The following is a 57,671-nucleotide window of genomic DNA, read 5'->3' as shown; positions in this document are numbered from 1 at the left end:
GCGTCCAGCGCGCGTGGGCGGAGATCGAGAAGGCGGATCGCGTACTGCTTCTGGTCGACGCGCGCGAAACGGACTCGCTCGATCCTGTCGAGATCTGGCCGGAATTCGTCGAGCGGCTACCCGATCCCGGGCGTTTGACACTGGTGCGCAACAAGATCGATCAGAGCGGCGAAGGCAGCGACTTCGATCTATCCACAACCCCTCCGGTGATTCGAATCTCGGCGGAAACCGGAGTGGGTGTGGATAACCTGAAAGCCCACCTCAAGGCCGTGATGGGCTTCGACGCCACCACCGAGGGCCGCTTCTCAGCTCGCCGTCGCCACCTCGACGCGCTGGAACGCGCCGCGCTGGCGTTGGCCAACGGCACCGCGCAGCTCGAAGGCGCCGCTGCCGGCGAACTGCTTGCCGAGGATCTGCGTGACGCCCAGCACTCTCTCAACGAGATCACCGGCGAGTTCACCGCCGACGACCTGCTCGGCGAAATCTTCGGTAGCTTCTGCATCGGCAAGTGAACCGACTCAGTGGCGCCGCTGAAGCCGCGCATGAAGCTGGGTGATGATTCGGCTGGCGGTGGATTCGAACAGGAACGGCAGCACGGCGTGAATCGACGCCGCCAGACCCGCCAGCAGCAGTTGCCCGGCAAAAGCGCCGGCGAAGCGCAGGTGTTCGAAGTAGCTTTCCTCAACCGAGGCGGGATGATCGGTGAACAGACGGGGCAGGCGAAGGGACATGTCTCGGCTCCGGCAGGATCGATGGTCGGTTCTCACCAGCCTATCCAAGCGCGGCGCCGATTTTATCCCGAACTTCCTTCCTGAAACCGAAATTTTGGGATATATATCCCAACATGACACCTGAACTGGATAATTTCGACCACCGCCTTCTCGATGCCCTGCAGCAGGACGGCACGCTCTCGGTCGAGGCGTTGTCGGAACGCGTGAATCTCTCCCGCAATGCCTGCTGGCGTCGCGTCAAGGCGCTCGAGGCACGCGGCGTGATACGCGGGCGGGTCGCGCTGCTCGATCCCGAGCGGGTCGGCTGTGGCCTCACGGTACTGATCCAGATTCGCACCGATCGCCATGATCCGGCGTGGCTGGAAGCCTTCCGGAATGCGGTCGAGACCCTGCCGGAAATCGTCGACGTATGGCGGACCAGTGGCGAACTGGACTACGTGCTGCGCGCTCGTATCGCCGACGTCAAAGCCTATGATCGGCTCTATCAGCGTCTGATCGCTCGGGTATCGCTGGCCGACGTCTCGGCCTCATTCGTGATGGAAGAGATCAAGAGTACGACGCGCGTGCCGCTTCCCCCCTGATCGATCCGCGATGGCTTCGGGATGGCCGCTGTCGCTTCATCAGTTTGAGCCTCGGAAGTGTCTTCAGGCATGCCCCGAGCGCCGGGAAAGACGACGCCGTAGCCGCCGGGATTGCTGACAGACCCAGCTCCATGCCCGCGGAGGCGGGGTAGCGGCATCAAGCTGAGGATAAAGGACTTTCAGCGCCTGAAGCTGGCGGCGGTCACGGACCGGACGCTGCTCGACGTAGTGTGTCTTGCCATCGGGACGCTGGCGATACACCGTCCAGTCGTTTTCACCGTGATTGATCACATAGACCGCCATCGCGTCGCTGAAAGGTGCCAGTGGACGTCCTGCCGCCTCGGCGACCTCGGCATAATGGATGTGATTCAAGAAGCGGCTGTAATAGCGCGATTTGTCGCCTTTCTCCAGTGGCAGCTCATCCGGCTCGAAGTAGATGACCGCGCACGAGCCACAGTAGCGCCAGAAGGGATTTTGCTTTTCGGTACACTCGCGATAATGGCCCGTCGCGGTATTGAACATCCACCCGCGTTCGATCAAATAGCCGCGGCGATTGTCGTCACTCAGCACTTTCTCGACCAGTTCCGGATGGATCAGATCGTCGGCATCCAGCGGCATGAAATAGACGCCATCGGTCACCTCCTTGGCAAGTTCATGCCCCAGTCGGCGCTTTTTCTTGTGCTTGTCACTGCGCGGCTTTCCCTGCTCATCCACGGGAGGCGCAAACCCTGCCTGGAGGAAGCGAACGTTCAGCCCCCGGGTATCGATATCCGGAATATCATGACAGGAGATCAGCACTCGGAAATCGTTCCGGGTCTGACGCGCCAGACTATCCAGCGTGCGTGCCAGGTTGTCGCAAACCTGTGTCCAATTCAGCGCGCTGGCACGTGCGCGCAGCGGTATACCGAAGTAAAAACGGATCGGCTGATCCGAGTGATCGGACCCGCCGTGTTCGGGTGCTGACATGTTTCATCCCGGTGTAAGTGGGCCGCCTTGGCGTATTCCAGAGCGCGATGATCGAATAATTCACGGTAACAGTCACGCAGACCGGGGTAAGAGATTGTGGTCGCGACGGAGTGCGCGTACCTGAAGCGCTCGTGATGGCCACTCGTGGCCGACTTCGGTGCCAAGCAAAACGGAAACCGGTGAGCGTTTGCCTGCGCCGTCAGATACCTTAAGGTGGGCATCGCAGAACATGACAGGGACGATACGACAGTGACGGATTCGGTATTTCTTTTCTCAAGCGCCACCGGGATACCGGATCGCTGGTTCAGCGGCTACTGCTTTGCCGGCCGGGATTTCATTACGGACGCCGAGGGAGCCCGCCAGTACCGGAAGGCAACCGGTCTCGAGGTACCTTTCGGAGAAGACGGTTGCTACGTCGCCATCGTTCCGCACGGGAATGGTCGGATGATCGGCGCCGACTTCAAGGGCTACAAACATCTGTATTACTACACCCAGGATCGTGTCTGGGCTTTTTCCAACTCCCTGATGGCGCTGGTGAGCCACCTCCGTGAGCAAGGCGTATCGCTCACGGTGGATCGTGCCCAGCTCCGGGCCTGGAGCCACCCCAAGCCTTTCACCGCGCAGCCGGCATCGTTTTCCACGGCGGTCAGCGAGATCCGGATTCTGCCGTCTTTTTACCGTCTCGACCTTGCAGAAGGCCAGTTAAGCCCCGTCACGCGCGAGCTTCCTGAGCCGGGTGCCTATGCCGGCGCGTTGAAGCAGTATCTGGAAATCTGGCTGTCGCGCATCAGCGGCCTGATGCATGAGGGCAGGTTGTCTCTGATTGCCGATCTCACCGGCGGGCGCGATTCGCGCGCTCTGCTGAGCTTTTTCCTCGCCGCGCGTGAACGACTGGGCATCGCGCAGGCGACGACGAACCTTTATCTGCGAGCCGATAAAAAGCCGCGGCTGGCCAAGGATCTGGCCATCGCGCAGGCACTGGCCAGGCATTATGATCTGCGACTCAATCAGAAAACGCCCAAGCCGTTGCCGCTGGCGGCTCATCACGCCTACGAGGATTGGAAAGCGCTGTGCCTGGGCATTTATACCCCGGTCTATTTCCCTTACACGCTCAACTCTTCACGCCACATCTATTTCGGCGGCGGGGGTGGCGAGTCTCATCGTCCCTTCTATCCGCTGATCGCGCCGGAACAGTATCTTCGCAGCAAGCAGAAAGGCTTTGCCGAGAAAGCGCTCGTTGCCCGCTGGCAGCAGGACGTGCTCGGGGCAGTCGACACGCTGCAGCGGCGCAACCCGGCTGATATCCATCCGCTGATTCTTCACTACCGGGAGTTTCGCGACCGCTTTCACGTGGGGCGCACGCTGCAGTACTACATCATGTGCGCGCCGCTGGGCAGCCGCTGGCTGATGGCCTGTTCCGACGTCTGTACCCGAGAGCATCTGGAGAGCAACCAGATCCTTTACGACATCATGGCAAACCTGGCTCCCGGCCTTGCCGAGCACCCCTATGACGAAGGTTACAAAAGCCCCTCCCCCGACAATCTGGCTCGCGTTACCCGCGTCTCGCTCGACGACGACCTGCCAATAGGCCGAGTGTTTGGTGGGGAAGCGGAGGCGACGCAGTACACCGGCGAGAGCACGATCAAGCAGTGTATCGCGCAGCTACGCGACGACCTGGCGGAACGACGCGCGGATATCCTGGCGGCCGGCGTCGAGCTGGCCGAGGTCGAGGAGACCCTGGCCCAGTTGGATGCCGCGGTCGACAAGGGCGGCTTCAATCACTCCAGCGAAGGGCGCCGCGCCGCCTGGCTATTGTTGGCCGGTGAGCTGCACCACCAGATCGGCCGTTATCGATAACGCGACAAGATCGTATGCGCCGAATCGTTCGCAAGATGCGTGTCGTCAGCGCCGAACCTGGATCGGGCCGCCCGTAGACTGACGGAGATCCAGCGTCACCCTCAGCCCCCCGCGCTTTCCGGGTCGGAGAGTATTCGCCCTATGCCTCTGATCGCCTGTCGGGTCGCGTCGTCGAATAGCGAGTAGTTGATTCTCAGGCAATGCCGATACTTGCCGGTGGCCGAGAACATCACTCCGGGCGCGATGCGGATACCTTCCACCATCAGGCGTTGATTGAGCGCCACCGAGTCGACCCCGGAATCCAGCTCGATCCAAAGCATGAACCCGCCCTCGGGATAGCTGACTCGGGTGGAAGCGGGAAACACGTCGACGATAAGATCCAGCGCCGCATTGCGATTGCGCTGGTACTGCGCCCGCATCTTTCTCAGGTGCGGCTCGAAGTGCCCCTCCCGGATGAACTCGGCAACCGCCATCTGCCCTTGCGTGGCGGTGGATCCGGTACCGACGTATTTCATGTGCAAGGCACGTTCGAGATAACGCCCCGGCGCCATCCAGCCGAGACGCAGACCCGGTGCCAGCGTCTTGGAGAACGAGCTGCAGAGCAGCACACGCCCATCGTCATCGAAGGACTTGATCGTCGGAGGACGCGGAAAGCCATAGGCCAGGTCGCCGTAGACATCGTCTTCGATGATCGCCACGTCGAAGCGTTGCGCCAACGCGTAGAGCGCCCGCTTGCGTTCGATCGACAGCGTATAGCCCAGCGGATTGTTGCAGGTTGGGGTGATCTGGATCGCACGAATCGGCCACTGCTCCAGCGCCAGTTCCAGCGCTTCCAGACTGATCCCGTGTTCGGGGTCGGTGGGTATTTCCATCGCCTTCATGCCGTAGGCCCGTATCGCCTGCAGCGCGCCGTAGAAGCTGGGGGAATCCACGGCGATGATGCCACCGGGCTCGCACACCGCTCGCATGGCGATCGAGATCGCCTCGTGGCAGCCGGTGGTCACGACCAGCTCCTCCGGATGCAGCCGACAGCCGTGGCCGATCGCGAGTCTGGCGATCTGTTCGCGCAACTCCAGGCGACCGTGCAGGGTGTCGTAGTTGAGCCCGACCAGATCCTGACGACGGCTGACCCGCGCAAGCGAGCGCAGCAACGGCTTCAGCGTCGACGCATCGATATCCGGCATACCCCGCCCCAAATGAACGACGTGGGTATCGGGCAAGATGCAGGTCCCCTCGCGCACCTGCTCCCACTGCGATACCTCGACCGGTCGCTGCGCGGTTCGCCCGGCCGGCGGTGGCATCGGCCGCTCCCGCTGGGGCGAGACGAAGTAGCCTGATTTGGGACGCGCCTCGATCAGCTGCGCATCCTCGAGCTGGTGATAGGCCTGCTGAACGGTGGAGAGACTGACGCCGTGGGATGCCGCCAGCGAGCGTACCGACGGCAGGCGATCGGCGGGCTGATAGTAGCCTGCCTCGATACGCTCGCGTAGATGGTCGGCCAGTCGTTCGTAGCGGTGCATGAGGCGTCTCCTTGAAGCTCTGCCTCATTGTGTATGGCAGCTTTCGAGAGAACACGATACAGATTGGAGCGAAATGCGGCATACAGCCGCGTTCCCAGAACATCTGTATCGCAAAACTTTCGAATTCCTGGATCTGTATGGCTGATCCGTCCCGCCGTAGCTTGAACCCATCGTTCAGCGAGCGGGAGTCCGTCATGCGCCTTGCCCTGTTTTCCCCTTTTTCACTAATCGTCGCCCACCGTAAAGGGGCAGCGTCCAGATCGACCGCCATTGCCGGCTCAGATCGTTTACCTGAGCGTCGCCCCTATCGCCCCTATCGCCCCTATAGCCCCTATCGCCCGAGCCCATGGCAGCGCTGGCGCACACGCCAGCAGCTGGCACGATTGGATGAACGGCAGTTGAAGGATATCGGCCTGACACCAGCCCAGGCTCGACGCGAGAGTCATCGGCCCTTCTGGCGCTAGCTTCCGTACCGGTAAGGTGTCGGTATAGAGCTTCCAAGCTCTGATTCGTCACGTGACTTCGAGCGTGGGGGCTATACTGGCTCCTCGAACAGTGCTGCTCGAGGAGCCGGAATGACGGAGTCGAATGAGGGTCGTGAAACCGTACATCACGGCGAGTACAAGGTGCCGGGCGGGAAACTGCTGGTGGCGGACGTCACGGTACGTGAAGGGCGCTTGGCTTCGGTGCAGCTGTCCGGGGATTTCTTCCTCGAGCCCGACGAGGCGCTGGAGGCGATCAACCGCGCCCTGGTCGGCGCGTCAATCGATGCCGATGCCAATACGTTGATCGCCAGAATTCAATCCGCGCTGCTGCCACAGACCGAAATGGTCGGGCTTTCGGTGCCCGCTATCGCCACCGTCATTCGGCGCGCACTCTCCCGGACTTCGGACTGGCGAGATCATCGCTTCGGCCTGATCCACCGCGCGCCGGAATCACCGCTGCTGCACATGGCGCTGGACGAAGTGCTGACCCGCGAAGTGGCGGCGGGGCGGCGCGGGCCGACCCTGCGCGTGTGGGAATGGGACCGTGCAGCGATCATCATCGGCGTGTTCCAGTCGCTGGCCAACGAAGTCGACGCCGAGGCCGCCGGCCACGCCGGTATCGAGGTCGTGCGTCGTATCAGCGGCGGCGGCGCCATGTTCGTCGAGCCGGGCAACACCATCACCTGGTCGCTGATCGTGCCGGAAACTCTGGTTCAGGGGCTCACCTTCGTCGAAAGCTACGCCTTTCTCGATGAATGGGTAATCCAAGCGCTGGGCGACATGGGCATCACCGCCTGGTACGTGCCGATCAACGACATCACCTCTCCCGGCGGCAAGATCGCCGGCGCCGCCCAGAAGCGGATCAACGGCGCGGTGCTGCATCACGTCACCATGGCCTACGACATCGACGCCGAGAAACTGACCCGCGTGCTGCGGATCGGCCGCGAAAAGCTCTCCGACAAGGGCACCACCAGCGCCGGCAAGCGCGTCGATCCGCTCAAGCGCCAGACGGGTCTCGCGCGTGAGGAGATCATCCAGCGCATGATCGAATCGTTTGCCGCACGTTTCACGCTGGAACCGGATGCGCTGACCGAGAACGAGCGGGATGCAGCGAACATTCTGGCGAACGACAAATTCGCCAGCGAGGCGTGGCTTCGCCGCGTGCCGTGATTCCTTGCAGCGGCATGGCGTTTGGCTGCTAAGCTGAATCGAATCAGCCAATCAGCACCATTCGAGTGCACATGATCGAATAACCTCGATTATGGCTACGAGCATAAAACGATAATATCATCTTATAATAACAACGGTTTTACCGAATTTCAGGGACTTCGGCACGCTTACTGCATGAATGCATTCAAGCCATGGCAAGGAGAAAGCTATGTGGTCGTTGTTACGACCCATTCGTGCGTTGCTGGGCAGCGTGGCGCTGCTGCTGCTCGGCAATGGCCTGATCAATACCCTGCTGACACTGCGCGGCGCCGACGAAGGTTTCTCGACCAGTCTGATCGGCCTCATCATGTCCGGGTACTTCATCGGCTTCATTGGCGGTACCTGGATCAGCGGCCGGCTGATCAAGCGCATGGGGCATATCCGCACCTTTGCGTTCTGTGCCGGGCTCTGCGCCTCGGCGGCCCTGCTTCACCTGATATTCATCAACCCCTGGGTGTGGCTGGGTCTGCGGGTGATCTACGGTCTTTCGTTCATCACGTTGATGACGGTGATCGAAAGCTGGCTCAACAGCCAGGCCGCCAGCCATCAGCGAGGCCGGGTCTTCGCGATCTACATGGTGGTCAACCTGGGCGCGCTGGCCATCGCCCAGCAGATCCTGCGCCTGGATAGCGCCGACGGCTTCCTGCTGTTCGCGCTGGCATCGATCCTGATCAGTTGGGCCCTGCTGCCGATCACGATCACCAAACGCAGCCAGCCGGTCATTCCGGCACGACCCAAGAGCAGTCTCAAGGCATTGCTCGGGTTCGCGCCGCTGGCCGTCGCCGCCTCGGCGATGTCCGGTCTTGCCATGGGCGCGTTCTGGACCCTGACGCCGGTCTACGCGCACAGCGTCGGATTCGATGTCGCCGGCGTCGGCGTGGTGATGAGCTGCGCCATCGTTGGCGGCGCGCTGCTGCAGATACCCATCGGTCGATTCTCCGATACTCACGATCGCCCGCGGGTCATGACCTACGTGGTGATTCTGGCCGCGATCGCTGCCGTCGCCATGCCGTTCGCGCCCAACCAGTTGACCCTGCTCGGGCTATATTTTCTGTGGGGCGGTTTGTCGTTCTCCATCTATCCGATTGCCGTGGCCCAGCTGATCGATCAGTTGCATCCCGACGAAATCGTGGCCGGCTCAGCTGATATGCTGGTGGTTCAGGGAGCCGGGAGCGCCGTCGCGCCGATTCTGGCCGGGGTCATCATGCATAGCGTTGGCGATCAGGGGCTGCCACTCTACATTGCGACAGTCATGGCGCTGCTGGCGGCCTATGCCCTCTATCGTCGTCGTCACGTATCGGTGCTGGTCAGCGGGGATACGGCCCATTTCGAACCCATGACACCGACCAGTAGCCAAGCTCTGGAGATGATGTACGACGACGTGCAGAAGGATCTGTTCGCCGACCCCAGTTTCTACGAAGAGCACGAACGCCAGCGAATCGTCGAGATGGCCGGCAGGACCTGACCCTGAATCTGAATCTGGGCCAACGTCACTCGACGAACGCACGAACCGCTCGCGCAGGGAAAATCGCCCCGGTCCACAGAGGCCGGGCAGGAGGAAAAACATGTTACTTGCAACCGATCTCGACGGCACTTTTCTCGGCGGCGATCCCGAAGCCCGCCTCAGCCTCTATCAGACCATCGCCGCGCACCCGGATATCAAGCTCGCCTATATCAGTGGCCGCAGCCTGGAGGCGATTCTGCCGCTGCTGTCGGACCCCACGCTGCCCCAGCCGGACTACATCGTCGCCGACGTGGGCGCCAGCCTCTATTACGGCGACAACCTGCAGTCCATCCAGCCGCTGCAGAACGAGATCGATGCGAGCTGGCCCGGCGAATCTCGCATCGCCAGCGCCATGCAGCGCTTTCCCGATATCGTGCGCCAGGACGAACCGCAGCTACGTCGCTGCTCCTACTACTGCCCGCCCGAGCTCGCCAAGGACCAGGCGCTGACGAAACTGGCCCAGGAGCTGGACTGCGAGATGCTCTACTCGGCCGGCCGCTATCTGGACTTCCTGCCCAAGGGCGTCAACAAGGGCAGCAGCCTGAAGAAGCTGGTCGAATGGATCGAGATCGACGCCGAAGAAGTGCTGGTCGCCGGCGACACCATGAACGATCTCGCCATGCTGACCGCCGGGTTCAAGTCCGTGTGCGTCGGCGGTTCGGAACCCGCGCTGCTCGAACAGACCCAGAATCAGACTCGCGTGATGCATGCCGAAGAAACCGGCTGTGGCGGCATCATCGAGGCGTTCGCCCATTTCGGCTTTCTCGGCGCCCATGGCGTCGCGGCGGAAAACCGTCGCGACGAGACGCAGACCGGCAAGGCCGAACTGGTGATGGTGTATCACCGGCTTCCTTACGAGGAGTACCGGGTCGACGGCAAGATCCAGCGCCGCCGTCCGACATCGCCCAACGGCATCATCCCGACGTTGCTGAGTTTCTTCGCCAACCAGCGCGGTTCGTGGATTGCGTGGTCGATCTACGAGGAGGATGACGAAGAGGATTTCGTGACTCACACCAGTGTCGACGCCAAGCAGTATCCGCTGCTGACCGCGGCCCGGGTGCCGCTGACCAAGGTCCAGGTCGACACCTTCTACAAGCGCTTCTCCAAGGAGGCCTTCTGGCCGACGCTGCACACCTTCTGGGAGCGGGCGCACTTTCGTGAAGACGACTGGGAAGTCTACTGCGAGGTCAATCGCGCCTTCGCCGAACGCACCGCCGAGGAAGCCGCCGAGGGCGCGCTGATCTGGATTCACGACTACAACCTGTGGATGGTGCCGGCATACCTGCGCGAGATGCGACCGGATCTGCGGATCGCCTTCTTCCACCACACCTATTTCCCATCGGCGGACGTGTTCAACGTGCTGCCGTGGCGCCGCGAGATCATCGGCAGTCTGCTCCAGTGCGACTACGTCGCCTTCCATATTCCGCGCCAGGTCGAGAACTTCGTCGACGTGGCCCGCGGCGTCGTGCCGCTGACCACGCTTTCCCGGCAGAGCTGCGCGCCACGCTTTCTGACCTACGGCTGCGCCGTGGGCCTGGAGACGATGACCACCGCAGTCGACACCGGCTCTCGCGTCGTCCGTCTGGGTGCGCACCCGGTCGGATTGGATATCGGCCGGATCCAGAATGCGTTGGAAATGGAGGGTGCCAGCTCGCGCATGGCTGAGCTGAGAGAAGAGTTCAGCGGGGTCAAGCTGATCCTGTCGGTGGAACGCCTCGATTACACCAAGGGGGTTCTCGAGAAACTGCAGGCCTACGAGCTGCTGCTCGACGAGAATCCGGAGCTGCGCGGCAAGGTGACGCTGGTCAGCATCTGCGTGCCCGCGGCCCGGGAAATGACGATCTACAACGAGCTGCAGACGCAGATCGAGCAGACCATCGGCCATATCAACGGGCGCTTCGCCGATGTGGGCTGGACCCCGGTGCAGTTCTATTTCCGCGGTTTCCCGTTCGAGGAAGTCGTGGCCTGGTATGCCATGGCCGACGTGATGTGGATCACCCCGTTGCGCGACGGTCTCAATCTGGTCGCCAAGGAGTTCGCTGCCACCCAGGGCATGACCCAGGGCTGCGGCGTGCTGGTGCTGTCGGAATTCGCCGGTGCCGCCGCCGAATTGAAAGGCGCGATTCTGACCAACCCGCACGACCGCCGCGATCTCGCCAGGACCTGCTACCTGGCCCTCAATCTACCGCGAGCCGATGCCGAAGCGCGTCTGCGCCAGCTCAACGATATCGTCAGCTACAACGATATCCGGCGTTGGGGCGACGAGTTCATCGCCGCGATCAAGGGCGAGGAACCCGAAGGCACCGAAAGCCCCGCCAACCCGTCAACGAACCTGATCTAGGCATCGCGACGAGCACTGGTTTCGGGGGGCTGTGAAAAGCCCGACAGCTCTGGGGCATCGTGGAAGCCGCGCCGGTTTCGGGGCGCCGCAGAAGCCGCGCCAGCTTCGGGGCGCCATGCAAGCACGGCGGCGCTCGACGCCGCCGTCACGCCTCGCCCGTCCACCATTCGCTACGGTGACTGGCGCCGTCCGCCAGCACCGGGGCCAGCTCGGAGAAGGCCGTGTCGAGGGTCTGATCGAGCTGCCAGGGCGGATTGAGCATCAACAACCCGCTGCCGTACATGCCGCGCTCGGCAGCGGGCTCGCGTAGCTGCAGTTCACTGCGCCAAAGCTTGGGGATTCCCGCCTCGCGCAGCGTGGCCAGCATCGTCTGGTGGCGTCCGGCCGGCAGTAGCGGATACCACACCAGCACTACGGCATGACGGACCTTGCGCACCAGCTGAATCAGCGTGGCGGCAACCTCTTCATATTCCTCTTTTCTCTCGTAGCTGGGATCGATCAGCACGCAAAGTCGTGGCGTGGAAACCGGAACCAGCTTCACCAACCCCTTGAGACCGTCGGCGTGACGGCGTTGCACCGCAGCATCCGCCGGCAATAGCTGATCCGTCAGATGACGATGTTCGCCCGGATGCAGCTCGAACAGGGTCAGCCGATCCTGGGATCGCAGCGTCGATCCCAGCCACCACGGCGAACCAGGGTAGCGGCTCAACTCGGTGCCGGTCTGCAACGTCTCGAGCGCCGCCAGCCATTCGCCGATCGGCGATTCCACCGGGAAACCGCGGCGACGTTGCCAAAGCCGCTCGACGCCTTGACGGTATTCACCGAGCTTCTGGGTTTCCGGCGCCGCCAACGGATAGAGCCCTCGCCCGGCATGGGTATCGACGAAACTGATCGCCGACGCCTTGTGCGTCAGCGCTGCCACGAGCTGGCGCAAACCCAAGTGTTTGTGCACATCGGCGAAGTTGCCGGCGTGGTAGGCGTGCTGATAGGCGAGCATGGGAATCCATCCAATCAAACGGGCGCAACCCGAAGGTTGCGCCCGGAATCGAGATCAAAGCGGCGATCGGCGAGCCCATTGGCGGGCGTCGCGATCACGCCTTCGATTGTCTCAGGACTGCTGCGTCGGCGTCAGGGTAATTTCGACGCGACGATTCTGCGAGCGACCGGCGTCGGTATCGTTACTGGCGACCGGGTTCGTCTCGCCGTAGCCGACCGCATTGATGCGTCCGGACTCGACGCCGCCCTGTTCGAGGTAGGTCGCCACCGACTGCGCACGGCGCTCGGAGAGCTTCTGGTTGTAGCTGTCGGAGCCGGTGCTGTCGGTATAACCGCCGACATTGATACGGGTCTCCGGATAGGCGCGCAGCACCGCATTGACGTCGTTGAGCGCCTGACGTGCCGGCGTCTTCAGATCACTGGCATCGACGTCGAAGGTCACGCTGCTCGGCATGTTGAGGATCAGATTGTTGCCGTCGCGCTCGACGCCGATATCCGTCCCATCGAGGCGGTTGCGCAGCTCTTTCTCCTGCGAATCCATGTAGGCGCCGATCCCGCCACCAGCGGCCGCGCCGGCGGCAGCACCGATCAGAGCGCGATCCCGGGTACTACTGCCGCCATCACCGGTCAACGCGCCGACAACAGCGCCAGCAACGGCACCGATTCCCGCCCCGCTCCAGGTCTTGGTGTTGCCACCACCTTGCTGCTGCTGATTATCCGCACCGCTGGAAGCGCAGCCGGTCACGCCGACCGCCATGGCAACCGGAATGGACAACCAGAACGTCTTCTTCATCATCTTCATGCCTAAAGGCTCCTTGCTGGCGACTCGTCACGCCTGCCGCTATCAGCGGCAACGCGACGATGGATCCGTTACTACCCGGCTGTCATTCGAGAGTCGAAAGGCTTCGTCTAACGCTCGTCATCGAACTTTCTTCATCGAACTTTTTCGTCGAACAGCGCGAGCAAGTCATTCAAGAATAACAGGCCTTGCGGGGTCGCTTGCAGTCGCGCTGGCGACTCCCCCAACAGCCCCTTGCGGCGTGCCGCCTCCAACCGCGGCGTCAGTTCAGACAACGCTCGGCCGGTATGGTTTTGCCAATCGTCGGCATTCACGCCTTCGACCAGACGCAGCGCGTTCATCAGGAATTCCAGCGGCAATGCGCAGGCGTCCACCGGCTGACCACCGGCCACGAAGCCGCGGGGATCATTCAGACGACGCAGGTAGGCTTCGGGCTGGCGTGTCTTCCAGCGCCGCTCGACACGCCACTGCCCTGTCGAGTCGATGAACGAGAGCTTGCCATGGGCGCCGGCGCCGATACCGAGATAGTCGCCGAAGCGCCAGTAGTTGAGGTTATGTCGTGCCTGACGGTCGGGCCGGGCGTAGGCGGAAATTTCGTAGCGCGTCAGCCCCGCGGATTCGATCAGCGCATGGCCGGCGTCCTGGATATCCCATAGCCGTTCTTCATCGGGCAGCGCTGGCGGATGGGAGAAGAACTCGGTGTTCGGTTCCAGCGTCAGCTGATACCACGACAGATGCGTGGGCTCCAGGGCCAGGGCCTGTTCGATGTCCCCCAGCGCCGTCTCGAGCGTCTGCCCGGGCAAACCGTGCATCAGGTCCAGATTGACGTTGTCGAAACCAGCGTCACGGGCGCTGCGCATGGCGCGCACCGCCTCTTCGCCACTGTGGATCCGCCCCAGCGCCGCGAGCTGATCTGGCGCGAAGCTCTGCACGCCGATGGATAGCCGGTTGATACCGGCTCGGCGATAGCCCTCGAAGCGGGCCTGCTCCACCGTTCCCGGATTGGCTTCCAGGGTGATCTCGATGTCGGCGGCGAACGTCAGCCGCTGACGCAACCCGTCGAACAGACGTTGATACGCTGCGGCGGAAAACAGGCTCGGCGTGCCGCCGCCGATGAAAATGGAGACGATCTCCCGCCCCTGAACCGCCTCCAGATCATGGTCGAGATCGGCCAGCAACGCCTCGACATAGCGGGTTTCCGGCAGTTCGGCACCACGTCCCACACCGTGCGAGTTGAAATCGCAGTAGGGGCATTTGCGCACGCACCAGGGCACGTGGATGTACAGTGCCAGCGGCGGTAAAACCCTCATTGATTGAACTGCTCCATCAGCGTCTGCAGCGCACGTCCGCGGTGGCTCAAGCGATTTTTCTCGTCGCCGCTGAGCTCGGCCACGCTCATGCCGCATTCGGGAATCCAGAACAGCGGATCGTAACCGAAACCCCCGCTGCCGCGAGGATAGGCCAGGATGTCGCCTTTCCAGTCGCACTGGACGATCAGCGGCACCGGATCATCGGCATGACGCAGGTAAACCAGCACACACCAGTAACGCGCCGTGCGCTCGCCTTCAGCGACATCCTTGAGTGCGGCCAGCAGTTTGGCATTGTTGGCCTTATCTTGGGATTCGCCACCTTCGGCCACCCCGGCATAACGCGCCGAGTAGATACCCGGTGCGCCCGACAGCGCATCGACTGCCAGCCCCGAGTCATCGGCCAGCGCCGGTATCCCGCTGGCGCGTGAAGCGGCGCGGGCCTTGAGGATGGCGTTCTCGACGAAGGTCAGCCCTGTTTCTTCGACGCCACTCACGCCGAAATCCGACTGAGGTTGCACGTTCAGACCCAGCGGGCCCAGAAGCTGCTGAAATTCAGCCAGTTTTCCAGGATTGCCACTGGCAATGACCAGATTTTCGCTATCCACACTCATGACGGTTTCCTGACAAAAAGCCCATTCTACGGGCCACGGCGGTTGGAGCAAGCAACCCGCTTCGTGGCTCATGAAGTTGCCACTATCGACTGGGCTGAGAAAAGTCATTGCTTTGACTAATCAATATCCCTGCCAAAGATGCAAGGAAGCGTGCTTTTTCTCGCAAAGAAAACGATGTTCTTCAAATTTACATTGTAATGCTTCACGCAACGATCTGATAGGTAATGACTTTTTTAGAACATTATCGTTATCTTAATTGTTTCCAGTTTGTCACTTCGTAGAAAACTAGATGCAGTATATTTACAACGGATGGGTTTTATTCACATTATTGAGCTCCCAAAAACACGGGATGCGGTAGGCTTTTCAGCTAGGGGTTGCAACGAAAAAATTAAAACACTAATTAAAATCCTTCGAAGGGATCAGACCATGAACACCGAAAATACCGATATCGTACTTGTTACAGATTGTAACTCACAATCCGTCCTCTTTCTGGACTACATCCATCAGAAAACCGGGTGTCGAGTCTCTGCGCTCAGTCCTCAGGAGCGGTTTCCCCTGGCAGAGGGACGAAGAGCTCTCGTACTTCTGGATGGAGACCATGTTCAGGAAAAGGACCTGCTGGCCTGGAACACGCGGGCAGAAGAGAGTGACGCGATCATTCTCTCCGCGTTCAACGTTCGCGATAACAAGCAGGTCATGGAGCTGTTGATCGGCATCCATCTTCGCGGGGTCTTCTACCGCCAGGACAACCTGGAGCTGATCTGCAAAGGTATCGTCCAGTTGCTGGGGGGCGAGCTGTGGATATCCCGTCCGCTTTCCGCCATGTTGATCGACTTCTATCGTCGCCAGCAGGTCAATACCTATCGGCCGGTATGCGGCCTGACCCGACGTGAGCTTGAGATCGTCACGCTGCTGGTATCGGGCGCCAGCAATACCGAAATCGCGGAAAAGCTGTTCGTGAGCGAGCATACGGTCAAGTCGCATCTCTACAACCTGTTCCGCAAGATCAACGTCCACAACCGCATCCAGGCCACCAACTGGGCCCGCCAGAACCTGGGCACGATTCCGGTGATGGCCTCGCGCTACGCCAGCGGGCGTCGCTGAACGCCCCTGATCACCCGTACGTCGTCATCAGTCGTACCTGATTCCCCCGGAAAGCCATTGTCCAGCGGCTTTCCCGGGGATTTTTCAGTTCAGCCGCATGCGTTCCTGAATCAACGAGGCCAGCGTCAGGTTGGCGTCGGGCGCCGTCGTATCGAGGTGGACCAGATGGGTCGTCTCGTTGCTGGCAAATGACTCGAAGCGCTGCAACTGCTGCTCCAGAATCGAAAGACTCTTCTCCGACGATTCCCCGCTACGTCTGGCACGCTTGACGATACGCGCTCTGAGCGTGGCCTGATCGGCTTCGAAACTGACGATCAGAACCGGCAGCCCACGCTTTTCCGCCTCGAACCGAAGCCGTTTGCGCTGCTCCAGCAGCAGGCAGGTGGCATCGATACACGCCGGCAGCCCTGCTTCGAGTACCGTGCCCGTGAGTTCGGCAAGACGACGGTAGGTCTGGTCGGTGGCTTCCTCGCTGTAGACCTCGGCGGCATCGGCAGGTGCCGATGTGAAATCGAAAAGCCGCTTACGCTCGACATCGGAACGAATCCGCACGCCACCCAGACGCCGCACGATCTCCTCGGTGAAACGGCTTTTTCCGCTGCCGGAGACACCGACCGCCAGAATCAGGTAGGGGAAGCGAAACTCGCTGTACGCCTGCGCCATGGTCAGATAGCGACGGAACACGTCGATCGGCTCGCCCGCCGGCAGGTCGTCGATGATACCGGCATCGTGATCGCGCACCAGTTCGATCCGTGCCCGCAATAGCGCTCGGTGGCGCTTGTAGAAGTTGAGCAGGCGGACGACCTGATAATCCCCGGAGAGCTCGAGATAACGATTGAGCGCATAGTGCGCGAACTCAGTTTCGCCTCGCGCTTCCAGATCCATGATCAGGAAAGCGAGTTCGCAGGCAACGTCGCACCAGCGCAGGCGCTCGTTGAACTCGATTCCATTGAACAGAATCGCACGCCCTTCGAAGCGCACCGCGTTACCGAGATGGATATCGCCGTGGCTCGCGCGAATGAAACCGTTGCGCCGACGGGTCTCGAGAACCGGCTCGAGCCGAGCGAAACTCTCCAGGCTCAAGGTTTTGACCCGCTCGAGTTCGGCCAGATCCGCAGGCGATTCCAGCAACGACTCGATCAGTTCGAACTCCTCGACCAGCATCTGGCGAATATGCTCGGGAGAACCGTAGGGGCTATCGTCATCGACGCGATCGGCCGACTCATGCAGCGCGACGAGCTGATCAATCAGATCGTCGATCAACTCCGCCGACAGTTCGCCGCTGGCCTGTAACGAACTGAGCAGATGGCGGCTGCTGAACTGGCGCATCTTGACCGCGTATTCGATCGGCGCGCTGTCGTCGTTGACCCGCGGCGCCGTCTCGGACCCCGAGATCGCCACGCTGCCGATATAGAGCGTCGGCGCAACGCGACGATTCAGCGTGACTTCCTGCTCGCAAAGGCGACGCCGCTTCTCCAGCGTCGAAAAATCGAGGAAGCTGCCGTAGTCCAGCGGCTTCTTGATCTTGTAGGCGTACTCGCCCGTCGATACCACCCAGGAGATGGGGGTTTCGAACACCTCGACAGCGCCAATCGGGTGATCGAAACCGTCACCCTCCTTGAGCGCCTGTATCAGCGTTCGGCTCATGCGTCGTCTCCCTGTCAGTCGCGTTCGTGTCTTATAGCTGACGCATGGCGGCGAAGGCACGTTCGCTGGCCATCAAGGTCGTCTGAATATCGTCGTGGGTGTGCGCGCTCGACATGAAACCGGCTTCGAACGCGGACGGTGCCAGGTAGACACCGGATTCCAGCATCCGGGTGAAGAAATCACGAAACGCCTGGGCATCACAGGCCATGGTCTGGCCGAAGTTGTCGACCCGCTGCTGGGCGGTGAAGAAGAGCCCGAACATGCCCCCGGCGCGCTGGGTAATCAATTCGATACCGGCATCGCGGGCCCGCGCCTCGAGTCCTTCGCACAGCGTCTCGACGCGCGTGGAAAGGGCCTCGTGGAAACCCGGCTGGCGCACTTTCTCGAGCAGCGTGATGCCGGCGGCCATGGCCAGCGGATTGCCGGACAGCGTACCGGCCTGATAGACCGGCCCCAGCGGTGAAATCTGTTCCATGATGTCGCGTCTGCCGCCAAAGGCGCCCACCGGCATGCCGCCGCCGACGATCTTGCCCAGGCAGGTCAGGTCCGGGGTGACGCCGTAGTGCGCCTGAGCGCCGCCCAGTGCCACGCGAAAGCCGGTCATGACTTCGTCGAAGATCAGCACGCTGCCGTGACTGTTGCAGACCTCGCGCAGCGCCTCCAGAAAACCGGGCTGCGGCGGAATGCAGTTCATGTTGCCGGCCACGGGCTCGACGATGATGCAGGCGATCTGCTCGCCCATGGCTTCGAAGCACTCGTGCACCGCTTCGATGTCGTTATAGGCCAGCGTAATGGTATGTTCGGCGAGCGATGCCGGCACGCCGGGCGAACTGGGCTCGCCATGGGTCAGTGCGCCGGAACCCGCCTTGACCAGCAACGAATCCGAATGACCGTGATAGTTGCCCTCGAATTTGACGATCTTGTCGCGGCCGGTATAGCCCCGGGCCAGACGGATCGCCGACATCGTCGCCTCGGTGCCGGAATTGACCATCCGCACCATGTCGATGGAGGGAATGATCTCGCAGATCAGATCGGCCATGGTGGTCTCGATCGCCGTCGGCGTGCCGAAGGAGAGCCCACTATCCAGCCTTTCGCGGACCGCGTTCAACACCTCCGGATCGGCATGTCCGGTGATCATCGGGCCCCATGAGCCCACGTAATCGATATAACGCTTGCCTTCGACGTCGAACAGATAGGCGCCCTGGGCGCGTTCGACGAAGACCGGCGGCTGCGACATGCCCTTGAAGGCACGTACCGGAGAATTGACGCCGCCGGGAATGTGCCGGCAGGCGCGTTCGAACAGTTCGGCGGATGTCGTCATGGTGTTCTCTCCAGCAAAGTTCTACTGCCATCGATCGATGACAGGTTTTCCATCGATGGCGGAATTCGACAAAGCCACCTCGGCGAGACGGGCGTTGAGTTCGCGCACCGCTCGGCCGACGTCCGGCTGGCCGAAGATCGCATGGACAACCGCCAGCATCTCGGCGCCCGCCGCTCGGGCCTGGCCGGCGGTGTCGACATCGATCCCGCCGATCGCCACCCGGGGCAACCCGAGGGATTCGACCTCGGCAAGAATCGACAGCGGTGCCGATGCGGCCGCAGGCTTGGTGCGCGAGGCGAAAAAGCGCCCGAACGCCAGATAGCTGGCGCCGGCCTCGGCGGCCGCACGCGCCAGTGCCACCGAGTCGTGGCAGGTCGCGCCGATGATCGCGTCACGTCCCAGGCGCTCTCTGGCAGCAGCGACCGATACGTCCTCCTGCCCCAGGTGTAGCCCGACGATAGTGCCCCAACGTTGTTGCAGGCGTAGCGCCAGTTCGAGATCGTCGTTGACGACCAAGGGTACGCCATGGCGTTCGCAGAGTGCGGCCAGGGCGTCGCCCTGGCGTCGGCGACGATCGCCATCCGCGGACTTGTCGCGATATTGCAACAGTACGAGCCCCGCTTCCAGTGCCGATTCGCAGGCATCCAGCAGGGTTCTGTCATCCGGCAGCAATCGGCTATCGGTGATCGCGTAAAGCCCCTTGTTCATAAACCCGTGCATAACTTTTGAATAAACCTTGCATGAAGCCTGGTTCGACCCTCCCAGACAGCGCGTTCGGGACGGTCGAGACCGGCGGCATCGAGATCATCATTCCAGCGTGGCATCGAAGTCGGGCGCACGCCAGACCCGGTCAGGCAGATACTGGCCCTGCCCCAGCGCCAGGCCGTTATCCAGCGTATCCCAGGTGAAGCGTTGAGCCTGAGCGCAGGCTGCGGCCAATCCTTCCCCGGCGGCCAGACGGGTCGCCAGCGCCGAGGCCAGCGTACAGCCAGAGCCATGATAATGAGCGGGCAGCCGTGGCCATTGCCACTGCCGATTGAGTTCCGGCGTGTGCAGAGTATGCACCACATTGCCTGCGGCCGACTCGCCATCCAGCGGATCCGTGCCGGTCACCAGCACGGCCGCGCAGCCCAGCGACATTATCTCCACCACCCGGGCCACGTCGTCTCCGCCGATAGCAAAAGTCAGACGTGCCAGCTCGTGTCGATTGGGAGTCAAGATATCCACAAGGGGTAACAGCCGGCGACGAATCGGCTCGATCAAATCGACTGTGGATAACTCGGAGCCGTCACCGCCACGAATGACCGGATCGACGATCAACGGCGTACCGGGGCTCATACGGGCGACGTCGATCACCGCCTCCAGAACCTCGAGATTGGGGATCACGCCGACCTTGATGGCCGCGATACGAAAATCGTCGAACAGCGCGCGCGCCGCACGACGAATGTAATCTCCTCGACAGGGTTCGACGCTGATGACCTCGCGGGTCGATTGCACGGTCAGCGCGGTGGGTACGGTCACCGGCCAGCCGCCGCAGCCTCTCACGGCTTCGGCGTCCGCGACCAGTCCAGCGCCGCTACTGGGATCGTGGCCCGCCAGAATCATCACCACGGGCTTGTCGGCATGACGAATCATGGCGCCCACCCCGGAAGTTTCGTCGCCATTCGGGATCGGGTGGCGAGGTAGCCAGTCACTTTTCGCATGGTTGCTCTCCTCGTCGATCGCTGCGGTGTGTTCGTTGCGCTATCCAGTGTGGTAGGCAAGTGAGGTCGGCAGCCCGGTCAGCAACGGCACGGCTCGACCTCCGTGCGGACCGGGTTAGTGCCGGTGCTTTTACACAGGCGTCGGTGCTCACGAACAAGAGACGTCAGCGCTTACGTCGATAATAGTTCTCGATCGCCTCGCGAGTGATGATACCGGAAATCTTACGAATCATCGGCGCCGTGGTGTGCTCCACATAGAGCGCGTCGAGACCGGATTCGTTGAGCGTGTCATAGGCTTCGGACAGCGTCGCTTCCAGATGCACCGGCGCCAGATCGAGACGCTGGCCGGGAACTTCCTCGAGATCGATCTGGGCGTGTTCCGCGAGCCACGCCTCGTCATGCAGCACCCGCGCCAGGTGAGCGGCCTTCATCGCCAGCGGCGGCTTGTCCTTGTCGTCCTGGATGATCACCAGCCAGGTCGGTTTGGAATCGAGCAGCGCCTTGGCCCGGTCATGGTCGATGACCCGCGGCGTGCGCACCAGGTTGCGCTCCATCACCGCCGGTACCGCGACTCGCGACAGGGCCTGCATCAGCGGCTGCTGCAACGGGTGAAGCCCCTGCTGGGTCAGGCTGGAGAGGAAGAATCCCTGGCAGCGGCAGAGCTGGCGAGCGGTGAGCACCGCGACTACCACCGCCAGCATGCCCGGCAGCATGATCGCCGAGTTGCGGGTCAGTTCCAGCAGCGCCAGCAGGGCGGCCAACGGCGCCTGCAGCGCCGCACCCATCATCGCCGCCATGCCGAGTACCGCGTACAGATCCGGCGTCGTGACCACGCTCGGCAGCAGCGTCCCGCCGAGCATGCCCATCACCGCGCCCACGGCGGCGCCGGACACCAGCATCGGCCCGATCACGCCCACCGGCACGCCGCCGGCCATGCAGAGTCCGGTCAGCGCCAGCTTGACCACCGCCAGCACCAGCAGCACGTCCAGCGCCATCGGCCCGTTGAGCATCTGCTCCAGGCTGTCGTAGCCGATCCCCTGGACCTGGGGATACCACCAGGCGACGGCGCCTGTAAGCAGCCCGATGATCGCCAGACGCAGGGCAAAAGGCAGGCGGCTGATCGAAGGATGCCCCTGGGCCAAGCGCACGAAACCGCCGGCGAGCAGACCCACCACCAGCGCGGTCAGCACGATCCAGGGCAGATCCAGCAGCGAATTGAGCTGAAGTGGCGGTACGCTGAAGGCCGGCTCGGCCCCGTAGACCGCCCAGGAGACCAGCGCCCCCATGGTGGCGGCGAGGATCACCGGCATGAAGCCGGCGATGGTGTACTCCATCATCACCACTTCCATGGCAAAGATGACCCCGGCGATCGGGGTATTGAACGAGGCGGAAATCCCGGCCGCGGTGCCGCAAGCCACCAGTACCCGCAGGCTGTTGTGGGGCAGACGCAGACGCGAGCCGATCCAGCTCGACGCCGCCGAGCCGAGATGGATCGCCGGCCCTTCACGACCGGCCGAGAGTCCACCGATCACCGAGATCACCCCGACCCACCACTGATTGATCCAGTTGCGCAGCGGCATCTTGCCCTGATGATAGGCGAGACGCTCGATGACGTGGCCGATCCCCATCTTCAGCGCGCGACCGGGTTGCGGCCATAGCCACGCCCCGATCAGGGCAACGGCGACCAGCGGCAGACCGGCACGAAACAGCGGCGACAGGGTCTCGAACGCTTCCGGGTCGTCACCGGGGATGAAAAACAGCGCGCCGAATTCCAGTAGCAACCGGAAAACGACCATCACGGTTCCGGTCAGGATGCCGGCAAGAATGCCCAGCAGGCAGAGCTGCGGCATGGCATCGACGCTCGCCAGCTGGCGTCGAAATCGTTCGAGGCTGAGACGTCTGGGGATAAACCGCGGCACGCGTGGCAAAGCGTCCTCCTTGCCCGATCCAAAGCGCTCGTCCAGCCGGGCGATAGCCATGCAGCCCGATACCTGTGCGAGCCACCGGCGACACCGTCCAAGCGGTTGACGAGACAGACATCATACACCGATCCGTGACGGCCGCTGGCAGACTCGCGTCGGCCTCGCCAAGGCTAAAGTTGACCCTTTTACTCGGTATTACCGATAATGGACGTCAACGAGGCGGTTTTCACCGCCCATGCCATTTTCGCTAGACCGGCCACTTCGATCGACGGCCGGCACGCACGGGAGCGTGACAATGAGCACAGTGGAGTCTTTCGCTCCGACCCCGATGTTCTTCACCAATGCCGCCGCTACGCGGGTCAAGGCGTTGATTGCCGAAGAGAACAACTCAAGCCTCAAGCTGCGGGTCTATGTCACCGGCGGCGGCTGTTCGGGATTCCAGTACGGCTTCGATCTCGGCGACCAGACCGCCGAGGATGACACCGTGATCGACAACGACGGCGTCAGCCTGGTGGTGGATTCGCTCTCCTACCAGTATCTGGTCGGCTCGACGGTGGATTTCGAGGAAGGCTTGGCCGGGGCCCGTTTCATCATCAAGAACCCCAATGCCCAATCCACCTGTGGCTGCGGCGCCTCGTTCTCGGTCTAGGAACTGGGGCGGTAAACTAGGTTTTGAATCGAAAATTAGCCGAACGACGAGCAGACAAGGCAAAAACTGAGGAAATAGCGGAGTTTACGCGGTGAGTATTTTGACCGGGCAGGAGCTCCAGTCAGTTTTTAACGCAGTATGGTCGAGCACAGGCATTTTCGAGCAAAACCTAGGTCGACTTGACGTTCAGTAACAAGATTCCTCAAGGTAGTCGTCGATTGCCCTAATCGATAAAAACGTGAGGAAACCATGAAAAACAACACATCCCTGAGCTACTGGCTCACCATCCCCGCCCTCGCCCTGTCGCTGGGTGCCTCCAGCCTGGCCAATGCGCAGGACACCACGCTCAAGGCCGTCACCGACCCCAGCTTCGTCCCGTTCGAGATGATGGATCAGGACAGTGGCGAGATGGTCGGCTTCGATATGGACATCCTGCACGAGATCGCCGACCGCGCCGGCTTCAAGGTCGATCTCAATACCATGGATTTCAACGGCATCATCCCCGCGGTGCAGACCGGCAACGTCGATCTGGCGATCGCCGGCATCACCATCACCGACGAACGCCAGCAGATCGTCGATTTCAGCGACCCCTACTACGACTCCGGCCTGCGCATTCTGGTCTCCGACGACAGCGACGTGGGATCCCTCGACGATCTGGAAGGCAAGCGCATCGCGACCAAGATCGGCTCAACCAGCTATGACTACCTGCAGGAGAAGCTGGGCGACGATGCCGAGATCACGCCCTATCCGGGCAGCTCCGACATGTACATGGCACTGATGGGCGGCAGCGCGGACGCGGTTTTCTACGACGCGCCCAACGTCGGCTACTTCGCCCAGACCAAAGGCAAGGACAAGGTCAAGACCGTCGGCCCGCTGTATGAAGGCCAGCAGTACGGCATCGCCTTTGCCAAGGACAGCCAGTGGGTAGAGCCTGCCAACAAGGCGCTGAAGGCCATGCATGACGACGGCACCTACGACGAGATCCACAAGAAATGGTTCGGCGAAGCGGCTGACGCCAAATGACCGACCACGTCTGATCGAGGCCGGCGCTCTCGCGCCGGTCTCGATGTTTGCGGATACCGTGACTGTTCGTTCTTGAAGACGGCAGTTCAGGAAGACCTCATCGCATGGCGGTGAGGTCTTTTGCTCGCGTTGCCAACGGAGACACCCCGTGGAGTTCAACTTCCAGTTCGACTGGCAGGCGGCGATCGATTCGCTGCCTTTCCTGCTCAAGGGTCTGCCCTACACCCTGCTCATCTCTTTCGTCGGCCTGGCCATCGGCTTCGTGGTCGGCATCGTTTTCGGCCTGATGCGGATCGGGCCCACTCGCTGGCTGCGAATTCCCGCCGTGGTCTATATCGAGGTTTTCCGCGGCACGCCGGTGCTGGTCCAGGTGCTATTCATCTTCTACGGCCTGCCCACGCTGCTGGGTGGCCCGATCAACGCGCTGACGGCGGGCATCGCCGCTATCGCCCTCAACGCTGGCGCCTATATCTCGGAAATCGTCCGGGGCGGCGTGCAGTCGATCGAACGTGGCCAGCGCGAAGCCGGGCTGTCGCTGGGGCTGTCGCCGCCTCAGACCTTTCGCTACGTGATCTGGCCTCAGGCCCTGCGCCGGATGATTCCGGCACTCGGCAATCAGGGCATCGTCAGCATCAAGGACACCTCGCTGTTCTCGGTGATCGGGGTCGGCGAGCTGGTCCGCCAGGGCCAGGTCTACATCGCCAATACCTTCACCGCGCTGGAGGTCTACTTCATGATCGCCCTGCTCTACCTGGCGATTACCCTGAGTCTGTCATTGGCTCTGAGTCTGCTCGAACGCAAGGGGTTGGTGGGATGAACGATCGCGTAAGCAACCAGGACACCGCTCAGACGGCCGAGGCATCGCCGATCGTGCGTCTCGACAAGGTCAACAAGCACTTCGGTAGCCTGCACGTGATGCAGGAGATCGACCTCAGCGTGGCCCATGGCGAAGTCGTGGTCATCATCGGTGCCAGCGGCTCGGGGAAATCCACGCTGATTCGCTGCGTCAACGGACTCGAACCCTTCCAGTCCGGGCGCATCGAAGTCGATGGCAAGACCCTGATGCCCAACGGGGCCAGCGGCAAATCGCTGCAGGCCGTGCGCACCGAGGTCGGGATGGTGTTCCAGCAGTTCAATCTGTTTCCGCACCTGTCGATCCGCGACAACGTCACGTTGGCACCACGCAAGGTCCGTGGCTGGACGCGCCAGCAGGCCGATGCCACCGCCGACAAGCTGCTCGAGCGGGTCGGCATTTCCGATCAGGCCGACAAGTATCCGACTCAGCTTTCGGGCGGTCAGCAGCAGCGCGTGGCGCTCGCCCGGGCGCTCGCAATGGAACCTCGGCTGATGCTGTTCGACGAGCCGACCTCGGCGCTGGACCCGGAGATGATCGGCGAGGTTCTCGACGCCATGCGCGAGCTGGTGAACGACGGCATGACCATGATGATCGTCACCCACGAGATGGGCTTTGCCCGGGAAGTCGCCGATCGTGTGGTGTTCGTGCACGAAGGCCGGATCGTCGAACAGGGACCGCCCAATCAACTCTTCGACCAGCCGCAGCATGAGCGCACTCAGGCGTTTCTGGCGCGGGTGCTCAAGCACTAGTCGATAACCGGGTTGTGCGCGGCTTGAGGGCTCCCTTCAAGCCGCTTGCACGCTATCTGCTGCCCGGTGGATAGGCTCTCCTGTCGAGTGCCGCGGAGACCTATTTCCAGACCGAGTCACGCTCGCTGTCTGCGCCGCTGCGCTCCTTGCCTCACTTCTCGCTCCCTTGTCCCCGCCACTTTTCTTCAGCGCTGTTTCCTATCGTTTTTGCTCATCGATTTCCCCCATTGATTTCCCCCAGCGTTTTTTCCCATGTTGATCGCCCTTCCGTTTCATTGGCGGCTGTTTCGGACTCGAACCATTGCCGTTCGAATCGCCGTCTTTCCTGCGGCTGTCTGACTCGTCGTTCTCCATCGATTTTGCCGATTCTGACCCGTCCGGCCGAACCCACGACGTTCATTCCCGCTTGTCGGCATCAAAAAATCCGCTCGGAAAGGTCGAAATTTGTCGTTTCAGGTTATCCAGATCGGCTTTTTTCGCCTGTGGATAGTTTTTTTGCCGATCTTGCTGCAGCCCCGACTCACGCGACGCTAGCGAATGATCGAGGGGGTGTTGACCACCGCGGTAACAGATAACGTATGCAGCGGTGGATAACAGGTGTGCAGTCCGGGCTGTGCACAAACAAGGCTTCTGTCCACAGGAATCAACACCTCTGTCAGCAGCATGCCCCATGCTTGTCAAGCAATCGAATAACAATGCAAGTTCTCGTAATATATAGAGTATTTCCACTTATCCACTGAAAATGTCCACACCATTAGTTACTACCACAACAGAACTTCTTTATATATTTCTCATTAATTAATAATGACTCTGTGAGTTAGCGACTCACCGTCGAATCGGGTGTGGAAAACCCCTGACGGTTACCCACAGGAGGTTTATACTGGGCGGCTTTCGTGGCCAACCGTTCTCGGCCACCATGAAAAGCGTCGCTGCGACGGCGCTGAACCTCGTCTTGGCGAGGTTTCGAGATCCATTTGCTGTCGGTGCCGATTCGATGCGTTCGCATCAGCACCTCGTGAGGTAAACCGTGGAGTATCCCGACCGTTTTCAGGTCATCGTGATCGGCGGTGGCCATGCCGGCACCGAAGCCGCACTCGCTGCGGCTCGCAGTGGTGTCCGTACCCTGCTGCTGACGCACAACATCGAGACGCTGGGCCAGATGTCCTGCAACCCCGCCATTGGCGGGATCGGCAAGAGCCATCTGGTCAAGGAGATCGACGCCCTGGGCGGCGCCATGGCGCAGGCCACCGACCTGGCCGGCATCCAGTTTCGCGTTCTCAATTCCCGCAAGGGACCGGCAGTGCGAGCGACACGGGCTCAGGCCGATCGAGTCCGTTACAAGGCCGCCATCCGTGGAATGCTGGAAAACCAGCCCAATCTGACCCTGTTCCAGCAGGGCGTCGACGATCTGATCGTCGACAACGACAGCGTCGTCGGTGTCACGACCCAGACCGGCATTCGCTTCATGGCGGATACCGTGGTTTTGTGTACCGGAACCTTCCTGGGTGGCGTGATCCACATCGGTCTGGATCATCATGCCGGCGGCAGAGCCGGAGACCCGCCGGCCAATGCGCTGGCTCAGCGGCTGCGAGCCCTGCCATTCCGGGTCGATCGGCTGAAGACCGGTACCCCGCCGCGGATCGATGCCAAGAGCGTCGATTTTTCCAAACTCGAGCGTCAGCCGGGCGACACGCCGTTGCCGGTGATGTCGTATCTGGGCAGCCGCGATCAGCATCCGCGTCAGGTCGATTGCCATATCGGCCACACCAACGAACGCACCCACGAGATCATCTTCGCCAATCTCGACCGCTCGCCGATGTATTCCGGGGTGATCGAGGGCGTCGGGCCGCGTTACTGCCCGTCGATCGAGGACAAGGTTCATCGCTTCGCCGACAAGACCAGCCATCAGGTCTTCGTCGAACCCGAAGGGCTGGATACCCACGAGCTCTATCCCAACGGCATTTCCACGTCGCTGCCGTTCGATGTCCAGCTGCAGGTCGTGCGCTCGATCGTCGGAATGGAAAATGCCCATATCACGCGGCCCGGCTACGCCATCGAATACGACTTCTTCGATCCGCGCGATCTCAAGCACTCGCTGGAAACCAAATTTATCCACAACCTGTTCTTCGCCGGTCAGATCAACGGCACCACGGGTTACGAGGAAGCTGGCGCTCAGGGACTGCTGGCCGGCATCAATGCCGCCAGACGTGTCCGGGGCGAATCGGCCTGGTGGCCACGCCGCGACGAGGCCTATCTGGGCGTGCTGGTCGACGACCTGATCACCATGGGCACGCAGGAGCCCTACCGCATGTTCACCTCGCGTGCCGAATATCGCCTGCTGCTGCGCGAGGACAACGCTGACCTGCGACTCACCGCCATCGGCCGCGATCTGGGGCTGGTCGACGATCATCGCTGGTCGGCGTTCGAGACCAAGCGCGAGAAGATCGAGCAGGAGAGCGCACGACTGCGTTCGACCTGGATCCAGCCGAAGACCGAGGCCGGCGAGTGTGTGGCCGAAAAGCTCGGTCAGCCGCTGTCGCATGAGTACAGCCTGATGGAGCTGCTCAAGCGTCCCGAGCTCACCTACGCCGACGTGGCGTCGCTCAAGGGCGAGCCCGTCAGCGAGGAGCCGGTCGCCGAGCAGGTCCAGATCGAGGCCAAGTACGAGGGTTACATCGCGCGTCAGCAGGACGAGATCGATCGTCTGCGGCGCCATGAAGCCACCCCGCTGCCGGAATCGCTGGATTACGCCAGGGTCGAAGGACTCTCCACCGAGATTCGCCAGAAATTCGAGCAGGTCCGACCGGAGACGCTGGGCCAGGCCGGCCGCATCTCCGGGGTCACGCCGGCCGCCGTCTCGATTCTGCTGATCCACCTCAAAAAGCGTCGTCTGATCGACGACAGCCGGGCATTGAGCGCATGACGCCAGTTTGTGAACGTCTGCTGGATGACGGTCTGGCGGCGCTGAACGTCGAAATCGAGAGGCCGCAGCGGCAACGATTGCTGTCGCTGCTCGCGCTGTTGCACAAGTGGAATCGCGCCTATAACCTCACCGCAGTGCGCTCGCCCGAGGCGATGGTCAGCCGCCATCTGCTGGACAGCGTCAGCGTGGCCTTTGCCGTGCGCGGACCCACCCTGCTGGACGTAGGGTCGGGACCGGGGTTCCCGGGTCTGGTGCTGGCGATCCTGAATCCCGAACTTCAGGTCACGCTGGTGGACAGCAACGGCAAAAAAGTCCGCTTTCAGCGCCAGGCAGTAATGGAGCTCGGGCTCGACAACGTCAGCTGCGAGCAGGTTCGGGTCGAATCTTTCGATGCGACCTTCGACCAGATCATCTCGCGTGCTTTCGCGGCGCTAGGCGATTTCGTCACGCTGACCGAGCCGCTGCTGGCCGAAGGCGGTGAATGGCTGGCAATGAAAGGGGGGCTCGAATCGCGTGAACTCGAATCGCTGCCTGCCCATGTCGCCATCCACCAACGGCTGGCGTTGACGGTACCCGGTGTCGATGATGCCGAACGCCAGCTGCTCCGCCTCGGTCGAATCGATGAGGCGGGCCGACGCTCGTAACGGCGTCAACGGGCCGTTTTGTTATGAAACGGCGGTGTCGTTCATGCCGTGCCGGATACACGCTAGCGGATCGCTCGCGATCCACAGGATCAGCCTCGACGAAGGGAGTCGCCAGTGACCAGAATCATTGCCTTGACCAATCAGAAAGGCGGGGTGGGAAAGACCACCACCGCGGTCAATCTGGCGGCTTGCCTAGCGGCACTCGATCGCCGCGTGTTGCTGATCGATCTCGATCCGCAGGGCCATGCCACCATGGGCAGCGGCGTCGACAAGCATGATCTCGACGGCAGCGTGCTCGACGTGCTGCTCGGCGACAAGAACGCCGCCGAGGTGATCGTCGACTGCGCCGTGGCCGGTTACGCGCTGTTGCCGGGCAACGGTGATCTGACCGCCGCCGAGGTCGATCTGCTCGATCGCGACGGTCGCGAACGGGTGCTGCAGAGTGCCATCGAGAGCGTCGCTGCGGATTACGACGTGGTGATGATCGACTGCCCGCCCTCGCTCAACATGCTGACGGTCAACGCCTTGACCGCTGCCCATGGCGTGCTGATTCCGGTTCAGTGCGAATTCTATGCGCTTGAAGGTCTCTCGGCGCTGCTCGACACCGTCGAGCAGATCCAGGAAAGCGTGAACCCCACCCTCGAGATATTCGGCATCGTGCGGACCATGTATGACCCGCGCAACAGCTTGACCCGAGACGTCAGCAAGCAGCTCGGCCAGTATTTCGGCGACTCCCTGCTCAAGACCACCATCCCGCGAAACGTCCGCGTGGCCGAAGCGCCCAGTCATGGCGTGCCGGTCACCAAGTACGCGCGCCTTTCGCGTGGCAGCCAGGCCCATCGTGTTCTGGCCAAGGAACTGATTCGGCGGTTGGCGCTGTAATGACGATGACTGCTGCGAGGAACACCCCATGACGACGCGCAAACGCCCGCTGGGCCGCGGCCTCGATGCCCTGATCGGCTCCAGTGCCCGTCGCCGCGATAGCCTGTCGCAGGAAGCCGACGCGAATACCCCGGCGCCAGCGCAGGTCTCGCCCGAATCACAAGGGATCGGCGAGCGTCTGGAGCGCCTGCCGTTGCGCCAGCTGACCCGCGGCAAATATCAGCCGCGACGCGATATCCAGCCCGAAGCGCTGGAGGAACTGGCCGATTCGATCCGGGCCCAGGGCGTGATGCAGCCGATCGTGGTGCGACAAATTGGCGCAGAGCGCTACGAGATCATTGCCGGCGAAAGGCGCTGGCGGGCATCGCAGCTGGCCGAGGTCGAAACCATCCCCGCGGTCATTCGCGAGGTCAGCGACGAGGTCGCACTCGCCCTGGCGCTGATCGAGAATATCCAGCGTGAAAACCTCAATCCGGTCGAGGAGTCGATGGCGCTGAAACGCCTGCTCGACGAGTTCGAACTGACCCAGCAGCAGGTTGCCGATGCGGTAGGGCGCTCGCGGGCTCAGGTTGCCAATCTGCTGCGTCTACTGGCCCTCGATCCGCAGGTGCTGACGCTGCTGGAACGCGGCGATCTGGACATGGGGCACGCCCGTGCCCTGCTCAGCCTGCCGGCCGCCAAGCAGCGCCACGCGGCGCATGAGGTGGTGGCGCGCGAGCTCACCGTGCGCCAGACCGAAGCACTGGTCAAGCAGATCGCCAGCGGCCAGAAGAAGGCCGAAGACAAGCGCCCCCCGGCCGATGTCGGACGGCTCGAGAATCGTCTCGGCGACCTGCTGGGCGCGCCGGTCAAGATTCATCACAATTCGTCCGGCAAAGGACGTGTCACGATTCGTTACACTAGCCTCGACGAACTGGATGGCATACTCGAGCATATCCGCTGATCGGTCTGACTCGTCGGCAGACGAAGCACGGACGCATCGACAAAAGTATTTAGCGCGTTAACGGGATTTGCGCACTTTTCGCGATCTTTTGCTCAGCAAGATGCCTCAGATCGGTGCAGGTTCGGTTGAAGCGGCATGATCGCTTCTCTATAATCCGCCGGAATTCGTCAGACTGACGCCGCAGGTAGGCATCGAACGTCGCAGCAGCGAATTCATCCCAGGAATCAACGGCGAGACCGAAGCCATGCAACCAGCGGCACCGGCCAAGCTTGCAAGACCGCGAATCGCGGGGTTGATCCTGTTACAGTGCGGCGTGGTGATGGGGTTGGCCCTCATCGGCTGGGGTGTCTGGGGTCGCGGAACGGCATTTTCCGCCTTGACCGGTGGTCTCGTCGCTGCCATTCCCAACGCCTTCTTTGCCTGGTGTGCCTTTCGTTATCAGGGCCCGGCACTGGCAAGAAACATCGTCAAAAGCTTCTATCAAGCCGAGGCCGGCAAGTTCGGTTTGACGGCGGTACTGTTCACGCTGGCGTTCGTGGCCGTGCCCCCCTCAAACCCCGCTTTCTTCTTTGGCGCTTATGTAGTGACACTGCTGGTGCATTGGCTGGGCCCATGGCTGCTGCGCCGACCGTCACACATTCAATCTCGAGGCTGAACCATGGCTGGCAACAACATGACGAGTACGGAGTACATCCAGCACCACTTGCAGAACATGACCTATGGTCTGCATCCGGAGAACGGCTGGTCGATGGCTCACTCCGCCGCCGATGCCAAGGCGATGGGATTCTGGGCCATCCACGTCGATACCATGTTGTGGTCGATCGGCCTCGGGGTGCTGTTTCTGTGGCTGTTCCGCTCGGTGGCCAAGCGCGTCTCCACCGGTGTTCCCACCGGTCTGCAGAACTTCGTCGAGATGATAGTCGAATTCGTCGATGGCTCGGTACGCGAGACGTTCCATGGCAAGAGCCGATTGATCGCTCCGCTGTCGCTGACGATTTTCTGCTGGATTTTCCTGATGAACATCATGGACCTGGTGCCGGTGGATTTTCTGCCGATGCTGGCGCAGAAAATCGGCAGCTGGTTCGGTGCCGATCCGTCGCATGTCTATTTCAAGGTCGTCCCGACCACCGACATCAATGCCACGCTCGGCATGTCGCTGTCGGTCTTCGCACTCATCATCTTCTATTCCATTCGCTCCAAGGGACTGTCGGGTTTTATCGCCGAGTTGACGTTGCACCCCTTCAATACGTCCAATATTTTTGCCCAGATCCTGTTGATTCCGGTCAATTTACTGCTTGAACTCGTGACCTTGTTGGCCAAACCGGTTTCGCTGGCGTTACGACTGTTCGGTAACCTCTACGCCGGCGAACTGATCTTTATCCTGATAGCGATGGTCGGACTGTGGCAGCTGCCGCTGCACTTCCCGTGGGCCGTGTTCCACATCCTGATCATCACGCTGCAGGCCTTCATCTTCATGATGCTCACCATCGTCTATCTGAGCATGGCGACGGAAGAGCAGCATTGAGTAGCGTTCCCGTTAACCCCTGACCCCTGAAACTCAACTGAGCAAGACTCGACTGAGCAAGACTCGACTGAAAACTGGAGACAACCATGGAAGCACAAGTTCTGGGCATGACCGCGATTGCCGTTTCTCTGTTGATCGGCCTGGGTGCCCTCGGCACCGCGATCGGCTTCGGTATCCTCGGCGGCAAGTTTCTGGAAGGCGCCGCGCGCCAGCCGGAAATGATCCCGCAGCTGCAGGTCAAGATGTTCATCGTTGCGGGCCTGCTTGACGCCGTGACCATGATCGGCGTCGGTATCGCCCTGTTCTTCACCTTCGCCAATCCGTTTGTCGGTTAACGGCGCCGTTCGTGGCCCACGAGGCCTCCGGTGACCCTTAATCCCAAACCCGTGACGCGAGAGGTGCTGGCGTGAATCTGAACCTTACACTGATTGGTCAGGCCATAGCCTTTGCCGTCTTCGTCTGGTTCTGCATGAAGTATGTATGGCCGCCGGTCATGCAGGCCCTGCAGGAACGACAGAAGAAGATTGCCGATGGTCTGGATGCAGCCAGCCGTGCGACCCGTGATCTCGAACTGGCTCAGGAAAAAGCCGAAGAGACACTGCGGGAGAGCAAGGAGCAGGCGCAACAGATCCTCGAACAGGCCAACAAGCGATCCAATCAGATCGTCGAAGAAGCTCGCGAGACTGCGCGGGCCGAAGGCGAGCGCATCATTGCAGGCGCTCGCAGCGAAATCGATCAGGAGATCAATCGCGCGAAGGAAGAGCTGCGTGCCCAGGTATCGCTGCTGGCTGTGGCCGGCGCCGAGCGCATCCTGGAGTCCTCCATCGACGAAGCCAAGCATCGTGAGCTCGTCGACAAGCTCGCTGCCGAGCTCTAAGGAGGCGCACCATGGCTGAATCGTCTACCGTCGCTCGACCCTACGCCAAGGCGGCGTTCGAGTTCGCGCGCGATCAAAAGGCGCTCCAAGCGTGGTCCCAGAGTCTGTCACTGGTCGCCCAGGTGGCCGCTGACTCCGATGTCCGTGCACGCATTCTCGCCAACCCGCGGCTGACGGCCGACGACAAGACGCGTCTGCTGCTGGAAGTCTGCGGTGACGAACCCTTCGACGAGGGCGTGGGTAATTTCCTGCACCTCGTCGGCGAAAAGGGGCGTCTGGCTGCGTTGCCCGACATTTTCGAAGAGTTCGAGGCGCTGCGCGCCCGGCAAGAAAAGCGGGTCGATGTCACCATCGTCTCCGCCTTCGAGCTGGATGACGCGCAGCAGAACGTACTCGTCGAGGCTCTGAAGAAGCGCCTGAATCGTGAAATCTCCATTACCACTCAGGTGGACCGCGAGCTGCTAGGCGGCGTGATCCTGCGTACCGGAGACACCGTCATCGACGGTTCCGTGCGCGGTCGATTGCAACGTCTGCGCGAAGCGCTCACCGCTTGAGTTCGAGGGACATGGCATGCAGCAACTGAATCCTTCCGAGATCAGCGACATCATCAAACAGCGTATCGATAAGCTGGATGTCGCCTCCGAGGCCCGTAATCAGGGCACCGTCGTCAGCGTCGCTGACGGCATCGTTCGCATCCACGGCCTGGCCGACGCGATGCTGGGCGAAATGATCGAATTCCCCGGTGGCGTCTTCGGCATGGCGCTCAACCTCGAGCGCGACAGCGTCGGCGCCGTGGTGCTGGGCGACTACCTGGAACTCGAAGAGGGCATGACCGCGCAGTGTACCGGTCGTATCCTCGAGGTTCCGGTCGGCCCGGAGCTGATCGGCCGCGTGGTCGATGCGCTGGGTAACCCGGTCGATGGCAAGGGTGACATCGACACCAAGATGACCGATGCGATCGAGAAGGTCGCGCCCGGCGTCATCACCCGTCAGTCCGTCGACCAGCCGGTCCAGACCGGTCTCAAGTCGATCGATGCGATGGTGCCGATCGGTCGTGGCCAGCGTGAGCTGATCATCGGCGACCGCCAGATCGGTAAATCCGCGGTGGCGATCGATGCGATCATCAACCAGAAAGGTACGGGCATCACCTGTATCTACGTGGCGATCGGCCAGAAGCAGTCGACCATCGCCAACGTGGTGCGCAAGCTCGAACAGCACGGTGCCATGGAGCACACCATCGTGGTCGCCGCCGGCGCCGCCGATCCGGCTTCCATGCAGTATCTGGCACCGTACGCCGGCTGCACCATGGGCGAATACTTCCGTGACCGTGGCGAAGACGCGCTGATCGTCTATGACGATCTCTCCAAGCAGGCTGTCGCCTACCGTCAGATCTCGCTGCTGCTGCGTCGTCCGCCGGGTCGTGAAGCCTATCCGGGTGACGTGTTCTATCTCCACTCGCGTCTGCTCGAGCGTGCCGCGCGCGTCAACACCGATTACGTCGAGAAGTTCACCAACGGTGAAGTGAAAGGCAAGACCGGTTCGCTGACCGCACTGCCGATCATCGAGACCCAGGGCGGCGACGTCTCCGCGTTCGTTCCGACCAACGTGATCTCGATCACCGACGGTCAGATCTTTCTCGAGACGGGGTTGTTCAACTCCGGTATCCGTCCGGCGATCAACGCCGGTCTATCGGTATCGCGTGTTGGCGGCTCGGCCCAGACCAAGATCATCAAGAAACTGGGTGGCGGTGTCCGTCTGGCCCTTGCGCAGTATCGCGAGCTGGCGGCGTTCTCGCAGTTCGCTTCCGATCTCGACGAAGCGACCCGCAAGCAGCTCGAGCACGGTCAGCGTGTCACCGAACTGATGAAGCAGAAGCAGTACTCGCCACTGTCGGTGGCCGAGATGGGGGTGACGCTGTACGCCGCCAACGAAGGCTTCCTGGACGACGTCGCGGTCGACAAGGTGCTGGATTTCGAACGTGCGCTGCACGATTACATGAAGTCCGAGCATGCCGACCTGCTCGACAAGATCAACCAGAGCGGCGGCTACGACGACGAGATCCAGAAAGGTCTCAAGTCGGGTCTCGAGTCGTTCAAGTCCACTCAGACCTGGTAGGTGGCGCGACCCGCTCCATCGTGATGCGATGGCAGCGGGTCGTCTCGCCCGACTGAGCGGCATGAATCAGGGTGATCCGAGATGGCAGCTGGAAAAGAGATCAAATCCCAGATTGGGAGCATCAAGAACACGCAGAAAATCACCAGCGCCATGGAAATGGTCGCTGCGTCGAAAATGCGTCGGGCTCAGGAGCGCATGGCGGCCAGTCAGCCCTATGCGAAACTGATCCGCCGGGTGGTCGGCCACGTTGCCAAGGCCAACCCGGAATACCGTCACGACTATATGGTCGAGCGTGAGGTCAAGCGCGTCGGCTATATCGTCGTTTCCAGTGACCGCGGGCTCGCCGGCGGCTTGAACGTCAACATGTTCAAGGCGGTGGTCAAGCACGCGCGCGACTGGGACCAGAAGGGCGTCGGTGCCGACTTCGCGGCCATCGGCAGCAAGGCCGGCGGCTTCTTTCGCAAGCGCGGCGGCAATCTGCTGGCGGCGAAGAAAGGCCTCGGCGATGCGCCGGAAGCCCAGGATCTGGTCGGTAGCGTCAAGGTGATGCTCGATGCCTTCGATGAAGGCAGTCTGGATCGGCTCTACGTGGTGTACAACGAATTCGTCAACACCATGAGCCAGAAACCCGTCGTGCGTCAGCTGCTGCCCCTCGAGGCAGTCGAGGACGAAAGCGAAGGGGATGAACAACCCGGTCCCGGTGATACGCAGAAAAGCTGGGACTACCTGTATGAGCCGGATGCCAAGACCCTGCTCGATCATCTGCTGGTTCGCTACGTCGAATCCCAGGTGTATCAGGCCGTGGTGGAGAACGCGGCTTGTGAGCAGGCCGCGCGCATGATCGCGATGAAGAACGCGACCGACAATGCCGGCGATCTGATTGACGATCTTCAACTGGTGTACAACAAGGCGCGTCAGGCGGCCATTACCCAGGAAATTTCGGAAATCGTCGGTGGTGCCGCGGCGGTATGACGACAGCGCCGCCCGCGTGGCGGCGGTCTCGAATACGGCTTGGCTAGGCGTCGCATGAATGAAGTCACTTCGCGGCGCCCTACAGGTTTCATTTGCAGGTTTACGAGGAACCACTATGAGCGGACGTATCGTACAAATCATAGGCGCGGTGGTTGACGTAGAATTCCCGCGGGACGACGTGCCCAAGGTCTACGACGCGCTGACGGTCTCGGGCAGAGAGGCCGTTCTCGAAGTACAGCAGCAGCTGGGTGACGGCGTGGTTCGCGCCATCGTCATGGGCTCCAGTGAAGGCCTTCAGCGTGGCATCGAGGTCGTGAATACCGGTGCCGCGATCTCCGTGCCGGTGGGCACGCAGACGCTGGGCCGGATCATGAACGTGCTGGGTCAGCCGATCGACGATGCCGGCGACATTGGTGACGATGCCGTGCGCATGCCGATCCACCGTCAGGCGCCCGGCTACGCGGATCAGGCCGCTTCCAGCGATCTGCTGGAGACCGGCATCAAGGTCATCGATCTGGTCTGCCCGTTCGCCAAGGGCGGCAAGGTCGGTCTGTTCGGCGGTGCCGGTGTCGGCAAGACCGTCAACATGATGGAACTGATCCGTAACATCGCCACCGAGCACAGCGGCTATTCCGTGTTCGCCGGTGTCGGCGAGCGTACTCGTGAAGGTAACGACTTCTATCACGAGATGAAGGAATCCAACGTTCTCGACAAGGTCGCGCTGGTCTACGGCCAGATGAACGAGCCCCCGGGCAACCGTCTGCGCGTCGCGCTGACCGGCCTGACCATCGCCGAGAACTTCCGTGACGAAGGTCGCGACGTGCTGCTGTTCGTCGACAACATCTACCGCTACACGCTGGCCGGTACCGAAGTGTCGGCGCTGCTGGGTCGTATGCCGTCGGCAGTAGGCTATCAGCCGACGCTGGCGGAAGAGATGGGCGCCCTGCAGGAGCGCATCACCTCGACCAAGACCGGCTCGATCACTTCCGTCCAGGCCGTCTACGTGCCCGCGGATGACTTGACCGACCCGTCTCCGGCGACCACCTTCGCTCACCTCGATTCGACCGTGACGCTGTCGCGCTCGATCGCCGAGCTGGGTATCTATCCGGCCGTCGATCCGCTCGACTCCACCTCGCGTCAGCTCGATCCGCTGGTCGTCGGCGAAGAGCACTACAATATCGCTCGCGGCGTGCAGAACGTGCTGCAGCGCTACAAGGAGCTCAAGGACATCATCGCCATCCTGGGGATGGACGAGCTGTCCGACGAGGACAAGCTGGCCGTGGCACGAGCGCGTAAGATTCAGCGCTTCCTGTCGCAGCCGTTCTTCGTCGCCGAGATCTTCACCGGCGCGCCCGGCAAGTATGTATCGCTGCAGGAAACCATCCGTGGCTTCCAGGGCATTCTCAACGGCGATTACGACGATATGCCGGAGCAGGCCTTCTACATGGTCGGCACCATCGACGAAGCCGTCGAGAAAGCCAAGAGCATGAAGTAAGCCTGCAGACTCCCGGGAGATATCGCTATGGCCACATTTCAGTGTGACATCGTCAGTGCCGAGAAGGAGATCTTCTCGGGCAGCGTCGAGCAGCTCATTGCTGCCGGCGTGGCCGGCGATCTGGGTATCCTGCGCGGTCACGCGCCGCTGCTGACCGAGCTCAAGCCCGGTCCGGTGCGCGTGATTCAGGAAAACGGTGAAGAAGAGCTCTACTACGTCACCGGCGGCTTCCTCGAAGTGCAGCCCAACGTGGTCTCGGTGCTGGCGGATACCGTCACCCGAGCCAGCGATCTGGACGAAGCGGAAGCCGAGCAGGCACGTCAGCATGCGCTGGCCTCGCTCAACGAGCAGCAGACCGAGCTCGACTATACGCGGGCGGCCGCGGAGCTGGCCGAAGCCACGGCTCAGCTGCGTACGCTGCAACAGCTGCGCAATCGAGCCGGCCGCGGCTAACGGCATCGCCGTGCAAGACCCGAAAGGCGACTCTCCGGAGTCGCCTTTTTTATGGTCGTCTGGGAAGGAGCGTTCGAGGAATCTGTCATCGGCGTCCTCAAGCGCTAGAATGACGCCCAGTTTTCATTGATCAAAAGGATGGACGCCATGACTCTCGACGTCGTGATACTGGCCGCTGGCCAAGGCACCCGCATGCGCTCGAAGACGCCGAAGGTGCTGCACAAGCTGGCAGGGCGGCCACTGGTTCAGCATGTCGTCGACACGGCGGCAGGGTTGGAGAACGCCCGGCTGCACGTGGTGGTCGGTCACGGCGGCGAGGCGGTGCGCGAGGCGCTCGCTGGCGCCAGTTCGACGCCTGCCGATGGCGAGCTCGCCTTCTGTGAACAGACCGAGCAGAAGGGCACCGGGCATGCGGTGGCTCAGGCGCTGGACGGCCTCGGCGATGGCAAGGTGCTGGTGCTTTACGGCGATGTGCCGCTGATCCAGGCCAGAACCCTCGAGACGCTGCTGGACGGCGTCGACGAGCAGCACATGGCGCTGTTGACGGTGACGCTGGACGACCCCGGCGGCTACGGTCGGATCGTGCGCAATGCCAAGGGCGCGGTCGTCGCCATCGTCGAACACAAGGATGCCGACGACAAGCAGCGCGCCATCGCTGAATGCAATACCGGCATCATGGCGATGACCGCTGAACAGCTGCGTCGCTGGTTGCCCAAGCTCTCCGCCGAGAACGCCCAGGGCGAGTATTACCTGACCGACGTCATCGCCATGGCTGCCGACGACGGTGTCGAGGTCAAGGCAACCCAGCCGAGCTCGCCGGTCGAAGTCGAAGGCATCAACGATCGTCGGCAGCTGGCGGCACTCGAGCGCGCCTATCAACGTCGCCAGGCCGAGCGCTTGATGACCGCGGGGGTTTCGCTGGCGGATCCGATGCGCTTCGATCTGCGCGGCGACGTTACCGTCGGCCGCGACATCCAGATCGACGTCAACGTGATTCTGGAAGGCCAGGTCACGCTGGAAGACGACGTCGTCATCGGTCCCAACTGCGTGATCAAGGATAGCGTGCTGCGCCGCGGCGCGGTGGTGAAGGCTAACAGCCATCTGGAAGGTGCCGAGATGGGCGAGGGCAGCGACTGCGGCCCGTTCGCCCGGCTGAGACCAGGTACGCGGCTGGGTGCCAAGGCGCATGTGGGTAACTTCGTCGAGACCAAGAACGCCACGCTGGGCGATGGCGTCAAGGCGGGCCATCTGAGCTATCTGGGCGATACCGAGATCGGTCGCGACACCAACGTCGGCGCCGGTACCGTCACCTGCAACTATGACGGCGTCAACAAGCACCGCACGCAGATTGGCGAGGCCGTCTTTATCGGCTCCAACAGCTCGCTGGTCGCCCCGGTCACCATTGGCAATGGCGCGACTATCGCCGCGGGTTCGACGATTACGCGTGAAGTGGAAGAGGATGAACTGGCGATCGGGCGAAGTCGTCAGGTCGTCAAACAGGGCTGGCAGCGGCCGGTGAAGATGCCGAAGTCTTGATAGGTTCGGGCCCTCGCTTGGGGCTCATTCAATTCAAAAGAGATCACTACTGACGAGAGCTTTACGGCTGTCGTCGTCGTTATTGCGAGGGGCAAGCCCCTCGCGCTCCCCTTTTTCGCGCCACAGGCTCAAGAAATCCCGAGCGATTTTCGTCAGCGCTTCGGGTCGGCGCGCAAGGACATCTGACCGCCATGGATGGCGGAAATGCAGAAAATGCAGGAGCAATTTTCTGCCCTGTCCCGGCGCGCCTCTAGCGACCTGCTTCGCTAAAACATCCTGTCCCGCTTGCAGGCCGGAGCTGGCCATCCATGGCCAGCTCGTTCGGCGAACCAAACATCACTCAGATGTCTGGTTCGCCTTACCCATGTCGCTAGACCCGGCTCGCCGAAGATCGCTCGGGTTGAGCCTGGAAGGCGCTATCGGGTGGTTTCTTTCCGGCGACTGGAGAAACTTGCCGTTCAGAATTCAAATATTGGACATCAACGCCTCATACACTGCTGCCAGCGGTCGTCGACCCGCTTGGCGAACCACGCTGTGGTCAGGTTGCGGGTGATCTTGGGGCTTTCGAGCTTGATCCCCGGCAGGCGTGCGTAGGGGATGGGCTGACCCTCCTGCTGTAGCGCCAGCGAATAGACCTTTTCGTAGAGCGCGGTCTGCTCGAATTCGAGGGCATCCTCTTTCTCCAGCGCGTCGCGAATCTCGCCGTCGTCCATGCCCAGCCGACCTTTCAGCGTGCGTACCGCCAGCTCGGTCTGACCGGCCTGACGTGAGCCGGGAATGATCAGGTCGCCGTCGAGCGCCAGCGGAATGCCGGAAAGCTGGGTCACTGCGGCCTGGAACGCGGCGTTACGGCTGGCATACCAGCCGGCGTTGAAGTCGGCGAAGCGATAGAGGGGCTCGTCGTAATTGGCGGGATAGCCGAACAGATGGGCAATGCCGAAATAGAGCCCGCCGCGCCGGGTGAAGACTTCGTGGCGGATCGAGCCGTCGATCGGATAGGGGTAGTTTTTAGCATGATCCTCGGCGAAATCGACGCTGACCTGCATCGGACCGCCGGTGTGCACCGGGTTGAGGCTACCGAATAGCTGGCGGCCCAGCGGCGCCATATCGATGAAATCCTCGAAGATCTCGCTCATCTCGCGCTCGGTCGTCACCGCATTCAAGCGCTGGTTGTAAGTCTTGCCGTTGGGTGACTCGAGGTTCAGGCCGGCATCCACCAGAAAGCCCGGAATATGCAGCGCACTGGCGCGGCGGTCGATCTCTTCCCGGGCGATGGTCGAGAGATTGGGCACGCTGGGGTCGGCCCGATAAGTCGACTCCTGCTCGATCACGGCCAGCGTGGCGCAGAGATTGTCCCTGGTCGCGGGCAGGTTCTGGGCCGAAAACGCGGCGGTAATGTCCGTCGCCCAGCCGTCACGGTCATCGGCGCTGGCCGGAATGAGTGTCACCAGCTCGCTTTTCACGCTCGCCGGGCGCTGCTCGAAGCCGGGCTGCGGTGTCTGGGTGCTACAGCCGACCAGTAGCGCCAGGCCGAATAGCGGTGCCCAGCGAAGTCCGGCAATCATCTTGAATGTCCTCATGCGCTCAGATGCTCCACCAGCCGCTGCATCATCGCGTCGCAACGCTCGAGCTGTTCGATAGCGATGAACTCGTCGGGCTTGTGACCCTGATCCATGCAGCCCGGCCCGCAGACCACGGTGGGAATGCCGGCTTCGTGAAACAGCCCGCCCTCGGTGCCGTAGGGGACGGTGCCGAAGTCATCGCGATCCGAAAGCGTGGCGATCAAGCGCGCCACCTCGCTCGAGGCCTCGGTGGTCAACCCCGGATAGGCCTGCAACGGCTCGAACACGATATCGGTGTTCGCCTCGACGGCGCGCATTTTGGGGATGAGCTCCTGGTCGGCGTAATCGCGCATCTCGTGTTCGACCTCGTTGGCATCGAAGCCCGGCAGGGAGCGCACTTCCCAGTCGAAGCGGCACTCCGACGGCACGATGTTGAGCGCCCGACCGCCCTCGATCACGCCGGTCTGGACGGTCGAGAAGGGCGGATAGAAGCGCTCGTCATGATGGGCGGGATTAGCCAGGCGCTCGCCGATCTCGTTGAGGCGAACGATCATCCTGGCGGCAGTTTCGATAGCGTTGACGCCCTCCGGCGCGTAGGCGGAATGACAGGGTGCACCTTGCACGCGGCAGCGCACGCCGAGCTTGCCTTTGTGACCCAGTACCGGCTTGAGTTCGGTCGGCTCGCCGATGATGCAGGCCAGCGGCTTGTGCGGTCTGTCCTCCAGCATCGAGATGATCGAGCGTACGCCGAGACAGCCCACCTCTTCGTCATAGGAGAACGCCAGGTGTACAGGCGTCTCCAGCTCGGCCGCTTTGAGACTCGGCACCGCCGCCAGCACGCAGGCAAGATAGCCTTTCATGTCGGTGGTGCCGCGACCGTAGAGTTTGCCGTCGCGCTCGGTCATCGCGAATGCCGGCACCGTCCACGGCTGGCCGTCCACCGGCACCACGTCGGTGTGGCCGGAGAGCACCACGCCGCCACGGTCGGTCGGGCCAATGGTTGCCCACAGATTGGCCTTGCTGCCCTCGTCGTTATGAATCAGTTCGCTGTCGACGCCGTGCTGGCTCAAGTAATCGCGGACGAACTCGATCAGCGCGAGATTGGACTCGCGGCTGACGGTATCGAAGCCGACGAGTTTCCCGAGAAGTTCCTGACTGGTCATGATGCGGTCGGCCCACCTGTCACCGGATTGTCGTTGTCGCTGAGAGGGTGTTTACAAAATGTCTGCGCTCGACAATACGGCGTTGAAATCCACCTCAAAATGCTCATTTACCCCTGGTAAACTCCGCTTTTGCAGCCGATCTCGCCTTGTCTTGTCTTCGCTCGCCGAATTTGTAAACACCCTCTGAATATGTGCCCATCGTCACGATGATGCCGACCCCCACCGCGCAATGCCACCACCGAGGTCTTTGATTTCCGCTTTTACGTTTTCTTTACGTCTTCGCGCGAATTTCCGCATCGCATTTTTACGCCCCTCGACTCGACACTGAGTGCCTCTCGAACGAGGAGGTGACTCATGTCCTACCTGATGCTGGCGATCGCTCTGGTGACCGCCGTCTACCTGCTGGCGACCCTGTGCTGGCCGGAGCGATTCTAGCCATGAACGCGATGATGCTCTGCTATGCCCTGCTGATCGGATTGGCGCTGCCACTGGGTCTCTACATGGGCCGAGCGCTGGATACGGATCGATCCACCGTGATGGATCGTCTCTTCGGGCCGGTGGAATCGGTCCTGATGCGCCTGGCCGGCGTCGACCGACGGGCGTCGATGACGTGGTCGGCCTATCTGCTGGCCGTGTTGAAACTTCACCTGCTGCTGATCGGGCTTGCCTGGATCGTCTTCATGAGCCAGGGCTTGCTGCCGCTCAACCCCGATGGCATCCCCGGCATGAACTGGGATACGGCGCTGCACACCGCGGTTTCGTTCGCCACCAATACCAACCAGCAGCACTATTCGGGCCAGGCACAGCTCTCCTACCTGAGCCAGACGCTTGCCATCGTCACGCTGCAGTTTCTGACCCCGGCGACCGGCCTTGCAGTGTTGCTCGCCATCACGCGCACGCTGCTCAAGCGCCAGACCACCAGCGCGACCACCAGCACGACCGTCAGCACCAATGCGTCCATGACGCCCGCCGGGGGCGGGGTAGGCCACTGCTCGGTCGGTAACTACTCGGTCGGTAACTGCTCGGTCGGTCATTACTACGTCGACCTCACGCGGATCGTGGTGCGGGTGCTGCTGCCGCTGTCGCTGTTGGTGGCGCTGGTCCTGGTGTGGCAGGGCGTGCCGGCCACCTATCAGGGCGCGCAGAGCGTGACGATGCTCGATGGCGGCGCGGCACAGGTGATTCCACGCGGCCCGGTGGCGCCGATGGTGGCGATCAAACAGCTGGGTACCAACGGCGGCGGCTGGTATGGCCCCAATTCGACCGTGCCGCTGGAGAATCCGACCGGACTGGCGAATCTCGTCGAGACGATCGCACTGCTGCTGATTCCGGTGGCAACGCTGATCGCCGTCGGTGTCATCAGCGGCCGTCGCCGGCTGATGATGGGTATCGGCGCGGTGATGATCGCGTTCTCGTTGATCACCACCACCCTGATCGTGGTTTCGGAGCGCCTGCCCAACGCCGCGTTGGCCGGACTCGCCGTCGAAGGCAGTCCCAATCTCGAAGGCAAGGAGGTGCGTTTCGGCAGCGATCTCTCCGCGCTGTGGGGAAGCTGGACGACGCTGACCTCCAACGGCTCCGTCAACGCCATGCACGACAGCTTCAATCCGCTGGGCGGGCTGGGCCTGCTGATGGACATGTTCGTCAACGTCACCTTCGGCGGCATCGGCGTGGGTCTGATCGGCTATCTGCTCTATCTGATGCTGGCGGCGTTCATCGGGTCGCTGATGATCGGCCGCGCGCCGGAGCTGTTCGGCAAGCCGCTGGAGACCCGCGAGATGCGCTGGATCTCGCTGGCGATTCTGGCGCAACCCCTGATCATCCTCGGCTTGACCGCCATCACCGTGGCGTTTCCCGCGCTGACCGGCAATTCCAATCCTGGCTTTCATGGGCTCTCGCAGGTGCTCTACGAATACACCTCGGCATTCGCCAACAACGGCTCCGGCTTCGAGGGACTCGGCGACAGTACGCCATGGTGGAACCTGGCCTGCGTGCTGGCGCTGGCGGTCGGCCGTTTCCTGCCGATGCTGGTGCCGCTGGCGGTGGCCGGATGGTTGATGGAAAAACGCACGGCGCCACAAGGGCGCGGCACCCTGTCGCTGGAGAGTGGTGCGTTCGTCGGCCTGACCGCGGGTGTCATCGTCATCGTCAACCTGCTCGGTTTCCTGCCCGCGCTGGTGCTGGGTCCGATCGCTGAACAGTTGACCCTGCCCTGATGAATCGCGTCGACGGAAACGGAATTGACGGAGCGGGATTGGTGGAAACGGGATCGAGGAAAGAGATATGGCAATGATGCAAACACACGAAGCCTCCCAAGGTCTGCGCGTTCGACCGCTGACCCTGCTGGGGGAATCGCTGCGACGATTGAATCCGCGCAGTCTCGCGCGCAATCCGGTGATGGCGGTGGTCGCCATTGGCACCCTGGTCTGCGCGCTCTATACCGGCATGGCGTTTGCCGAGGATGGCGGACAGGGGGCGTTTGCGCTGATCGTGACCCTGGTCCTGCTGGCGACGGTGCTGTTCGCCAACGCGGCCGAAGCGATGGCCGAAGCGCGCGGCAAGGCCCACGCCGGTAGCCTGCGCGCCACCCGTGGCGAGTTGACGGCACGGCGCGTGACCCAGAGCGGCGAGGAGACGGTCGCCGCTGATCAGCTGCGCCGGGGCGATCGAGTCCGGGTGATCGCCGGGGAGCTGATTCCTGCCGACGGTGAAATCATCCAGGGTGCCGGTTCGATCAACGAATCGGCCATGACCGGAGAGTCCGCGCCGGTGCTGCGCGAGGCGGGCACCGACAACAGTGGCGTTAGCGCCGGCACCAAGCTGCTCTCCGACGAGCTGATCGTCGAGGTCAGCGTCGACCCCGGCGAGTCGCTGCTCGACCGCATGATCGCGCTGGTGGAAGGCGCCAGCCGCCAGAAGACGCCCAGCGAGCTGGCACTCTCCGTGCTGCTGTCGACACTGACGCTGGTATTCCTGATCGTTGTGGTCACGCTGGTGCCGATGGCGCTGTTCGTGGGGATCGAGACCTCGACGGTGATGCTGGTGGCGCTGCTGGTGTGCCTGATTCCCACCACCATCGGCGGGCTGCTGCCGGCGATCGGCATCGCCGGAATGGAACGGGCGCTGCGCGCCAATCTCATCGCCAAGTCCGGCAAGGCGGTGGAGATCGCCGGCAGCATCGACACCCTGCTGCTCGACAAGACCGGCACGATCACGCTCGGCGACCGTCGCGCCACCGAATTCGCGCCGTGTCAGGGGATCGATCTGACACGACTGCGGGAGATCGCCGGTGTCTGCTCGCTACAGGATCCGACCCCCGAAGGGCGCTCCATTGTCGTCCTGGCGCGCGATCAGGGCGCGACGCTGGATTCGCCCCAGAACGCCGAGGTCGTGCCGTTTTCCGCGATGAGTCGGGTGTCCGGTCTCGATTTCGCCGATGGTCGATGCTGGCGCAAGGGCGCGCCCAACGCCATCGCCCGGCTGGTACAGGAAGCGGGAGGCCGCGTGCCGGGGGATTTCGAGGCGCTGGTCGAACGTATCTCACGCCACGGTGCCACCCCGCTGGCGGTGGCGGAGGGCAACGTGTTGTTGGGCGTGATCGCGCTGTCGGATGTGATCAAGACGGGGATCGCCGATCGGTTCCAGCAGCTGCGCGAGATGGGCGTGAAGACGGTGATGATCACCGGCGACAACCCGATTACCGCTGCCGCGATCGCCGCCGAAGCCGGCGTCGACGACTACATCGCCGAAGCGACGCCGGAGCGCAAGCTTGAACTGATCCGTGAGGAGCAAGCCGCCGGTCGGCTGGTGGCGATGATGGGCGACGGCACCAACGACGCCCCGGCGCTGGCCCAGGCCGATCTGGGACTGGCGATGAACTCCGGCACCCAGGCGGCGCGGGAAGCGGCCAACATGGTCGACCTTGACTCTGATCCCGGCAAGCTGCTCAGCGCGGTGGAGATCGGCAAGCAGCTGCTGATCACCCGCGGGGCGCTCACCACCTTCTCGCTGGCCAACGACGTCGCCAAGTATTTCGCGATTCTGCCGGCGATCTTCGCCGCCAGCGTGCCGGCGCTGGGCGGTCTCGACGTGCTCGATCTGCACTCGCCCGAGTCCGCGGTGTTGTCGGCGGTGATCTTCAACGCCCTGGTGATACCCGCGCTGATCCCGTTCGCCCTGCGCGGCGTGCGGGTTCGCGCCGCCTCCGCCAGCGCCATGCTACGACGCAACCTGCTGATCTACGGTCTCGGTGGCCTGCTGCTGCCGTTCCCTGCCATCAAGCTGATCGATCTGCTAATCGGTCCGCTGTTCTGAGATTTCTGGAGACTTGCCATGTCAGTCACTGATTCCCGTCACGACGTTTCCGCTCATGGTGCCCAGGGTGATCCCCATGAGGCTTCTCACGCTGCCCATCGCTTTGCCGGCTCCGGCAGCTGGCTGACGGCAATCCGTTTCAGCCTGCTCATGGCGGTGGTGCTCGGTCTGCTCTATCCGCTGGTGGTGGTCGGATTGGGCCAGTTGGGATTTTCGCATCAGGCCAACGGCAGTCTGTTGGCCGATGCGGAGGGTCGGGTCATCGGCTCGTCGCTGGTGGGTCAGCGATTCACCAGCGAACGCTATTTTCAGGGCCGGCCATCGGCGGTGGATTACGCGGCCGACGCGGTTGGCGGTTCCAACCTGGCGCCGAGCAATCCGGCATTGCGGGAACGCGCCGAGGCCGACGCCGGCCAGATCACCGCCCGCGACGGCGTCGAGCCGGGCCGGATACCGGTGGACCTGCTGACCGCCTCTGGATCAGGGATCGACCCGGCCATCAGCCCCGAAGCGGCAGCCATCCAGGTGGATCGTGTCGCGCGCGTGCGCGGCCTGACACCGTCGGCTGTCACCGCGCTGGTCGAGCGCTATAGTGACAGCGGCGGCTGGCTCGGTGAGCCGACCGTCAACGTGCTGGCACTCAATCTGGCCCTGGACGCTATCGAATGAGATCGAGACGCGCCCGCTACCCTGAAGCGGATTGTCGGAGATCGAAACCGTGAATCATTCCCGCGAGGTGCAGCGCCCCGATCCGGACGCCCTGTTGGCAACGACGCGAGCCGGTCATGACGGATCGCTGCGAATCTTTCTCGGCGCCGCCCCCGGGGTGGGCAAGACGAGCGCCATGCTGCGTACCGCGCGGGAACGTTTCGACGCCGGGGGCGACGTGCTGCTGGGCGTCATCGAAGCGCACGGCCGCGAGGAGACCGAACGCCTGTGCGACGGGCTGCCGAGTCTGGCGCTCACGCCCCGGGAACGTCATGGGCGCACCTTCCATGAATTCGACCTAGACGCCGCGCTGACGCGGCGACCGCAGATCCTGCTGGTCGACGAACTGGCCCATCGCAATATTCCCGGCGGTCGTCACGCCCGGCGCTGGCAGGATATCGAAGAGCTGCTCGATGCAGGTATCGATGTCTGGACCACGCTCAACGTTCAGCATGTCGACAGTCTCAACGACGATGTGGCGCGGATCACCGGTATTCGGATGCGCGAAACGGTCCCCGATCGGCTGATCGCTCGAGCCCGGGACATTTCGTTGATCGATCTCACGCCCGCCGAGCTGATCGAGCGCCTGCAGCAGGGCAAGGTCTACGTGCCGGAACAGGCGCGGACGGCGCTGGAGCACTATTTTTCGCCTGGCAACCTCACCGCGCTGCGTGAACTGGCGCTACGCGTGATGTCTGATCGCCTCGACAGCGACGTGCGCCAGGTCATGGACGCCAGCGGCGTGACGGGTCCCTGGCCGGTGCGGGCAAAACTGTTGGTGGCGGTGAAAGGAAAGCGTGGCGATCACGGCCTGCTGCGGGCGGCCAGCCGCTGGGCTCAGCGTCACCAGGCACCCTGGCAGGCCGTGCAGGTCACGCCGCTTCGCGATGTCGATCCCGCCACGGCCAGCGAGTCGAGCAACCTGCGTCAGCAGGCCGAGCAGTTGGGCGGGCGTTGGGAAACTCTCAGCGGTGACGACCCGCTGGCGGAGCTGTTGGACCACGCGGCACGCCACAACATCACCGCCTTGATGATAGGACGGGCGACTTCACGGCGACAGGCGTGGTGGCAACCTGTTTGGTGGCGATCGGGGTGGCGATCGGGGTGGCGATCGGGGTGGCGACGACCGCTGGTCGACCGGCTGCTGGCGCGGCGCCCGCCGTTCGATCTGATCGTGCTGGCCGACGAAGAGGCGATGACGCGGCCCTCTCGTCCCCGCTGGCAACCGCCGTTGGCGCGGGAGTGGCTGTGGCCGCTGGCGGGCACCGCGCTGGCGGCGCTGGCGGCCCAGCTGCTCTCTACCCAGGTCGAACTGGCCAATCTGTCGCTGATCTTTCTTGCCGCCGTGCTGGCCAGTGCGCTGCGCGCGGGCACGCGCTCGGCGATGCTGGCGGTGGTTTTCAGCGCTCTGGTCTACAACTTCCTGTTCACCGAGCCGCGGTTCACGCTGGCCATGATCCATCAGGATCAGGTCCTGACGGTGCTGATCTTCTGCCTGGTGGCGGTGGTCGCCGGCCAGCTGGCGGGCAAGGTGCGGCGGCAGTTGAGCGAACTTCGGGAAAGTCGCCATCGGATCCAGGAGATGCTGTCTATCTCGCGCTCGTTGGCGAGTGCTGCCGATCACGCCCGCGTTCGCGACATTGCGGTCAAGGCGCTGGCCGACACGCTCGGGCTGCCCTGCGTGTTTGTCGAGAGCGACGATGCTGCCGGACCGCCACGGGTCACGGCCTCCCACCCGGGACAGATTGCGCTCGAACCCCCTGCGCTTCAGGCGTCGCGATGGACGCATCAGCATGCGCGGCCGAGCGGTCATGGCACCCAGACCCTGAGCGCGCAGCGCTGGCGGTTCGAGCCCGTCGTCGAAAACGACACGCTTCGCGGCGTGCTGGGGCTGGCGCTGGGAGATCGCGAGCGTCCGCTCGATGCCGCCGAAGAGGCGCTGATCGACAATCTGGTCAACCAGTTGGGCAGCGCCCTGGCCCGCACGCGGCTGGTCGCCGATCTCGGCACCGCGCGGCTGGCCGAGGAGAACGAACGTCTGCGCTCGGCGCTGCTGTCGTCCGTCTCCCACGATCTGCGCACGCCGCTGGCCTCGATCATCGGCTCCGCCAGTTCGCTGCGGGAGCTCTGGTCGCAGCTGGCCGAAACCGACCGCCAGGAACTGCTCGACGGTATTCTCAGTGAAAGCGAACGACTCAATCGCTACATTCAGAACCTGCTCGACATGACCCGGCTGGGTCATGGCGGGTTGAAGCTCGAGCGAGACTGGGTCGCGCTGTCGGATATCATCGCCTCGGCGCTCAAGCGTCTCAAATCGGTGGTCGAACCGCTCACGGTCGAGCGTCATCTTGCCGCCGATCTGCCACTGCTTTATGTCCATCCGGCGCTGATCGAACAGGCATTGATCAACGTGATCGAGAACGCCGCGCGATTTTCACCCCAGGGCGGGCGATTGCGCGTCTCCGGTGCCAGGGAGGCCGATCAGGTGGTGATCCATGTCACCGACCAGGGGCCGGGTATCGACGAGGCGCTGCGAGAACGCATCTTCGACATGTTCTTCAGCGGCGGCGAGGGCGACCGCGGGCCACAGGGTAGCGGCCTCGGACTCGCCATCTGCCGAGGCATGGTCGGTGCCCACGGTGGCGAGATCAGCGCCGGCCGGGCGGACTGGGGGCCGGGCACCGACATCCAGATCCGGTTGCCGATCTGGGAGCCTCCCGCCAGCGAGGCGCCTGCACAGGGGAATCACCCGCTATCGGGGAACGCAGTGGAGAATGACGGGAAGGCTATAGTGAATGGCGGGAACGCGGTCGAAAATGGCGGCAACGGGGTCGAGAGGAGCAGGAATGAGTGATTCGGCGAAGGGAGAACGCGGGCCGCGCATTCTGCTGATCGAGGATGAGCGCCAGATCCGTCGTTTCATGCGAATCAGCCTGACCTCTCAGGGGTTCAAGGTGATCGAGACGGAAGACGGCAATACGGGCATGGCGGCGTTCAACCATCAGCGCCCCGATCTGGTGCTCCTCGACCTGGGGCTGCCCGACATGGACGGCATGGAAGTGCTCGATGCCCTGCGCGCCCAGAGCGAGGTGCCGGTGCTGGTGGTATCGGCGCGCGCCAGCGAAACGGAGAAAGTGGCGGCGCTGGATGCCGGTGCCAATGACTACATCACCAAACCGTTCGGCATTCAGGAACTGCTGGCTCGGGTACGGGCCGCGCTACGCACGACCACGCCCGGCACCCTCGGCGAAGGGCTGAAGCTCGGCGAGCTGACCATCGATCTGGCTCGACACCGGATCGTTCGGGACGGCGAGACCGTCCATCTCACGCCACGTGAATTCAGCGTGCTGGCGATGCTGGCACGCCAACCCGATCGTGTCGTCACTCAGCATCAGCTGCTGGCGGAGATCTGGGGTCCGGTTCACGTCCACGACACCCACTACCTGCGTATCGTCATCAGTCGTCTGCGCCAGAAGCTGGGCGACGATCCCGACGATCCGCATCGGATCCAGACCGAGGCCGGCATCGGCTATCGTCTGCTCAGCCAGTGAGCGAAACGCTTGCTCTCACTTGACGGCATGAGAGAAATCGGTTTTGATTCGCCTCTATTATCTTTCGAATCGAAACTTAATTGCCGGATTTCGAAACTTACTATAACTTAATCGAAACTCATGCCGAAACGCGACACCGCTCAGCGCCGCCATGCCATTCTCGCCTACGTCAACGAACACGGGGAAACCCCGGTCGAGACGTTGGCGAGCCGCTTCGCGATCTCCGAAGTCACCGTCCGCAAGGATCTCAACACGCTGGAACGCAGCGGCCTGCTGCTGCGGCGCTACGGCGGGGCGGCACCGTTGCCTCAGGAGATGCTCGCCGAGCCGGCACAGGCATTGTCGCCGTTCAAGCAGGCCATCGCCCGGGCGGCGCGAGCGCGTATCCGCGAGCACAACCGCATCATCGTCGACAGCGGCACTACCACCGCCGCGCTGATCGGCGAGCTGGGCGGGCTGCGCGGTCTGGTGGTGATGACCAACTCGCTCGCCGTGGCCGGCGCGCTGCGCGAGCTGGAGTCCGAACCCGCGCTACTGATGACCGGCGGCACCTGGGATCCGCACTCGGAATCCTTCCAGGGCCAGGTCGCCGAGCAGGTGCTGCGCGCCTACGACTTCGACCAGCTCTTCGTCGGTGCCGACGGTATCGACCTCGAACGCGGGACCACCACCTACAACGAGTTGTTCGGCCTCACCCGGGTGATGGCTGAAGTTGCCCGCGAGGTGGTGGTGATGGTGGAGGCCGACAAGATCGGCCGTCGTATCCCCAATCTGGAACTGCCCTGGTCGCGCATCGACACGCTGGTCACCGACTGGCGACTCGACGACGTCTCGGCGGCCGCCATCGAACGCCAGGACGTGGCGCTGGTGGTCGCGCCCGAGCCAGTCGGCCGGATAGACGTATAATTTTTCTCAAGGAAATCGATCATGTGTGGAATCGTCGCCGCGCTGGCTGCGCGTAACGTGCAGGGCATCCTGCTGGAAGGGTTGAAGCGACTCGAGTACCGCGGCTACGACAGCGCCGGGATGGCGGTGCTGAATGCAGCCGGCGAGCTCATGCGGCAACGCGCCAAGGGCAAGGTCGCCGCGCTCGAGGAGAAACTCGCCGAGCGTTCCCTGACCGGCAACATCGGCATCGCGCATACCCGCTGGGCGACCCACGGCAAGCCTTCCGAAGTGAACGCTCACCCACATCTGGCGCGCGAGCGGTTGGCGATCGTCCACAACGGCATCATCGAGAACTTCGAGCCGCTCAAGGCTGAATTGGAAGCCGATGGCGTGACGTTCGAATCGGAGACCGACACCGAAGTCGTCGCCCACCTGATCGACCGCGCCTTTCGCCGTCAGGACAGGGCCAATCAGGACGGTGCCGAAACCCGCGATCTGCTGGCCGCCGTGCAGGCCACCCTCGACAAGATCGACGGCGCCTATGCGCTGGCGGTGATGCACGCCGATGCGCCGCGGGAGATCGTCGGCGCCCGTAAGGGCAGCCCGCTGGTGGTCGGCGTGGGCATCGACGAGAACTTCCTCGCCTCCGATGCGCTGGCGCTTCTGCAGGTCACCGACCGCTTCATTTACCTGCAGGAAGGCGACGTGGTCCGCCTGTCCGATGCCCAAGGCATCGAAATCTTCGAGTCCGACGGCAAGCCGGTCGAACGCCCGGTACATACCTATGAGCACGGCGATGCCGCTGCCAGCCGCGGCGAGTATCGTCATTTCATGCTCAAGGAAATTCACGAGCAGCCCGCCGTGATCGCCGCCACGCTGGAGGGCCGGTTGAGCGGTTCCCACGTACTCGAAAGCAGCTTCGGTGTCGGCGCCAGGGCGCTGTTCGAGCGAGTCAAGCAGGTGCATATCGTCGCCTGTGGTACCAGCTATCACGCCGGCATGGTGGCGCGCTACTGGCTCGAGAAGTTGGCCGGCCTGCCGACCACGGTCGAAGTCGCCTCCGAGTACCGCTACCGCGAAGTCGTCGTGCCGGAAAACACCCTGTTCGTGACGCTATCCCAGTCCGGCGAGACCGCCGATACCCTGGCGGCGCTGCGCTATGCCAAGAGCCGTGCCAAGAGCCGCAATGAGAATGGAGGGCAGGGTTATCTCGGTTCACTGGCGATTTGCAACGTCCCCGGCAGCTCGCTGACGCGGGAGTCCGATCTGTCGCTGATGACCCAGGCCGGCCCGGAAATCGGCGTCGCCTCCACCAAGGCATTCACTACCCAGCTCGTCGCTCTGATGCTGCTGACGCTCTCGCTTCGCAAACAGCGCGGTGACGAGCGCGAAACGACGCTGGTTCAGGCGCTACGCGGCCTGCCGACGGTGCTCGACAGCGCGCTGGCCATGGACGGGCCGATCGCCGAACTGTCTGAAGCCTTCGCCGAGAAGCACCATGCGCTGTTCCTGGGCCGCGGCACTCAGTTCCCGATCGCCCTGGAAGGCGCGCTCAAGTTGAAGGAGATCTCCTATATCCACGCCGAAGCGTACCCGGCCGGCGAGCTCAAGCACGGCCCGCTGGCGCTGGTCGACGCGGATATGCCGGTGGTCGCCGTCGCCCCCAACGACGAACTGCTGGAGAAGCTCAAGTCCAACCTGCAGGAAGTGCGTGCCCGGGGCGGCGAGCTGTTCGTGTTTGCCGACGAAGGCGTGGCGCTGACTGCCGCCGACAATCTGCGCGTGCTCCACGTACCGCCTGTGGATGAATTGCTCGCCCCCATCGTCTACACCCTTCCGCTGCAGCTGCTCTCCTACCACGTCGCCGTGCTCAAGGGCACCGACGTCGACCAGCCGCGCAACCTGGCCAAGAGCGTGACGGTGGAGTGAGGGTAAAGCTTCAAATTGCCGCCAACTGGTTAGAAACAATAAAGATTGACAAAAAACAATAAAAACTGACACAGAACAATATAGTTAGACAAAACAGCTAGATTACTGTTTTTTAAGGATTTACCAGAATTTCTCGGTTCTCTGTCTGTGTATTTTTGATGGCCCTAAGAACCATGGGCGTAAGCTAGAATAGCCAACGTGCTTTGCGTTGGAGGAAATTATTGCCTAGACCTTTTTCGGAGCGCCTTCTTCTCGATGTGGCCGTTGGTCAAAGGAGGTAGATTTGCGCGGTCGTAAATTTCTCACTGAAGTAGCCGTTGAACGACACATCAGCCAGGGGTTTGGTAACGGTGTCGGGGATAGCTACAAGCCTTGGTTACGAGTTCAGGACGTACCTTCTCGAGGCAGGTCGCACAGAATTCAAGGCCTCAAGGTGGACCGTGTCCACCACGTGCTTTCTGATCTTGAACGCGCCTATCTTTTAATCTGTGAATTTTCCGAAAACGTCACGGACATAAGAGAACAATACCCGCTGCTGCCGCGCGAAACCGCCCAAGCGGCTGCGAATAGCTTGGGCGTGCGCTATGCGAGATATCCGGGCTCATCAGTCCCTTTGGTGATGACGACAGACTTTCTTCTGACGGTCACTCAGTTAGACGGTAGCCAAAAATTGGTCGCACGTACGATAAAATACGAGAGTGAATTGGTTGGAAAGGGTGCTTTAAGAACACTCGAAAAATTCGAGATTGAGAAGATGTTTTGGAATAAACAGGGTATTGAGTGGGGAATTATCACCGAGACACGGATCTCTCGCAATCTAATTAAAAACCTAGGATTGCTGCGTAAATACGCGACACTACCAAGGCCGTTATTAGACCCCTCATTGCAGTCTGACTTTATTTCACGCCTTGTGGAACTGCGGCCCTATCCACTGACGGCAGCTGAATGCTTGAAGAAAATTGCTTCGAGACTGTATATTTCTTATCAAGATGCCAAGTATATATATTTATATCTTGTGTGGAATAAACGCATCAAGGTTGACTTGCGTGAAGCCCAGTTACAAATGAAGGAGCCGCTTCTTGAGTTTACGGTCTTGGAAAATAATGATCACCTCGAAGCATTAATGGGTGCCGCATCATGAAAGTAACGGTGAACGATGTCTTAGAACCTGTAAATAATAACTCACCACTCGAGAAGCTGGCCAGAGTGCTTTTTGTCGACCCCCCCCGTGATAGAGTGCATTTGATCGGCCTAGACGGCACACCACGACGGCCTTTCTCAGTCGGTTCAGAGGATCTAAAAAATTCTCTAGCAGTCGGCGATACAAAACATACTACAGTATTAACACCAGAGTACATTTTAGTTCTCGAAGATAGCTTATCTGAAAACCAAAAGCTTGATCGAGATAACAAGTGGAAAATTATAGCTCCTTTGGTCGAGTCTCAATACCCAAAGGAAATATTTTACGCTGGACAAATGGGTAAAATGGTATCCGAGCGTGCGACGGAACTAGGCATTCAGCGTAAAGATATCTATAGGCTTTTGTATAGATTTTGGATGAACGGGCAATTGAAAAATGCCTTGCTGAAAAATTATACCAATACTGGCAAGACAATAAGAACTTATACGCAGTCGAAGCCACCGGGTAGAAAACCAAAATACCAAGGTGTTGAAATTAAAAGATCCAAATCATTGAATGCTGTGGATATTAAGTGCATACAACTCGGATACGCATTATACGCGGACGATAAAGTGTCGAAAAAATCGTATGCGTATCACGAGATGCTAGCTAAATTTTACACTGAGAAAGAAATCGGTAAGAGTCCAGAATCCCGTAGCCGTTTGCTTCCTTCCGATCAAATTCCATCTATGCGCCAGTTCATATATTGGGGGGCAAAAGCCTATGATGCGGTTCGTACAGAACGCGGCCGGATGGGAGAACGCAAATGGCTAAAAGATCGTCGACCTCTCTCCGGAACGGTCCGTGACGGACTCCGCGGACCATGCCATCAGTTTGAGATCGATGCAACGATCGGTGACATATATCTGACCAACAGTTATTCACGGCACATGCTCATAGGCCGTCCGGTTGTATATGTTGTCATTGATAGTTTCTCTGGAATGATTGTAGGTCTATATGTCGGCTTGGAGGGGCCTAGCTGGAATGGCGCGAGGCAAGCGCTATTCAACACTTTCACGCCCAAATCGGAGTTCTGCGCTCTATATGATGTGGCGCTAAGTTCCGGAGAATGGGACTGCCAGCACCTTCCTCATGAAATATATGCTGACAGAGGTGAGATGCTTTCAGAGGCTGCTGAAGGACTTGCCAAAGGCCTTAAGATTGACCTTGGTACTGCCCCGCCTTACAGGCCTGATTGGAAAGCGATGGTTGAGAGCCGCTTCAGGGTGCTGAACAACATAATGGGCATCAGGTGGCTGCCAGGCGGTGTGGCAGCAAGGGCGCGAGAACGCGGAGAGCGCGATTATAGGCTCGATGCAACTTTAAATCTCAAAGAGTTTACAAAAATAATAATAAAATCGGTGATCCAATATAATCATTTCAATCGACAGCCTGATCGGCTAACGAAGCATATGGTAGATGATGATGTTGAACCAACGCCTGTGGGTATCTGGAATTGGGCTCTTCAGTCTGGCATTATTGACCATAATAATCAGCCTGAGGAGTTGATTTACCTGCATCTCCTACCTCGTGATCGAGCAGTAATTAGGAAGAATGGGATATTTTTTCGCGGAATGCATTATACCTGTGATTTCGCTATTCAACGAAACTGGTTTGCCAAGTCACGAAGCCGTGGAGTGTCATCGGTTGAGTGTTGGTATGATCCGAACTCAGCACAGCATATATGGATCCAAGGTGAGAACAAGAAATTTGAACGGTGTGATTTGCGTTTCGCTGATACAAACTATGCCGGCCATCGTTCAGACGAAATATATGATTTCATTCAGGCACAGCGCCAAACTCCTCCTGATCATAAGCGCAGTGAACTCGAGGGTATCGTATCTCTTCAGCAAGAAATAAAGGATATCGTTGACACAGCAAATAGGGAGAAGTCAGACGAGCTCGCTCCCGTTACCAAGTCTGGCAAACTCAAGGATATTCGTAAAAACCGTGCTGTAGAACGGGAGTTAATCAGAGAAACTTCTTACGTTCCCGAAGGTGGGCGGTCTCAATGACCAAGCGCAACACGTGACCCATCAGGTACGGTGTTGCCATGAACCACTGCTATCGCCATCTTTCTGCTGAAGACCGGGCCGCCATCATGATGATGCGAGCCACGCATTCGAT

The 57,671-nt window shown here is 61.7% G+C and carries 50 protein-coding genes (1 of these 50 running past the window's edge); 35 read left to right on the top strand and 15 right to left on the bottom strand.

The genetic code is table 11. The features are described from left to right. A protein-coding gene (gene mnmE, locus ACUN9V_RS10765) for a tRNA uridine-5-carboxymethylaminomethyl(34) synthesis GTPase MnmE (protein ID WP_439302755.1) crosses the window boundary here: on the top strand, positions 1-512 show its end. It extends 880 nt beyond the left edge of the window; the window shows 512 of its 1,392 coding nt (coding positions 881-1,392); the start codon falls outside the window, past its left edge; its stop codon occupies positions 510-512. A 6-nt stretch (positions 513-518) separates the two neighbouring features. Here mnmE and ACUN9V_RS10760 read toward each other — a convergent pair whose 3' ends face one another. Next, positions 519-731, bottom strand: a complete 213-nt coding sequence (locus tag ACUN9V_RS10760; RefSeq protein WP_445511375.1) for a DUF6356 family protein — start codon at positions 729-731, stop codon at positions 519-521. Positions 732-844: 113 nt separating this feature from the next. Here ACUN9V_RS10760 and ACUN9V_RS10755 point away from each other — a divergent pair, with 113 nt between their 5' ends. Continuing rightward, positions 845-1,312 carry an Lrp/AsnC family transcriptional regulator gene (locus tag ACUN9V_RS10755; RefSeq protein ID WP_445511374.1) on the top strand — a complete coding sequence of 156 codons (468 nt, stop codon included), beginning with the start codon at positions 845-847 and terminating at the stop codon, positions 1,310-1,312. A 63-nt stretch (positions 1,313-1,375) separates the two neighbouring features. On the opposite strand, the gene ACUN9V_RS10750 is transcribed toward ACUN9V_RS10755, so the two are convergent. Further along, complete coding sequence (locus tag ACUN9V_RS10750; RefSeq protein ID WP_439302760.1) at positions 1,376-2,278, bottom strand: glycosyltransferase family A protein; 903 nt, start codon at positions 2,276-2,278, stop codon at positions 1,376-1,378. Between the two features lie 249 nt (positions 2,279-2,527). On the opposite strand from ACUN9V_RS10750, the gene ACUN9V_RS10745 reads away from it, so the two are divergent. Beyond that, positions 2,528-4,135 carry a hypothetical protein gene (locus ACUN9V_RS10745; RefSeq protein ID WP_445511373.1) on the top strand — a complete coding sequence of 536 codons (1,608 nt, stop codon included), beginning with the start codon at positions 2,528-2,530 and terminating at the stop codon, positions 4,133-4,135. Between the two features lie 101 nt (positions 4,136-4,236). Here the strand turns inward: ACUN9V_RS10745 and ACUN9V_RS10740 are convergent, their stop codons facing one another. After that, on the bottom strand, positions 4,237-5,655 hold the full coding sequence (locus tag ACUN9V_RS10740) for an aminotransferase-like domain-containing protein (RefSeq protein WP_110693570.1): 1,419 nt from the start codon (positions 5,653-5,655) through the stop codon (positions 4,237-4,239). A 137-nt stretch (positions 5,656-5,792) separates the two neighbouring features. On the opposite strand from ACUN9V_RS10740, the gene ACUN9V_RS10735 reads away from it, so the two are divergent. The 4 genes from ACUN9V_RS10735 to ggpS all read left to right on the top strand — a co-directional run bounded on the left by ACUN9V_RS10735 (position 5,793) and on the right by ggpS (position 11,194). Then, on the top strand, positions 5,793-6,119 hold the full coding sequence (locus tag ACUN9V_RS10735; RefSeq protein WP_445511372.1) for a DUF1127 domain-containing protein: 327 nt from the start codon (positions 5,793-5,795) through the stop codon (positions 6,117-6,119). 111 nt (positions 6,120-6,230) lie between these two features. Next, entirely contained in the window at positions 6,231-7,310 is a 1,080-nt protein-coding gene (locus ACUN9V_RS10730) for a lipoate--protein ligase family protein (RefSeq protein WP_445511371.1), read from the top strand. 208 nt (positions 7,311-7,518) lie between these two features. After that, positions 7,519-8,814 (top strand): MFS transporter, encoded by a 1,296-nt coding sequence (locus ACUN9V_RS10725; RefSeq protein WP_445511370.1) that lies wholly within the window; start codon positions 7,519-7,521, stop codon positions 8,812-8,814. A 100-nt stretch (positions 8,815-8,914) separates the two neighbouring features. Then, positions 8,915-11,194 carry a glucosylglycerol-phosphate synthase gene (gene ggpS / locus ACUN9V_RS10720; RefSeq protein WP_075561452.1) on the top strand — a complete coding sequence of 760 codons (2,280 nt, stop codon included), beginning with the start codon at positions 8,915-8,917 and terminating at the stop codon, positions 11,192-11,194. 145 nt (positions 11,195-11,339) lie between these two features. Here ggpS and ACUN9V_RS10715 read toward each other — a convergent pair whose 3' ends face one another. From ACUN9V_RS10715 to rdgB, 4 genes are all read right to left on the bottom strand, one after another. Next, positions 11,340-12,191, bottom strand: a complete 852-nt coding sequence (locus ACUN9V_RS10715; protein WP_445511369.1) for a 23S rRNA (adenine(2030)-N(6))-methyltransferase RlmJ — start codon at positions 12,189-12,191, stop codon at positions 11,340-11,342. A 111-nt stretch (positions 12,192-12,302) separates the two neighbouring features. Continuing rightward, on the bottom strand, positions 12,303-12,983 hold the full coding sequence (locus ACUN9V_RS10710) for an OmpA family protein (RefSeq protein ID WP_075561615.1): 681 nt from the start codon (positions 12,981-12,983) through the stop codon (positions 12,303-12,305). Between the two features lie 140 nt (positions 12,984-13,123). Next, positions 13,124-14,299 carry a radical SAM family heme chaperone HemW gene (hemW, locus tag ACUN9V_RS10705; protein ID WP_445511368.1) on the bottom strand — a complete coding sequence of 392 codons (1,176 nt, stop codon included), beginning with the start codon at positions 14,297-14,299 and terminating at the stop codon, positions 13,124-13,126. Then, the gene (gene rdgB, locus ACUN9V_RS10700) at positions 14,296-14,910 is read right to left on the bottom strand and encodes an RdgB/HAM1 family non-canonical purine NTP pyrophosphatase (protein ID WP_445511367.1); all 615 of its coding nucleotides are present in this window, start codon (positions 14,908-14,910) and stop codon (positions 14,296-14,298) included. The genes hemW and rdgB overlap by 4 nt, the downstream gene beginning before the upstream one ends. Before the next feature lie 426 nt (positions 14,911-15,336). Here rdgB and ACUN9V_RS10695 point away from each other — a divergent pair, with 426 nt between their 5' ends. Continuing rightward, entirely contained in the window at positions 15,337-16,014 is a 678-nt protein-coding gene (locus ACUN9V_RS10695) for a LuxR C-terminal-related transcriptional regulator (protein WP_075561456.1), read from the top strand. A gap of 84 nt (positions 16,015-16,098) precedes the next feature. Here the strand turns inward: ACUN9V_RS10695 and ACUN9V_RS10690 are convergent, their stop codons facing one another. From ACUN9V_RS10690 to ACUN9V_RS10670, 5 genes are all read right to left on the bottom strand, one after another. Then, positions 16,099-17,661, bottom strand: coding sequence for a bifunctional aminoglycoside phosphotransferase/ATP-binding protein (locus ACUN9V_RS10690; RefSeq protein WP_110693562.1), 1,563 nt, complete (start codon positions 17,659-17,661; stop codon positions 16,099-16,101). 31 nt (positions 17,662-17,692) lie between these two features. Beyond that, the gene (gene hemL, locus ACUN9V_RS10685; protein WP_075561458.1) at positions 17,693-18,982 is read right to left on the bottom strand and encodes a glutamate-1-semialdehyde 2,1-aminomutase; all 1,290 of its coding nucleotides are present in this window, start codon (positions 18,980-18,982) and stop codon (positions 17,693-17,695) included. 21 nt (positions 18,983-19,003) lie between these two features. After that, positions 19,004-19,702 (bottom strand): thiamine phosphate synthase, encoded by a 699-nt coding sequence (gene thiE, locus ACUN9V_RS10680; RefSeq protein WP_439285309.1) that lies wholly within the window; start codon positions 19,700-19,702, stop codon positions 19,004-19,006. Positions 19,703-19,789: 87 nt separating this feature from the next. After that, positions 19,790-20,614: a bifunctional hydroxymethylpyrimidine kinase/phosphomethylpyrimidine kinase gene (gene thiD, locus ACUN9V_RS10675; RefSeq protein WP_439285575.1), complete on the bottom strand. Its 825-nt coding sequence runs from the start codon at positions 20,612-20,614 to the stop codon at positions 19,790-19,792. A gap of 235 nt (positions 20,615-20,849) precedes the next feature. Next, on the bottom strand, positions 20,850-22,664 hold the full coding sequence (locus tag ACUN9V_RS10670; protein WP_445511366.1) for a chloride channel protein: 1,815 nt from the start codon (positions 22,662-22,664) through the stop codon (positions 20,850-20,852). 238 nt (positions 22,665-22,902) lie between these two features. Between ACUN9V_RS10670 and erpA the strand changes: the two genes are divergently transcribed. The 18 genes from erpA (at position 22,903) to glmU (ending at position 40,249) form a co-directional block, all read left to right on the top strand. After that, a complete protein-coding gene (gene erpA / locus ACUN9V_RS10665; RefSeq protein ID WP_075561460.1) occupies positions 22,903-23,256 on the top strand; it encodes an iron-sulfur cluster insertion protein ErpA in 354 nt (117 codons plus the stop codon). A gap of 249 nt (positions 23,257-23,505) precedes the next feature. After that, the gene (locus ACUN9V_RS10660; RefSeq protein ID WP_445511365.1) at positions 23,506-24,279 is read left to right on the top strand and encodes a transporter substrate-binding domain-containing protein; all 774 of its coding nucleotides are present in this window, start codon (positions 23,506-23,508) and stop codon (positions 24,277-24,279) included. A gap of 148 nt (positions 24,280-24,427) precedes the next feature. After that, positions 24,428-25,096 carry an amino acid ABC transporter permease gene (locus tag ACUN9V_RS10655; RefSeq protein ID WP_075561462.1) on the top strand — a complete coding sequence of 223 codons (669 nt, stop codon included), beginning with the start codon at positions 24,428-24,430 and terminating at the stop codon, positions 25,094-25,096. Continuing rightward, positions 25,093-25,884: an amino acid ABC transporter ATP-binding protein gene (locus ACUN9V_RS10650; protein WP_075561463.1), complete on the top strand. Its 792-nt coding sequence runs from the start codon at positions 25,093-25,095 to the stop codon at positions 25,882-25,884. The genes ACUN9V_RS10655 and ACUN9V_RS10650 overlap by 4 nt, the downstream gene beginning before the upstream one ends. 1,027 nt (positions 25,885-26,911) lie before the next feature. Then, positions 26,912-28,807 carry a tRNA uridine-5-carboxymethylaminomethyl(34) synthesis enzyme MnmG gene (gene mnmG / locus ACUN9V_RS10645; RefSeq protein ID WP_445511364.1) on the top strand — a complete coding sequence of 632 codons (1,896 nt, stop codon included), beginning with the start codon at positions 26,912-26,914 and terminating at the stop codon, positions 28,805-28,807. Further along, positions 28,804-29,451 carry a 16S rRNA (guanine(527)-N(7))-methyltransferase RsmG gene (gene rsmG, locus ACUN9V_RS10640; RefSeq protein WP_445511363.1) on the top strand — a complete coding sequence of 216 codons (648 nt, stop codon included), beginning with the start codon at positions 28,804-28,806 and terminating at the stop codon, positions 29,449-29,451. Before mnmG ends, rsmG begins: the two co-directional genes overlap by 4 nt. Before the next feature lie 114 nt (positions 29,452-29,565). Continuing rightward, the gene (locus tag ACUN9V_RS10635; RefSeq protein ID WP_445511362.1) at positions 29,566-30,333 is read left to right on the top strand and encodes a ParA family protein; all 768 of its coding nucleotides are present in this window, start codon (positions 29,566-29,568) and stop codon (positions 30,331-30,333) included. Positions 30,334-30,361: 28 nt separating this feature from the next. Further along, positions 30,362-31,276: a ParB/RepB/Spo0J family partition protein gene (locus ACUN9V_RS10630; protein ID WP_110693554.1), complete on the top strand. Its 915-nt coding sequence runs from the start codon at positions 30,362-30,364 to the stop codon at positions 31,274-31,276. A gap of 244 nt (positions 31,277-31,520) precedes the next feature. Beyond that, complete coding sequence (locus ACUN9V_RS10625) at positions 31,521-31,931, top strand: ATP synthase subunit I (protein WP_445511361.1); 411 nt, start codon at positions 31,521-31,523, stop codon at positions 31,929-31,931. A gap of 3 nt (positions 31,932-31,934) precedes the next feature. Then, positions 31,935-32,801, top strand: coding sequence for a F0F1 ATP synthase subunit A (gene atpB / locus ACUN9V_RS10620; RefSeq protein ID WP_445511360.1), 867 nt, complete (start codon positions 31,935-31,937; stop codon positions 32,799-32,801). 86 nt (positions 32,802-32,887) lie between these two features. Next, on the top strand, positions 32,888-33,136 hold the full coding sequence (gene atpE / locus ACUN9V_RS10615; RefSeq protein ID WP_011508579.1) for a F0F1 ATP synthase subunit C: 249 nt from the start codon (positions 32,888-32,890) through the stop codon (positions 33,134-33,136). 71 nt (positions 33,137-33,207) lie between these two features. Continuing rightward, positions 33,208-33,678, top strand: a complete 471-nt coding sequence (locus ACUN9V_RS10610) for a F0F1 ATP synthase subunit B (protein WP_075561470.1) — start codon at positions 33,208-33,210, stop codon at positions 33,676-33,678. An 11-nt stretch (positions 33,679-33,689) separates the two neighbouring features. Next, entirely contained in the window at positions 33,690-34,232 is a 543-nt protein-coding gene (locus ACUN9V_RS10605; RefSeq protein WP_075561471.1) for a F0F1 ATP synthase subunit delta, read from the top strand. Positions 34,233-34,248: 16 nt separating this feature from the next. After that, entirely contained in the window at positions 34,249-35,793 is a 1,545-nt protein-coding gene (atpA, locus tag ACUN9V_RS10600; RefSeq protein ID WP_075561472.1) for a F0F1 ATP synthase subunit alpha, read from the top strand. An 81-nt stretch (positions 35,794-35,874) separates the two neighbouring features. Next, on the top strand, positions 35,875-36,765 hold the full coding sequence (gene atpG / locus ACUN9V_RS10595) for a F0F1 ATP synthase subunit gamma (protein WP_075561473.1): 891 nt from the start codon (positions 35,875-35,877) through the stop codon (positions 36,763-36,765). Between the two features lie 115 nt (positions 36,766-36,880). Further along, on the top strand, positions 36,881-38,260 hold the full coding sequence (atpD, locus tag ACUN9V_RS10590; RefSeq protein ID WP_075561474.1) for a F0F1 ATP synthase subunit beta: 1,380 nt from the start codon (positions 36,881-36,883) through the stop codon (positions 38,258-38,260). Between the two features lie 27 nt (positions 38,261-38,287). After that, complete coding sequence (locus ACUN9V_RS10585) at positions 38,288-38,713, top strand: F0F1 ATP synthase subunit epsilon (protein ID WP_445511359.1); 426 nt, start codon at positions 38,288-38,290, stop codon at positions 38,711-38,713. 147 nt (positions 38,714-38,860) lie between these two features. Then, a complete protein-coding gene (glmU, locus tag ACUN9V_RS10580; protein WP_445511358.1) occupies positions 38,861-40,249 on the top strand; it encodes a bifunctional UDP-N-acetylglucosamine diphosphorylase/glucosamine-1-phosphate N-acetyltransferase GlmU in 1,389 nt (462 codons plus the stop codon). A gap of 33 nt (positions 40,250-40,282) precedes the next feature. Here glmU and ACUN9V_RS10575 read toward each other — a convergent pair whose 3' ends face one another. The 3 genes from ACUN9V_RS10575 to argE all read right to left on the bottom strand — a co-directional run bounded on the left by ACUN9V_RS10575 (position 40,283) and on the right by argE (position 42,974). Beyond that, positions 40,283-40,555, bottom strand: coding sequence for a hypothetical protein (locus ACUN9V_RS10575; protein WP_445511357.1), 273 nt, complete (start codon positions 40,553-40,555; stop codon positions 40,283-40,285). A gap of 173 nt (positions 40,556-40,728) precedes the next feature. Further along, the gene (locus ACUN9V_RS10570) at positions 40,729-41,829 is read right to left on the bottom strand and encodes a DUF1615 domain-containing protein (protein WP_445511356.1); all 1,101 of its coding nucleotides are present in this window, start codon (positions 41,827-41,829) and stop codon (positions 40,729-40,731) included. Further along, positions 41,826-42,974, bottom strand: a complete 1,149-nt coding sequence (argE, locus tag ACUN9V_RS10565) for an acetylornithine deacetylase (protein WP_445511355.1) — start codon at positions 42,972-42,974, stop codon at positions 41,826-41,828. The genes ACUN9V_RS10570 and argE overlap by 4 nt, the downstream gene beginning before the upstream one ends. Positions 42,975-43,411: 437 nt before the next feature. Between argE and kdpA the strand changes: the two genes are divergently transcribed. From kdpA to ACUN9V_RS10520, 9 genes are all read left to right on the top strand, one after another. Continuing rightward, positions 43,412-45,190 carry a potassium-transporting ATPase subunit KdpA gene (gene kdpA / locus ACUN9V_RS10560; protein ID WP_445511354.1) on the top strand — a complete coding sequence of 593 codons (1,779 nt, stop codon included), beginning with the start codon at positions 43,412-43,414 and terminating at the stop codon, positions 45,188-45,190. Between the two features lie 73 nt (positions 45,191-45,263). Further along, positions 45,264-47,288: a potassium-transporting ATPase subunit KdpB gene (kdpB, locus tag ACUN9V_RS10555; RefSeq protein ID WP_445511353.1), complete on the top strand. Its 2,025-nt coding sequence runs from the start codon at positions 45,264-45,266 to the stop codon at positions 47,286-47,288. 18 nt (positions 47,289-47,306) lie between these two features. Beyond that, complete coding sequence (gene kdpC, locus ACUN9V_RS10550) at positions 47,307-47,957, top strand: potassium-transporting ATPase subunit KdpC (RefSeq protein ID WP_445511352.1); 651 nt, start codon at positions 47,307-47,309, stop codon at positions 47,955-47,957. A gap of 49 nt (positions 47,958-48,006) precedes the next feature. Continuing rightward, a complete protein-coding gene (locus ACUN9V_RS10545) occupies positions 48,007-50,850 on the top strand; it encodes a DUF4118 domain-containing protein (RefSeq protein WP_445511351.1) in 2,844 nt (947 codons plus the stop codon). After that, positions 50,843-51,547, top strand: coding sequence for a response regulator (locus tag ACUN9V_RS10540; protein WP_445511350.1), 705 nt, complete (start codon positions 50,843-50,845; stop codon positions 51,545-51,547). The genes ACUN9V_RS10545 and ACUN9V_RS10540 overlap by 8 nt, the downstream gene beginning before the upstream one ends. A gap of 120 nt (positions 51,548-51,667) precedes the next feature. After that, complete coding sequence (locus ACUN9V_RS10535) at positions 51,668-52,453, top strand: DeoR/GlpR family DNA-binding transcription regulator (RefSeq protein WP_445511349.1); 786 nt, start codon at positions 51,668-51,670, stop codon at positions 52,451-52,453. Between the two features lie 21 nt (positions 52,454-52,474). Beyond that, a complete protein-coding gene (glmS, locus tag ACUN9V_RS10530; RefSeq protein ID WP_445511348.1) occupies positions 52,475-54,364 on the top strand; it encodes a glutamine--fructose-6-phosphate transaminase (isomerizing) in 1,890 nt (629 codons plus the stop codon). 283 nt (positions 54,365-54,647) lie between these two features. After that, positions 54,648-55,505 (top strand): TnsA endonuclease N-terminal domain-containing protein, encoded by an 858-nt coding sequence (locus ACUN9V_RS10525; RefSeq protein ID WP_445511347.1) that lies wholly within the window; start codon positions 54,648-54,650, stop codon positions 55,503-55,505. Beyond that, positions 55,502-57,559: a Mu transposase C-terminal domain-containing protein gene (locus tag ACUN9V_RS10520; protein WP_445511346.1), complete on the top strand. Its 2,058-nt coding sequence runs from the start codon at positions 55,502-55,504 to the stop codon at positions 57,557-57,559. The genes ACUN9V_RS10525 and ACUN9V_RS10520 overlap by 4 nt, the downstream gene beginning before the upstream one ends. The last annotated feature ends 112 nt before the right edge of the window (positions 57,560-57,671 follow it).

The organism is Salinicola sp. V024 (assembly GCF_052645315.1).
The sequence above is the reverse complement of the archived record's forward strand: the minus strand, read 5'-3'. Positions and strand labels throughout refer to the sequence as shown.

Bases quoted from the DNA above. Each gene is read 5' to 3' on its own strand.
- kdpA (WP_445511354.1), top strand. From the start codon at position 43,412: ATGAACGCGATGATGCTCTGCTATGCCCTGCTGATCGGATTGGCGCTG.
- ACUN9V_RS10670 (WP_445511366.1), bottom strand. From the start codon at position 22,664: ATGGCTATCGCCCGGCTGGACGAGCGCTTTGGATCGGGCAAGGAGGAC.
- atpG (WP_075561473.1), top strand. From the start codon at position 35,875: ATGGCAGCTGGAAAAGAGATCAAATCCCAGATTGGGAGCATCAAGAAC.
- ACUN9V_RS10730 (WP_445511371.1), top strand. From the start codon at position 6,231: ATGACGGAGTCGAATGAGGGTCGTGAAACCGTACATCACGGCGAGTAC.
- argE (WP_445511355.1), bottom strand. From the start codon at position 42,974: ATGACCAGTCAGGAACTTCTCGGGAAACTCGTCGGCTTCGATACCGTC.
- ACUN9V_RS10520 (WP_445511346.1), top strand. From the start codon at position 55,502: ATGAAAGTAACGGTGAACGATGTCTTAGAACCTGTAAATAATAACTCA.
- ACUN9V_RS10540 (WP_445511350.1), top strand. From the start codon at position 50,843: ATGAGTGATTCGGCGAAGGGAGAACGCGGGCCGCGCATTCTGCTGATC.
- hemL (WP_075561458.1), bottom strand. From the start codon at position 18,982: ATGACGACATCCGCCGAACTGTTCGAACGCGCCTGCCGGCACATTCCC.
- ACUN9V_RS10660 (WP_445511365.1), top strand. From the start codon at position 23,506: ATGAAAAACAACACATCCCTGAGCTACTGGCTCACCATCCCCGCCCTC.
- ACUN9V_RS10695 (WP_075561456.1), top strand. From the start codon at position 15,337: ATGAACACCGAAAATACCGATATCGTACTTGTTACAGATTGTAACTCA.
- atpB (WP_445511360.1), top strand. From the start codon at position 31,935: ATGGCTGGCAACAACATGACGAGTACGGAGTACATCCAGCACCACTTG.
- ACUN9V_RS10650 (WP_075561463.1), top strand. From the start codon at position 25,093: ATGAACGATCGCGTAAGCAACCAGGACACCGCTCAGACGGCCGAGGCA.
- ACUN9V_RS10740 (WP_110693570.1), bottom strand. From the start codon at position 5,655: ATGCACCGCTACGAACGACTGGCCGACCATCTACGCGAGCGTATCGAG.
- ACUN9V_RS10750 (WP_439302760.1), bottom strand. From the start codon at position 2,278: ATGTCAGCACCCGAACACGGCGGGTCCGATCACTCGGATCAGCCGATC.
- glmS (WP_445511348.1), top strand. From the start codon at position 52,475: ATGTGTGGAATCGTCGCCGCGCTGGCTGCGCGTAACGTGCAGGGCATC.
- ACUN9V_RS10585 (WP_445511359.1), top strand. From the start codon at position 38,288: ATGGCCACATTTCAGTGTGACATCGTCAGTGCCGAGAAGGAGATCTTC.
- kdpC (WP_445511352.1), top strand. From the start codon at position 47,307: ATGTCAGTCACTGATTCCCGTCACGACGTTTCCGCTCATGGTGCCCAG.
- ACUN9V_RS10715 (WP_445511369.1), bottom strand. From the start codon at position 12,191: ATGCTCGCCTATCAGCACGCCTACCACGCCGGCAACTTCGCCGATGTG.
- thiE (WP_439285309.1), bottom strand. From the start codon at position 19,702: ATGCACGGGTTTATGAACAAGGGGCTTTACGCGATCACCGATAGCCGA.
- ACUN9V_RS10630 (WP_110693554.1), top strand. From the start codon at position 30,362: ATGACGACGCGCAAACGCCCGCTGGGCCGCGGCCTCGATGCCCTGATC.
- erpA (WP_075561460.1), top strand. From the start codon at position 22,903: ATGAGCACAGTGGAGTCTTTCGCTCCGACCCCGATGTTCTTCACCAAT.
- ACUN9V_RS10710 (WP_075561615.1), bottom strand. From the start codon at position 12,983: ATGAAGAAGACGTTCTGGTTGTCCATTCCGGTTGCCATGGCGGTCGGC.
- rdgB (WP_445511367.1), bottom strand. From the start codon at position 14,910: ATGAGTGTGGATAGCGAAAATCTGGTCATTGCCAGTGGCAATCCTGGA.
- ACUN9V_RS10735 (WP_445511372.1), top strand. From the start codon at position 5,793: ATGGCTGATCCGTCCCGCCGTAGCTTGAACCCATCGTTCAGCGAGCGG.
- ACUN9V_RS10760 (WP_445511375.1), bottom strand. From the start codon at position 731: ATGTCCCTTCGCCTGCCCCGTCTGTTCACCGATCATCCCGCCTCGGTT.
- rsmG (WP_445511363.1), top strand. From the start codon at position 28,804: ATGACGCCAGTTTGTGAACGTCTGCTGGATGACGGTCTGGCGGCGCTG.
- ACUN9V_RS10570 (WP_445511356.1), bottom strand. From the start codon at position 41,829: ATGAGGACATTCAAGATGATTGCCGGACTTCGCTGGGCACCGCTATTC.
- ACUN9V_RS10690 (WP_110693562.1), bottom strand. From the start codon at position 17,661: ATGAGCCGAACGCTGATACAGGCGCTCAAGGAGGGTGACGGTTTCGAT.
- ACUN9V_RS10605 (WP_075561471.1), top strand. From the start codon at position 33,690: ATGGCTGAATCGTCTACCGTCGCTCGACCCTACGCCAAGGCGGCGTTC.
- ACUN9V_RS10625 (WP_445511361.1), top strand. From the start codon at position 31,521: ATGCAACCAGCGGCACCGGCCAAGCTTGCAAGACCGCGAATCGCGGGG.
- kdpB (WP_445511353.1), top strand. From the start codon at position 45,264: ATGATGCAAACACACGAAGCCTCCCAAGGTCTGCGCGTTCGACCGCTG.
- glmU (WP_445511358.1), top strand. From the start codon at position 38,861: ATGACTCTCGACGTCGTGATACTGGCCGCTGGCCAAGGCACCCGCATG.
- atpA (WP_075561472.1), top strand. From the start codon at position 34,249: ATGCAGCAACTGAATCCTTCCGAGATCAGCGACATCATCAAACAGCGT.
- ACUN9V_RS10725 (WP_445511370.1), top strand. From the start codon at position 7,519: ATGTGGTCGTTGTTACGACCCATTCGTGCGTTGCTGGGCAGCGTGGCG.
- ggpS (WP_075561452.1), top strand. From the start codon at position 8,915: ATGTTACTTGCAACCGATCTCGACGGCACTTTTCTCGGCGGCGATCCC.
- ACUN9V_RS10755 (WP_445511374.1), top strand. From the start codon at position 845: ATGACACCTGAACTGGATAATTTCGACCACCGCCTTCTCGATGCCCTG.
- hemW (WP_445511368.1), bottom strand. From the start codon at position 14,299: ATGAGGGTTTTACCGCCGCTGGCACTGTACATCCACGTGCCCTGGTGC.
- ACUN9V_RS10535 (WP_445511349.1), top strand. From the start codon at position 51,668: ATGCCGAAACGCGACACCGCTCAGCGCCGCCATGCCATTCTCGCCTAC.
- ACUN9V_RS10575 (WP_445511357.1), bottom strand. From the start codon at position 40,555: ATGGCCAGCTCCGGCCTGCAAGCGGGACAGGATGTTTTAGCGAAGCAG.
- atpD (WP_075561474.1), top strand. From the start codon at position 36,881: ATGAGCGGACGTATCGTACAAATCATAGGCGCGGTGGTTGACGTAGAA.
- atpE (WP_011508579.1), top strand. From the start codon at position 32,888: ATGGAAGCACAAGTTCTGGGCATGACCGCGATTGCCGTTTCTCTGTTG.